Below are 57671 nucleotides of genomic sequence, written 5' to 3'. Positions count from 1 at the left end.
CCCTAATTTAGCCTTTCTATCAGGATGCTCAAAATCACTGCTTATATATAGACGCGAACACCTTGAATGCGCAGTATATTGCCCAACACTAGAACAATACGTTCGTTTCCTGCCTTGGACGATGCCACGCAATGAATGACCACCCCCGCAGCCTTGCCTCGACCCTGTTCTCGGTTGGCCTGCTATTGATAGCCATGGCGTCGATCCAGTCCGGAGCCTCCCTGGCCAAAAGCATGTTCCCGGTTATCGGTGCGCAGGGGACAACGACCCTGCGGTTGATTTTCGCCAGCGTAATCATGCTGATACTGCTGCGCCCATGGCGTGCGAAGCTCACCGCGAAATCCTTGCGCACGGTCATTGTCTACGGGATGGCACTCGGCGGCATGAACTTCCTCTTCTATATGTCCCTGCGCACAGTCCCATTGGGAATCGCGGTAGCGCTGGAGTTCACCGGGCCGCTGGCGGTTGCTATTTATGCCTCACGTCGCGCGATCGACTTTTTATGGATCGCACTGGCCGCCATCGGGTTGCTGTTATTGATACCCACGGGAGCCACGACTGCCGGTATTGATCTGGTCGGTGCGGGTTATGCCTTGGGGGCCGGAGTCTGCTGGGCGTTGTACATTCTATTCGGCCAGAAGGCCGGTGCAGACAATGGCGTACAGACTGCTGCACTGGGCGTCATGATTGCCGCACTGTTCGTAGCGCCTATCGGTATTGTGCATGCCGGCGCCGCGCTGCTGACGCCATCACTGATCCCCATAGCGATCGGCGTCGCCCTGTTGTCCACTGCCCTACCCTATACGCTGGAAATGGTCGCCCTGACCCGAATGCCAGCCCGGACCTTCGGCACGCTGATGAGTATTGAACCTGCGATCGGTGCCCTGTCAGGTCTGTTGTTCCTCCATGAATACCTCTCACTGTCACAGTGGATGGCTATCATCTGCATCATTCTGGCTTCCGTCGGCGCGACCATGACCATGGGCGGTGCCGCCAAACCTGCGGTTGCCGCGGATTAATACAGGATTTGACGAAGGTCTGGTATTTACCGCGCAATTAGGCCATGTTTAGGCCCGTAACCCAGTGTCAGACATGGATTTTTCACGATAGGGATATAAGAACGCTTCAAGCTAAAGCGAACACGGCCAGACCCGGGCGCAAAGATCCGGGGACGCTATAAGGACAGCAATGAAACGAATTTTGATACTGATCGCCATACTTGCAGTTGCGGGCTGCGCGGCGACTTCGGAAACTCATACCAAACGTGGCAAGAAAGGATTGCATATCAACTGTTCCGGGCTGTCGTCATCCTGGGACAAGTGCTACACCAGCGCAGCCAACTCCTGTGCGCCCAAGGGATACAAGGTCATCGCAAAGTCAGGGGATGGCGTGGAAGAACCTGGCGATTATCCGTTTGGTCTCAACCCGGCCGGCTATACCAGCCGCAGCATGATCGTCATCTGCAAGTAGGCCGTCTCTTCAGGTCCGCGGGCCGGCGATCTGACGGCTGATCTCATCGTAACTGGACTTCAGTACCGTGCGCTGGATGTCAGGGGTGGCGAGCATTCGCGCCACAACCAACGCGCCGATGCATTGCGACAGAATCGCCCATGCCAGGCTGTCGCTCTCCAGAATCCGCGCCCAACTCTCTTGTAGCCGACAAATCCAGTTCTCCGCTTGCTGCCGGACCAGCACGTCTGAACGGGCTATTTCGGCGCCCAATGCCGGCAAGGCGCAACCCGACTCCGGGTGTTCGACATGGGACATGCTCAAATAATGCTTCAGGCAACGCTCGAGCCTGTCACGGTCCTGATCCGCCCCCAATCGTTCCAGACTTTGAACCAGCTCACGCTCGACAATTGAAGCGAACAGCTCATCCTTCGACGAAAAGTGGCTGTAGAAAGCCCCACCACTCAAGCCGATCGCCTTCATCAAGGCATCGACACCGACTGTTGCGAAACCCGACTTCTTCGCCGACAACGCACTGCTTTCCAGCAGCTTCTGTTTGGTTTCCAGTTTGTGATTGGCCGAGTAACGCATTGCCTTGCCCTCTGTATTGATCATCTTGACGCCTGCCGAATCGTAGCATAACGTTCGTTTAGTTAACGATCGTTTAGCAAAGAGAGCACCTCATGAATAATAAGAAGGTCGTACTGGTTGTCGGCGCCGGTGATGCTACTGGTGGAGCTATTGCCAAGCGTTTTGCTCAAGAAGGATTTGTCGCCTGTGTCACCCGGCGCAGTGCGGACAAACTCCAGCCATTGGTGGACGCCATCAAAGCCGAGGGCGGTGAAGCCCATGGTTTTGCCTGTGATGCGCGCAAGGAAGAGGACGTGATTGCGCTGGTCGAGCAGATTGAAAGCCAGATCGGCCCCATCGAAGCGTTTGTGTTCAACATCGGCGCCAATGTGCCGTGCAGCATTCTCGAAGAAACCGCTCGCAAGTATTTCAAGATATGGGAAATGGCCTGTTTCTCAGGATTTCTCAATGCCCGTGAAGTGGCCAAGCGCATGGCCAAGCGTCAGCGGGGCACGATTCTGTTTACCGGCGCGACTGCCGGCCTGCGGGGTGCCGCCGGATTTGCAGCATTCGCCGGTGCCAAGCACGGCATTCGCGCACTGGCTCAAAGCATGGCCCGCGAACTGGGGCCGATGAATATTCACGTTGCCCACGTCGTCGTCGACGGCGCTATCGATACTGACTTTATCCGCAACACCTTTCCCGAGAAGTACGCCACCAAGGATCAGGATGGCATCCTCAATCCCGAACACATCGCCGAGAACTACTGGTACCTGCACAGCCAGCCCCGTGACGCCTGGACATTCGAGCTGGATCTGCGCCCATGGAGCGAACGCTGGTAAGCCCTCCCCAATAACAATAATCAGAGCGCATTGAACATGAGCAAAACCGTTGAGTTCTACTTCGACCTCGGCAGCCCTGCCACCTACCTGGCCTATACCCAACTGCCGAAAATCTGCGAGCAGACAGACAGCCAACTGGTCTACATCCCGATGCTGCTGGGCGGCGTTTTCAAAGCCACCGGCAACGCTTCCCCCGCGACCATTCCGGCCAAGGGCCTCTATATGTTTCAGGACCTGGACCGCTACGCCAAACGTTATGGCGTGCCACTGAAGTTCAATCCGCACTTTCCCATTAATACATTGATGCTGATGCGCGCCGTCACTGGCATGCAGTTACGTCATCCCGAACGCTTCCAGGCATTCATCGACTGCCTGTTTAAAGCGCTTTGGGTCGAGGGACGCAGCCTCGATGACCCGGCGACCGTCGCTTCAGTGTTGACGCAGAACGGCTTTGACCCCAACGAAGTGCTGGCCTTGACCGCCGATGAAGACGTCAAGGCCGCGCTCAAGGACAACACCGAGAAAGCGGTGCAACGCGGCGTGTTCGGCGCCCCCAGCATGTTCATCGATAACCAGCTGCTCTTCGGCCAGGATCGACTGGACTTCGTGATTGAAGCCCTGCGTTAAATCTCGATGACCAACCGCCCCTGAGCCGCTCCGCAAAACTGCAGCTCATGGGCGGCCTCGGCGGTTTGCAGAGTGAACGCCCGAGGATCCATCAACGGCTTCAGCTTGCCCGCCTCGATCAAGAGAGCCGCCTCACGAAGAATCTCCCCGTGACGCTCGCGCCCCACGCCGGTGAGTAACGGCAATAACGTAAATACGCCGGAATAGGTTGCGCCACGAAACGAGAGCGGCGCCAAACTGTGCTGCCCCCAACCGAGGCAACTCAACACATGACCGTGATAAACCCGTACAGCCTTGAATGACGCATCCAGTGTCTCACCGCCCACCGTGTCGTAGACGATATCGAAGCCCTCCCCATCCGTGTGTTGCGCGACATATTCCTCGACCGAAGACTGGCGATAGTCGATAAACGTCGCACCGAAGCCTTCGATGATTGCCTGATGCCTGGCAGAACCGGTGGCAAACACCTGGGCACCGAAGGCGCGGGCTATTTGCACCGCGACATGCCCCACACCACCCGCACCACCATGAATCAGCACCTTCTGCCCCGCACGCACCCGCGCCCGGTCCACTAACCCTTCCCAAGCCGTAATCAACACCAACGGCAACCCCGCCGCCTCACGCATACTCAAATTGCCTGGCTTGCGCGCCAGCAGTCTGGCATCGATTGCTGCGTACTCCGCCAACGAACCCTGCGCCCCGCCAATTCCGGTGGCCATGGCATAAACCTCATCGCCCGGCAGCCATCCACTGACCCCCTCCCCCAACGCCTCGATGGTTCCCGCCAGATCAATGCCCAACACAGCCGGCAATGACTGACGCGCATGGGCGGCCTGGCCCGAACGGATTTTTCCGTCCAGTGGATTTACCCCGCTGGCTTTGATCCGGACCAATACCTGCCCTGCTTCCGGCACCGGCCGTTGAATGGAAGCCAAGCGTAGCGGCGCGTTGGCCGAGTCGACAATCAGAGCGCGCATTTCAAGTGAGTCAGTCATTTCGCATATTTCCGTCAGAGGTGGCTGTGGGATAAATCTTCGGCCAACCAACTCATGCTGATAAGACGCCAAATAGCTATAGTGACCATGCCTATGCGGCATCAATGAGAATTCCCGTGGACAAACTCAATGCAATGGCAATCTTCGTAAGGGTCGTCGAACGCGGCAGCTTTTCTGCGGTTGCCCGAGAGATGCAGACCAGCCAGCCCACCATCAGCAAAGTGCTCAAGGCGCTGGAGACCGGGCTGGGCGGAAAACTGATTGCACGCAGCACCCGCCAGCTTTCCCTGACGGATGAAGGTCAGCGGTACTACAACGAATGTCGACAAATCCTCGCAGCCGTCGATGCGGCCGAGCACAGTTTCCAGTCCGGCAGGGAGCGCATTGCCGGTCACCTGCGCATCGGCTCCTCGGTCAGCTTCGGGCGTTTGCAGATTGCCCCGCGCCTGGCGCAATTCCTTGAGCGCCATCCCGGCATAGAAATCGACCTGCAACTGAGTGATCAAAACCAGGACCTGATCAGCGAAGGACTGGATGTCACCTTCAGAATCGGTGAGCTGAATGACAGCGGCCTGATCGCCCGTCACATCGGCACCACCCACCGCGCAACTGTCGCAACGCCGGCCTACCTCAAAAAACACGGCCAACCGCACACGCCGGCAGAACTGGGCGGGCACAACTGCCTGCAGTTCAATCTGCTGAACAGTCAGAATCTATGGATTTTCGAGAAAAACAATCAACGCCACGAGGTGCGGATCAAGGGCAATGCGCAAAGCAACAACTCGGAGGCGATTCGCGAGATGGTGCTGGGGGGACTGGGGATTGCGTTGTCGCCGGTGTGGCTGTTCAGCGAAGACTTGAAAGCCGGGCGAGTGACAGCGATTTTGCAGGACTACACCGCGCAGTCACTGCCGATGCAGGCTGTGTCCCCGGCGAATCGTCGCCAATCCGCCAGGGTCAAAGCCTTTGTCGACTACATGAGCCAGGCGCTGGAAGCAGCGCCTGAACTCAAGCCGATCAGATAGCAGCGGTTCGAGTGTTCAGCCACTCAAGGGCTGCACCGTCGACCAGCGGACTCAAGCGTTCGCGCACTTCGGCGTGATACGCGTTGAACCACTGTTTTTCGTCCTGAGTCAGCAACGACGGTTCCAGGCAGCGCGTGTCGATCGGGCACAGGGTCAGGGTTTCGAATTTCAGGAACTCACCGAATTCGCTCTTGCCCGCTTCACGGTTCAACACCAGGTTCTCGATCCGCACGCCCCAGCGACCCGGACGGTAGGTGCCCGGTTCGATGGAGGTGATCATGCCCGGCTGCATCGCGGTTTGCGGCGCAGCAACAGCTTGATAGGCAATCACTTGCGGGCCTTCGTGAACGTTGAGGAAGTAGCCGACACCGTGACCGGTGCCGTGACCGTAATCAACGTTCTCCGCCCAGATCGGCGCACGGGCGATGGCGTCCAGCAACGGCGACAAAATGCCCCGAGGGAATTGCGCACGGGACAGCGCAATGACGCCTTTGAGCACACGTGTGCAATCGCGCTTCTGCTCATCGGTTGGCGTACCGACCGGCACCATCCGCGTGATGTCGGTGGTACCGCCCAGGTATTGGCCGCCGGAGTCGATCAGCAACAGACCGTCGCCCTCGATCACCGCGTGCTCTTCTTCGGTCGCGTGGTAATGCGGCATCGCCCCGTTGGCGTTGAACGCGGCAATGGTGTTGAAACTCAACGACACGTAATCCGGACGACGCGTGCGCGCTGCGGTCAGGTGTTCGTCGATGGTCAGTTCGGTGATGCGTTCGCGGCCCCACGCCGACTCCAGCCAGGCGAAGAATTCGCACAGCGCCGCGCCATCCTGCTCCATGGCCTGACGGATGTGCTCGGCATCGGCCAGGCTTTTCTGCGATTTGGCCAATGTCGTCGGGTTCAGGCCTTCGACCAGTTTCACGCCGCTGTTCAGGTTATCCAGCAAACCGGCGGTGACGCGTGCCGGATCGACTTGCAGGCTCGCGCCGCTCGGCACTGCGCGCAAGGCGTCGGCCACTTCGCTGTAATCGCGCAGGGTCACGCCGTCCTGTTCGAGGACCGCGCGCAGCTCGGCGCTGACTTTGCTCAAGGCCACGAACAGGGTTGCCTGTTGTTGGCTGATCAAGGCGAAAGAGACAAACACCGGGTTGAACGACACATCGCCGCCGCGCAGGTTGAACAGCCAGGCGATGTCGTCGAGGGTGGCAATGAAATGCCAGTCGGCGCCACGCTCTTTCAACACCTCACGCAGGTTGGCGAGTTTTTCGCCACGGCTGACCGTCGCCTGAGGCGGCAGGTGCTGATAGATCGGCTCGTTCGGCAACGTCGGGCGATCGCTCCAGACTTCGCTCAACAGATCGACGTCGGTGCGCAGACGGGCGCCGCGCTCTTCGAGCTTGCTACCCAACGTACGTGCCGAGGCCACGGCCATCACCGCACCGTCTACCGCGACGACGCCGCCTTCAGGGGTTTGCTCGGCCAGCCAGTCCAGCGGGCTGGGTTGACCCGGTTGCAGCTTGACCAGTTCGATGCCGCTGCCTTTAAGCTCCTTGGTCGCTTGCTCCCAATAACGGCTGTCGGCCCAGACGCCGGCAAAATCCGGTGTGACGATCAGCGTGCCGACCGAGCCATGAAAGCCCGACAGCCATTGCCGTCCTTGCCAGTAGCCCGGCAGGTATTCCGACAGGTGCGGATCGGCTGACGGCACCAGCAGGGCGTGAATGCCCTCCCGGCTCATCAGCTCGCGGGTGTGCGCCAGGCGCTCGGGCACCGATCCATTGATCGAAGGCTGCGTACTCATCATGTCTCCTGCTAATCACTTCATCATTATTGTTGAGTGCCGATCAACGTCGGCACTTGAGGCCTTATTGCCAGAATGCCGGGGCACTGGCGCAGGCCGCTTTAATCAGTTGTGCCGCCTGGTCGATGTCCTGCTCGGTCGTGAAACGCCCCAGGCTCAAGCGAATGGTGCGGCTCGCCGAGCGGGCGTCATGCCCCAGTGCCAGCAGCACATGGGACGGCGCATTGCTCGCGGAATTACAGGCCGAGGTCGCAGAAAACGCAATCGATGCGCTCAACGCCGCGGAGTTGAACTCGCCTTCACTGAAGGTCAGGCTCAAGGTGTGAGGGATGCGCTGGGTCGCGCTGCCATTGAGGCGAACGCCGGGAATGCCCGACAGGTGCTCGAGCAAGCGCTCGCGCAGGCGCGCAATCGTGGCTTTCTCTTCATCGAACAGTTGCGCGGCCAGGGCGAACGCCACGCCCATGGCGGCAATCTGGTGAGTCGCCAGGGTCCCGGAACGCAAGCCACCTTCATGACCGCCCCCGTGAATCTGCGCCTGCAAACGCTGTTGCGCGCGAGGCCCGACATACAGCGCGCCGATGCCTTTGGGACCGTAGATCTTGTGCGCCGAAAACGACATCAGGTCCACCGGCAATTGCGCCAGGTCGATGGCCACTTTCCCCGCGCCCTGGGCCGCATCGACATGGAACAACGCCTCGCGGGCCCGCACGACCTCGCCGATGGCCGCGATGTCATTGACCGTGCCCAACTCGTTGTTGACCAGCATCAGCGACACCAGAAAGGTGTCTTCGCGCATCGCTTCGCTGACCGCTTGCGGGGTGATCAGACCTTGCGCGTCGGGCACCAGATACGTCACGGCAACACCGGCATCCTGCAATTGCCTTGCGGTGTCGAGAATCGCCTTGTGTTCGATCTGGCTGGTGATGATGTGCCCGCCGGACACTCCGCGAGCCTGGGCCACGCCCTTGAGGGCGAGGTTATTCGATTCGGTGGCGCCGGAGGTCCAGACGATCTGGTCGGCTTGCGCCCCCACCAGCCCGGCGACTTGCTGTCGCGCCTGCTCGACCGATTGCCGGGCCTGTTGGCCGAATGCATGGGAGCTGGACGCAGGATTGCCGAAGTTTCCGGCAAACCCCAGACACTCGACCATGACCTTGATGACCCGCTCGTCCACCGGCGTGGTGGCGGCGTAGTCGAAATACAACGGACGTTTATTCATAAAAGACTCGCAGAGCTTGTTCCGGGATCAGGTGCTGGCAACCCGTGCGCCAGCAATACCTGATCGGATGCGTTAAGAAAGTACGACTTCACTTGAAAGTGCGTAGGAACGCTCCTGAAGTCGAGCTTAACAGGCATCGGGCAACCGGTTGAAGCAATGCGTCAGCTAAAGCTTTCCAGCATCAACGGATACAGCGAAACCACCAGCAACGCGGCCATGCCCCAATTGAACACGCGCAACCAGCGGCGGTCCTTGAGCACGTTGCGCAGCAGCGTGCCGCACGCGGCCCAGACGCCAACGCTCGGCAGGTTGATCAGGGCGAAAACCGCCGCAATCACGATGACGTTGGTGAAATAGCCCTGCATCGGCGTGTAGGTGCTGATTGCACCGATGGCCATGATCCAGGCCTTGGGGTTGACCCACTGGAATGCGGCCGCGCCGAGGTAGCTGATCGGTTTGCTTTCACCGTTCTCGCCGTCGGATACCGGACCGGAATGCGCGATTTTCCACGCCAGGTACAACAAATACGCCGCGCCAACGTAGCGCAGCACGGTGTAGAGCAACGGATAGCTTTGAAACACTGCACCCAGACCAAAACCCACCGCCACCACCAGGACGAAGAACCCGCAGGTAATGCCAAGCATGTGGGGGATGGTGCGGTTAAAGCCGAAGTTCACGCCCGATGCCAGCAACATCGTGTTGTTCGGGCCGGGGGTGATCGAGGTAACGAGAGCGAACAGGGCGAAACCCAGCAGCAGATCGAGCGAGAGCGTCATTGGTGGCAGTCCGTCAGGGTCATTCAGGTATTGACCCTATCGCACGCCTGCCGGGAAACCCATGGACAGTTGGGTGAAACTTCGAGCAGTACAGTCGCTCAGCTTGGGCGACCGTGCAGTTGAACAGTGCGCTCGGCGTTCATTTCGCCTTGTTTGTCGAAGCTGAAGGATTTCTGTGGCTGACCGAGCAATTCAGCTTTTTTCGCGTGGTATTCATCGAAGGACAAACCGCGACGATTCAGCGATTCCAGTGCCAGTTCACGGGTTTCCTCGGCGGTGTAGGGCCGCAGTTCCGGGGATACGTGGCTGGCACATCCGGCGAGAACGGAGACGGCGAGCATCAGGAAAGTGGCGAGTAGAGGTTTCATGGTCTGGCGTCCTGGCATCTGGGTTCGGGGCAATGAACACAGGCTACTCGCGCCTTTGGATGGGCAGAAATCAACGCTCTCGATAGTGGGTATTGAAGCCGAATTACCACACCTTGTAGGAGCCGGCTTGCCGGCGATGAGGACCTTGGACCTTGCGGTGTTTTTGCGGCCGCCATCGCCGGCAAGCCGGCTCCTACAAGGGATGTGCATATTTCTTAATGATCTATAAATATCTTGCAATGATCTTTTGAGGAATAACAAACAGCCTTTATAACAACCCCATCGCCTTACACAACTGTTGCCCACGCAACTGTTTGCCAGGCAACAGTCATTCAACAAACAGTCCTTAAAATCGAACAGCACGCAGTCATCAATACGCTGCAAGCCACGTAAATCGTGGGCTCGAAGGATTGGTACAGCTCTTGCTCAAGCCCTGTGACTACTCACTACTCACTGCTCGCTGAGCAACTGTTTAAAAAGGAACTGATCATGTCGCGTCCATTGAAAGTCGTTGCCCTCTCCGGCGGTACCTGGCGTCCGTCCCGCACGTTGGTGCTGACCCAAGCGCTGTTGGCCGAACTGGCCGGGCAATTGCCGATCGAGAGCAAGCTGATCGAACTGGGCGACATCGCCCGGCCACTGGGCGCGGCCCTGTCGCGCCAGGAACTGAGCGCCGACATCGAAGCCGAGCTGCAAGCCATCGAAAACGCTGACCTGCTGATCGTCGCCGCGCCGGTCTATCGCGGTTCGTACCCAGGCCTGCTTAAACACCTCTTCGACCTGATCGACTTGAACGCGCTGATCAATACGCCGGTGCTGCTCGCCGCCACCGGTGGCAGCGAACGGCATGCGCTGGTGCTCGATCACCAACTGCGCCCGCTGTTCAGTTTCTTCCAGGCGCTGACCCTGCCGATCGGCGTCTACGCCACCGAAGCCGATTTCGCCAATTACCAAATAACCAGTGAGCCCTTGAAGGCCCGCATTCGCCTTGCTGCAGAACGCGCCGCGCCGTTGTTCGGCGTGCACCCCAAAAATCTGCTGAAAATCGCTTAAGGATCTTTTCATGGATGTTTTCTGGTTTCTGCCGACCCACGGCGATGGCCATTACCTGGGCACCACCCAGGGCGCTCGCCCGGTGACGCTCAACTATCTGAAACAAGTCGCGCAGGCCGCCGACAGCCTCGGTTATCACGGCGTGCTGATTCCCACCGGGCGTTCCTGCGAGGATTCGTGGGTCATCGCTTCGGCGCTGGTGCCGTTGACCGAACGCCTGCGTTATCTGGTGGCGATTCGTCCGGGGATTATTTCGCCAACCGTCTCGGCGCGCATGGCCGCGACTTTGGATCGTCTGTCCAACGGCCGCTTGCTGATCAACGTGGTGACCGGTGGCGACCCGGACGAAAACCGTGGCGACGGGATCTTCCTCGATCACAGCGAGCGTTATGAAGTCACCGACGAATTCCTGCAGATCTGGCGTCGCGTGCTGCAAGGCGAAGCGGTGGACTTCGAAGGCAAACATCTGCAAGTGCAAAACGCCAAGGCCCTTTATCCGCCGGTGCAGAAACCCTATCCACCGTTGTACTTCGGTGGTTCCTCTGAAGCCGCCCATGAACTCGCCGCCGAGCAGGTCGATGTCTATCTGACCTGGGGCGAACCACCGGCCGCCGTCGCGGAAAAACTCGCTGATGTGCGTGAGCGCGCAGCACGCAACGGGCGCACGGTGAAGTTCGGGATTCGCTTGCACGTGATCGTTCGCGAGACGGCCGAAGAGGCGTGGAAAGCCGCCGACAAACTGATCGAACACATCAGCGACGAAACCATCGCCGCCGCGCAAAAGTCGTTCTCGCGTTTTGACTCCGAAGGCCAGCGGCGCATGGCGGCGCTGCATGACGGACGTCGCGACAACCTGGAAATCGCCCCCAACCTGTGGGCCGGTGTCGGCCTGGTGCGCGGCGGTGCCGGCACGGCACTGGTGGGTGATCCGCAGCAAGTGGCGGCGCGGATCAAGGAATACGCGGACCTGGGGATCGAGAGCTTTATCTTCTCCGGTTATCCGCACCTTGAAGAGGCGTATCGCTTTGCCGAGCTGGTGTTCCCGCTGTTGCCTGAACCGTACGCAAGCCTGGCGGGGCGTGGCGTGACCAACCTCACCGGGCCGTTTGGCGAAATGATCGCCAATGATGTGCTGCCCGCCAAAGCCACGGCCTGACCCACCTACTACCTGTAGGAGCGAGGCTTGCCCGCGAAGAAAGCGCTGCGGTCTATCCGATGCATCGCGTCATCGTTCTTCGCGGGCAAGCCTCGCTCCTACAGGGGACGGTGTTGAATTTATTGAGGAACCCCGCGTGACTGCCAAGCCGCTAAGCGCCCTGTTATCCCCCCTGCAAACCGCCCGCCAGTTGGCCGCCGAGTTTGCCTTGACCGCGGTCGAGCGCGACGAACGTGGCGGTACGCCGAAAGCCGAGCGTGACGCCCTGCGCCAAAGCGGTCTGCTCGCGTTGAGCATTCCCACCCAGTACGGCGGCCTCGGCGCCAGCTGGAGTGAAACCCTGACCATCGTGCGCGAGTTCGCCAAGGTCGACAGTTCGATTGCCCACGTCTTCGGTTTTCATCACCTGATGCTCGCCACCGTGCGCCTGTTCGCCCGACCCGAACAGTGGCAGCCGTGGTTCGAACAGACCGCGCGCAAGAACTGGTTCTGGGGCAATGCCCTCAATCCGCTCGATACCCGCACCGTGGTGAAAAAACTCGGTGGCTGGCGCGAGTTTTCCGGCAAGAAAAGTTTCTGCTCCGGCGCCAGCGATTCGGAAATGCTGATTGCCTCGGCAGTGGATGAAAGCGCCGGCGGCAAGCTGTTGATCGCGGCCATCCCCAGCGGCCGCAGCGGCATCACCCTACACAACGACTGGAACAACATGGGCCAGCGCCAGACCGACAGCGGCAGCGCTTCGTTCGAACGGGTGCGCGTGGAAGAGTCGGAATTGCTGCTCGACCCGGGTCCGCTGAGCACACCGTTCGCCTGCCTGCGGCCATTGATCGCGCAGCTTACTTTTACGCACATGTTCCTCGGCATCGCCGAAGGTGCCTTTGAAGAGGCGCGGCATTACACCCTCACCGAAACCCGCCCATGGCATAAATCCAGCGCTCAGGATGTGCGTCAGGACCCGTATGTGCTCGGCCATTACGGCGAATTCTGGGTCGCGCTCGAAGGCGTTCGTTTGCTGGTGGAACGCGCCGCCGACCTGCTCGACAAGGCCTGGGCGAAAGGCCCGAACCTCAGCGCCGAAGAACGTGGACACCTCGCCACCGCGATTGCCACGGCCAAGGTCGCCGCCACGCGCAACGGCCTCGAACTTTGTAGCCGGCTGTTCGAAGTGACCGGCGCGCGCTCGACTCACGCCTCGCTGCGGCTCGACCGCCACTGGCGCAACCTGCGCACGCAAACCCTGCACGACCCGGTGGATTACAAACTCCATGAACTGGGCGACTGGGCGTTGAACCAGTCCCTGCCGATTCCGACCTTCTATTCATAGCCTTCTCATGGAGCCTGCCCCATGCAACTGCTGACCTTACCGCCCTCGCCCGCCCTGGCCACGTCGATCCGCGCCACCGCGCAAGTATTCGAAGACCCGAAATCCCAGGCCTTGCTCGCGCATTTGCAACAGGTCGCGCCGAGTGAAGCCAGCGTGCTGATCATCGGCGAAACCGGCACCGGCAAGGAGCTGGTGGCGCGGCATATCCACAACCTCAGCGCCCGGCGCAACCGCCCGTTCGTGGCCGTCAACTGCGGCGCGTTCTCTGAATCCCTGGTCGAGGCCGAGTTGTTCGGCCACGAAAAAGGTGCGTTCACCGGCGCCTTGAGCGCCAAGGCCGGCTGGTTCGAAGAGGCCGACGGCGGCACCTTGTTCCTCGATGAAATCGGTGATCTGCCGATGGCGATTCAGGTGAAATTGCTGCGGGTGTTGCAGGAGCGCGAAGTGGTGCGCCTGGGTTCGCGCAAAAGCATTCCAATCAACGTGCGCGTGCTGGCGGCGACCAACGTGCAGCTGGAAAAAGCCATCAACGCCGGGCATTTCCGCGAGGACCTGTATTACCGCCTCGACGTGGTCAGCCTGGAACTGAGCCCGCTGCGTGATCGCCCCGGCGACATCCTGCCGCTGACCCGTCACTTCGTCGAAGCCTACAGTCAGCGACTCGGCTACGGCACCATCACCATCAGCAAGGAAGCCGAACTGAAACTGCGCAGTTACAGTTGGCCGGGCAACATCCGCGAACTGGAAAACGTCATTCACCACACCTTGCTGATCTGCCGTAATGGCGTGATCGAGCGCGATGACCTGCGCCTGTCGAACATGCGCATCGAGCGTCAGGACGACTATCACAGCCAGCTCGACGATTCACCGGAAGCCCTGCTCGACCGCGCGTTTCAAAAGCTGTTCGAGGAACAGGCCGGCGCGCTGCACGAGAAAGTCGAGGACGCCTTGCTGCGCGCGGCTTACCGTTTCAGCCATTACAACCAGGTGCACACCGCCGCACTGCTGGGCTTGAGCCGCAACGTGACGCGCACGCGCCTGATCAAGATCGGCGAACTGGCGGTGAACAAGCGCCGGCCCACGGAAAACGTACAGGGAGAGCGCTTGATGCAGCTGTCGATTTAGCTCACTAGATTGCAATGCAGCGCGTTGTCGTGGCTGCGTTCCAGGCTGTGCAGCACCTGGAACGAGCCGAACGTCACGGTTTTCGCCTGATGGGCGCGGATCAGTTGCCAGAAGTCCTGCTCGCCGCTTTCAAAACCCTGAAACGCGGCTTCCCCCGCCTCACGCGTTTGCCATTGCAGGTAATTGAGCACCCGCCGGCCATCGTCGCTGGCCTGGATACTCGCACTGAGAAAACCGCTGTAACGCTGGGCCAGGCGTTCGGTCTGTAACGAAAGCGCCGACACCAGGGCGGCCTGTTGATGGGGTTCGATCTCAAATTCGATCAATTGGGTGAAGCTGCGATTTTTCTCTGGCGCTTGCATGAAGAGTCCCCACTGACGTGTAAGCCGGATCTTGCGATCCGAAGGCCTGCAGGGTAAAACCTCGAGTTAACTAGAGGTCAAGGGACATTTTTCACATGATCACCTCGCAACAACTGCATAAAGAGCTCACCGTCGGCCAAGTCGCCGCCCGCAGCGGCGTGGCGGTCACGGCGCTGCATTTTTATGAAGCCAGGGGTTTGATCAAAAGCACGCGCAATCAGGGCAACCAGCGGCGCTATCCGCGTGAAGTGTTGCGGCGGGTGGCGTTGATCAAAGTGGCGCAGCGCTTGGGGATTCCGCTGGCGGAGATTGGCGAGGCGTTGAAAACCCTGCCGGATAACCGCGCGCCGACGGCGGCGGACTGGAAGGTGTTGTCGGCGCAATGGCGCCGGGAGCTGGATGAGCGAATCAATCAGCTGACCTTGCTGCGGGACACGCTCAATGGCTGTATTGGCTGTGGGTGTTTGTCGATGGAGGCGTGTCCGTTGCGTAATTTTGGTGATGTGTTGGGGGATCGGGGGCCGGGGGCGCAGCTGTTGGAATAGGGGACAGATCCGGAATAGCGGCGCGCCATTCGCGGGCAAGCCTCGCTCCTACAAAAGCACCGCCGTACCTGTAGGAGCGAGGCTTGCCCGCGAAGACGTCCTCAAGAATGGCTAGAGATCAGAAGCCCGGCGCAATCTGCCCTTTGTAGCGGGTCAAGATGAACTGCCGCACTTCATCGGAATTCAACGCTTTGGCCAGTTTCTGCAAACCCGGGTCGTTGATGTTGTCCGGGCGGGCCACCAGGAATTCGATGTACAGGCTCTTGCCCTTCTCGACGATCAACGCGCTGTTGGTGTCGATCCCCGCTTCCAGAGCGTAGTTGGCGAACACAAACGCCAGGTCCACCTGACTCACCGAACGCGCCAGCAACGCACCTTCCAGTTCACGAATTTTCAAATGCTTCGGGTTTTCGGCGATGTCGCGCTGAGTCGCCAGGGTGTTGCTCGGGTCCTTGAGTTTGATCAGCCCGGCCTCGTGCAGCAGCACCAGTGCGCGGCCAGTGTTCACCGGGTCGTTGGGGATGGAGACGGTGGCGCCATCCTTCAGTTCGGCGATGTTTTTGATCTTGGTCGAATAGGCCCCGAACGGTTCGATGTGCACACCGACCACCGGCACCAGATCGGTGTGACGGGTCTTGTTGTAGTCATCGAGAAACGGCCGGTACTGGTAATAGTTGGCGTCGAGGTTCTTCAGTGCAAGCTGCTGGTTGGGCTGGATGAAGTCAGTGAAGACCTTGATGTCCAGGTCCACGCCTTCCTTGGCCAGGGTGGGTTTGACGAACTCGAGGATCTCCGCGTGCGGCACCGGCGTGGCACCGACGGTGAGTTTTTCGTTGGCGTGAACGCTCAACGACACAAGGGCAGCCAGAATGGCCAGGGTCTTTTTCATGTTGTGCTCCTAGGCAGATTGAGTGGCCGTCGTGGGGCGGACGTGAGGCCTGAGTTTTTTGTCGAATTGAATGTTTATCGTCGGCTGTAGCGCGCCACCAATCGGTCGCCGGTCATTTGCAGGGCCTGGACCAGGATCAGCAAAAGCACCACGGTGACCACCATCACGTCGGTCTGGAATCGCTGGTAGCCGTAGCGGATCGCCAGGTCGCCCAGGCCTCCGCCGCCAATCACCCCGGCCATCGCCGTGTAATCCACCAGCACGATGGCGGTGACAGTGACCGCCGCCAGCAACCCGCCGCGAGCCTCGGGCAACAAGGTGTGGCGGATGATTTGCCAGGTGGTGCCGCCCATGGCCTGGGTCGCCTCCACGACGCCGCGATCGACTTCGCGCAAGGCGGTTTCCACCAGCCGCGCGAAGAACGGCGTGCAGCCAACCACCAGCGGCGGAATGGTCCCCGGCACGCCCAGCGAAGTGCCGACCAGTAGCGTGGTCAGCGGAATCAACACAATCAGCAAAATGATGAACGGCAGCGAACGCAGCATGTTCACGATCACCGACAACACCCGGTAAACGCCGATGGCTTCGTGCAACTGGCGCTTGCCGGTGAGGAACAGCACTACCCCCAGCGGCAAGCCCAGCAGTACGGTGAAACCGAGGGCGGCACCGAGCATGCTCAAGGTGTCGAGACAGGCCTGGCCGATGTCGGCCCAGTAAATGTTTTTGAACCATTCGGCCATGATCAGGACCAGTCGTGGCGCGGCGGTTTGACGCCGTTGAGCAGCCAGTTGCCGACCACGTGGTATTTCCAGCGCACCGGGTCATGCAGGGTATGCACCCGCGCATTGCGCCAGTGCCGGTCGAAGTTGTGCTTCTTCAGGGTCGAACGGGTGCCGCCGAGTTCGAACAGTTTGTTGGTGGCTTCGATGGCGATTTCGGTGGTCAGCACTTTGGCTTTGGCCACCGCGAGGGACGCTCGGGCGACGTTGTCTTCGTCGGGTGCCGGGCGCGCCGCATCCAGCGCCCAACCGGCACGTTCCAGCAAGGCTTCGGCAGCTTCCAGGCGAATCTCCAGGCCACCGACCTGAATGATGGTCAGCGGATCTTCACTGGCTTTCTCCACACCTGCATCGATCCACGGCCGGGCGAATTGCTGAACGAAGGCGATGGTGTCACGCAGTGCTGCGCGGGCGATGCCGGCGTCGATGGCGGCGGTGGTCAATTGCGCGAACGGGCCGGCCAGGGTCGGGCTTTCATAGGAACGATACGTCGGGAACACGTTGAATGCCGGGACGTGCAGGTCCTCGGCCAGCACCGTGCCGCTGGACGTGGTGCGCTGACCGATGCTGTCCCAGTCGTCGACGATCACCAGCCCTGGAGTGCCGCGTTCGACGAAGGACAACTGGCCCCTCTGCTCTTCATCCAGCGCCAGCACCGCCAGCCAGTGGGCGTAGAGCGAACCGGTGCAATAACCCTTGCGACCATTGATCACATGCCCGTCGCCATAACGGCGAATGGTCGCCTGAATGTCCTGCACGTTTTTGCCGCCGGTTTCCGACAGCGCATTGGCAAAGCGATGACCTTGCAGCGCCAGGCCGAAAAAATGTGCCTGCTGCTCGGGCGTGCCTTGCAGGCGGATATCTTCCAGCAGGCAATAGTGGTTTTGCGGGATCTGCCCCAGGGACGGATCGGCCGCCGAGATGATCGCGATGACCTGCGCCAGCACCGCGTAGGACACCTGCGCGCCACCAAACTCCTTTGGCACGCTGATGCCCCACAAGCCACTGTTGGAATACAGGTCGACGATTTCGGCGGGCACCTGGCGCGTACGGTCGCGCTCGGCGTCCTGCTCCAGCAAGACCGCGGCGACGCGCTCGGCCACACGCAAGGCTTCGGCTTCATCGGCGATCCGATGGGCGGCCGGCGGGTTGATCGGATAAACGGCAGATTCAGGCATACAAGTCTCTCGGCAACAGTGTTTACCGGAGGACATTGCAGCTTCTGTGCCTGACCGCCCGGCCCTGTGTTTTCGGGCAGTTTCGGGGGGGTTCAACGGTTATTCAGTGAGAAACCCGAGCATTCTGCTGCTTCACTGTTTATGGCCGAACAGTGGCGCTGCTGCTCGTCGGGCACTCGGATGCGTAAAAGGCGCTGGCCTATAGTTATCCGGTCGGAAACCGGCGAAGGACTACCTTCAATTCAACAATAGACAGGGAGAATCGTCATGAGCGTCAAACCCATTCCAGAGGGTTATCACAGCATCACCCCTTATCTGGGCATTCAAAAAGCGGTCGAAGCCATCGAGTTCTACAAGAAAGCCTTCGGCGCAACCGAAGTCATGCGCCTGTCCATGCCCGACGGCAGCATCGGCCACGCCGAACTGCGCATCGGCGACTGCCCGATCATGCTCGGCACGCCGTGCGATCAGGGGCCGTTGAGCAATCCGGACAAGTCACCGTCCGTGGGCTTGCACCTGTATGTGAATGATGTGGACAAGTCCTGCAAACAGGCGATTGCGGCGGGCGCCACGGTGGTGTCCGAGGTCAAGGATCAGTTTTACGGCGACCGTTCGGGAACGTTGAAAGATCCGTATGGGCATTTGTGGTTTCTGGCCACGCGCAAGGAAGATTTGACCCAGGCTCAGATTGAGCAGCGGGCCAAGGAGATGTTTCAGCAGGGTTGAGATTTTCTGTGAATATCAGGGCCTCTTCGCGGGCAAGCCTCGCTCCTACAGGTCCGGTTGTGCTTTTGTAGGAGCGAGGCTTGCCCGCGAAGGCGGCCTCCGAGACAACACACTTCATGAACAAGCGCACCACGCTTTGCGCCTTGCCGTAGTCGCCGAACAATTTCAGGATGCAGGCAACTACAACAAGGAGTCATCCCATGTTCGCCGGATTCCTCAAAGACCAGCGCCACGTCAACGGTGTGGACATTGCCTACCGCATCGGCGGCAGCGGGCCGGGCCTGCTGTTGCTGCACGGTCACCCGCAGACCCACGTCATCTGGCACAAGGTTGCCGAACAACTGGCCGCGCACTTCACCGTAGTCGCCGCCGACCTGCGCGGTTACGGCGACAGCGGCAAACCGCTGGCCAACGACCACCACACCAACTACTCCAAACGGGAAATGGCCAAGGACAGCATCGAGCTGATGAAGTCCCTGGGCTTCGAGCAGTTCTCGGTGCTTGCGCACGACCGTGGCGCCCGGGTTGCCCATCGCCTGGCGCTGGATCATCCGCAGGCCGTGCAACGCATGGTGTTGCTCGACATCGCGCCGACGCTGTCGATGTACACGCAAACCAATGAAGCCTTTGCCCGCGCCTATTGGCACTGGTTCTTCCTGATCCGCCCCGCTCCGTTGCCGGAAACCCTGATCGAGGCCGATCCCGAATCCTATCTGCGCAGCGTGATGGGCAGTCGCAGTGCCGGGCTCAAACCGTTCACCGCCGAGGCCTTTGGCGAATACCTGCGCTGCCTGAAACAGCCGGGCACCGCACGCGGGATCTGCGAGGACTACCGGGCCAGCGCCAGCATCGATCTGGATCACGACCGCGCCGACATCGACGCCGGCCATCATCTGAACTTGCCGCTGCTGGTGCTTTGGGGTGCCGAAGGCACGGTCGGCCGCTGCTTCGAACCGCTCAAGGAATGGCAACACGTGGCCACCGACGTGCGCGGCAAAGCGCTGCCCGCCGGCCATTACATCGCCGAAGAAGCCCCCGAGCTGCTGCTCGCCGAAGTCCTGGCTTTCCTGCGCTGACAGCCGCGCCGTACTGATCTGAATCCACTTTCCGCCGCAGGCCGTCACGGGCCTGCGCGGGATCGTCATGCCCAAAAACCGTCTCGAGATAATAAAAATGACCATCAAGAAACTGCTGGGAACCCTCTACGTGCAGGTGCTCATCGCCATCGCGCTGGGCATTGTGATCGGCCATTTCTGGCCGCAGATCGGCATCGACCTCAAGCCGTTGGGTGACGGTTTCATCAAGCTGATCAAGATGATCATCGGTCCGATCATCTTCTGCACGGTGGTCTCCGGAATCACCAGCATGCACGACGTGAAACAGGTCGGCCGGGTCGGTGGCAAGGCGCTGCTGTACTTCGAAATCGTCTCCAGCCTTGCGCTGTTGATCGGCCTGCTGGCGGCGCATGCGCTGCATCCGGGCGCGGGGTTCAACATTGATGTGAAGACGCTGGATTCGTCGGCGATTGCCGGTTTTGTCGGTCAGGCCGAACACGGCGAAGGCATCACCGGTTTTTTGCTGCACGTGATTCCGACGACTTTTTTTGATGCCTTCTCCAAGGGTGAAATCCTGCCCGTGCTGTTCGTCTCGGTGCTGTTCGGCATTGCGCTGGTGATGGTCGGTGAAAAGGGCCGGCCACTGGTGAACGTGATCAATCAGGCCAGCGAAGTGTTCTTCCGCATCGTCGGCATCATCAGCCGCGTCGCACCGATCGGGGCGTTTGGCGCGATTGCGTTCACCATCGGCAAGTACGGCCTCGGCTCGTTGCTGCCGCTGTTGAAGCTGATCGGCACGTTCTACCTGACCGCGTTGATTTTCATTGCGTGCGTGCTCGGCAGCATTGCCCGTTATGCCGGCTTCAGCATTTTCAAACTGCTGGCGTACATCAAGGCAGAACTGTTGATCGTACTCGGCACCAGCTCTTCGGAATCGGCACTGCCGCAGCTGATCCAGAAACTCGAAAGCCTGGGCGCCTCCAAAGGCGTGGTGGGGATTGTCGTGCCGACCGGCTACACCTTCAACCTGGACGGCACCAACATTTACATGACGCTGGCGGTGCTGTTTTTGGCCCAGGCGACCAACATTGACTTGAGCCTGGAGCAGCAACTGACCTTGCTGGCCGTGGCGATGCTCACCTCCAAAGGCGCGGGTGCGGTGGTCGGTGCGGGGTTCGTGGCGCTGGCGGCGAGCCTGGCCGTAGTGCCGACCGTGCCGGTGGCGGCGATGGTGCTGATCCTCGGTGTCGACCGTTTCATGGCCGAATGCCGATCCCTGACCAACATCATCGGCAACGCCGTCGCAGCGCTGGTGGTGGCCGCCTGGGAAGGTGAACTGGACCGCAGCAAGATGGCGCCGATTGCCCTCAAACGCGGGCGCCACGCTCGGGCGGCAGCGGCGGCGGCCAAGCTGTCTGCTGAGTAAGTCGACGTTCACACCGATGCTATGCTGGCGGCTCATGCCGCCAGTGCCCGTTCTGTCATGACCACCAAGAAAGACACCGTGCCCCTGCCCGAAGACCTGCGTGTATTACTTACCGTCATTCGCAAAAGCGGTTTCGCCGCCGCAGCGGATGAACTGGGCCTGTCTCCCGCCTATGTCAGCAAACGCATCCAGATTCTCGAAACCACCCTCGGCACGCGCCTGCTACACCGCACCAGCCGCCGCATCGCCCTGACCGAAGACGGTGAACGTGTGCAGCGCTGGGCGTTGCGGATTCTCGATGATTTCCAGCAACTGCACGACGAACTCTCCGACGCCCACGACAGCCCTCGCGGGCGTCTGCATTTGTGCAGCAGTTTCGGCTTCGGGCGCAATCACGTGGCGCCCGCCCTGTCACTGCTGGCCGAACGTTACCCGGACCTGGAGATTCGCCTCGACCTGTTTGATCGGGTGGTGGACATCGTCAGCGAAGGGTTCGACCTGGAGATCCGTATCGGCGATGACATCCCAGGCCAGCACATCGGCCGGCGACTGGTGAGCAATCGGCGGGTGTTGTGCGCGGCGCCCGGTTATCTGCAACGCCACGGCACGCCGCAGACGCTGGGCGATCTGGAGCAGCATCATTGCCTAGTGATCAAGGAGCGCGACAACGCCTTCGGCATCTGGAACCTGGAGCACGACGGGGCCCAGGAGAGTGTGCGGGTCAGCGGACCGTTGTCGTCCAATAACGGCGAGATTGTCTTGCAGTGGGCACTGGATGGGCGCGGGGTGTTGTTGCGGTCACTGTGGGATGTGAAGCCGTTGCTGGAGCAGGGGCGATTGGTGCAGGTGCTGCCCGGATACACCCAGAGCGCCAACGTCTGGGCGGTGTACCCGACGCGGCTGGCGTACTCGGGGAAGTTGCGCGCGTGTGTGGAGTTTTTGCAGGAGCATTTCAAAGGGTTGTCGGTTTGATTTGCGGTGTATGGGCGGGCCTCTTCGCGGGCAAGCCTCGCTCCTACAGGTGCGACTCAATCCCCTGTAGGAGCGAGGCTTGCCCGCGAAAGCGATTTCAGCTCAGCCAGGGGTTGGCGGTCAGGTGTTGGTGTTCGAAGGCTTTGATTTGTTCGCTGCGCTGCAAGGTGCTGCCGATGGCGTCGAGGCCCAGCACCAGCGCGGTTTTGCGCAGGGTGTCGATTTCGAAAGGGATGACCTCGCCTTGAAGACGAATCTGCTGCGTTTCCAGATCAACGCTGATCAGCGCCGTCTCTGGTTGGCTGACCACTTGCCCGAGCCGCTGCAACACGGGCTCATCCAGCGTAATCAGCAGCACCCCGTTACGCTGGCAGTTGTCATAAAAAATCCCCGCAAAACTGCTGCCGATCAGCGCGCGGATGCCCATCTGCTTTAAACCCCAGACCGCATGTTCGCGGCTCGATCCGCAGCCGAAATTCGGCCCGACCACCATGAAACTCGCGCCCTGCCATGCCGGTTGATTGAGCACGAACTCAGGGTTGGCTTGGCCGTCAGGCAAAAAACGCAGATCAAAAAACAAACCCCGATCCAGCCCGGAACGGTCGATGCCCTTGAGAAACTGTTTGGGCATGATCACATCGGTGTCGATGTTGGCCGCGAGCATTGGCGCGGCTTTGCCGCTGACTTGAGTGAAGGGTTGCAGGCTCATGCGCGGGCTCCAAAATGACGGATGTCGGTCAAGCGGCCAGTGATCGCCGCCGCAGCGACCATCGCCGGGCTCATCAGGTGCGTACGGGCACCGGCGCCCTGGCGGCCTTCGAAATTGCGGTTGGTGCTGGAGGCGCAGCGGTCGCCCGGCGCCAGCACGTCGTCGTTCATTGCCAGGCACATCGAGCACCCGGACTGGCGCCACTCGAACCCAGCGTCGATAAAAATCGCCGCCAGGCCCTCGGCTTCGGCCTGATCGCGCACTTCGGTGGAACCCGGCACGATCATCGCCCGCACGTGTTCGGCGACGTGTTTGCCGCGCACCACGCTGGCGGCGTCGCGCAGGTCTTCGATGCGGGCGTTGGTGCAGGAGCCGATAAACGCGTGGCTGATGACGATGTCGCTCAGCGGCATGCCCGCTTCGAGGCCCATGTAAGTCAGGGCGCGGCGCATGTCCTGGCGCTGGATCAGGTCGCTGATGTCTTGCGGGTCCGGGACGCGGGCACCGATCGGCGAGGCCTGATCCGGGCTGGTGCCCCAGGTGACCATCGGCTCCAGCGCGCTGGCGTCCAGCGACACTTCACGGTCGAACAGTGCGTCGGCATCGCTGTGCAAGGCTCGCCATTTCTGCACCGCTTGCTCCCACAGCGCACCTTTGGGCGCGCGGGGTTTGTCCTTGAGGTAGGCGAACACTTTGTCGTCCGGCGCCATGAACGCACCTCGCGCGCCCGCTTCCACCGCCATGTTGCAGATGGTCATGCGCGCTTCGACGCTCAGTGCATCGATGGTCGAACCGCGAAACTCGATGGCGTAGCCCGTGGCTCCGGACGCGCCGATCCGGCCGATCAGCGCCATGATCACGTCCTTGGACGTCAGCCCCGGCGCCAGCTCACCGTCCACCGTCACGCGCAGGGTTTTCAAGCGTTTGTAGACCAGGGTCTGGGACGCCAGCAGGTGTTCGATCTCCGACGTGCCGATGCCGAAACCGAATGCGCCGAGGGCGCCATAGGTGGTGGTGTGGCTGTCGCCTGCGGCAATCACCATGCCCGGCAGGATGAACCCCTGCTCCGGGGCGATGACGTGCTCGATGCCCTGGCGCTTGTCGAGGATGTCGAGCAATTCGATGCCGAAGTCCCGGCAGTTTTCCGCCAGGTACGACACCTGCCGCGCACCGCCGGCGTCCGGCATCGCCGCAATGCGCTTGGGCGCCGTGGGGTTGACGTGATCGACCACCGCCAGCGCGGTGCCGGGGCGCCAGACCCCGCGCTTGGCGTCGCGCAAACCGCTGAAGGCTTGGGGGCTGGTGTATTCGTTGATGACCTGGCGGTCGATGTACAACAGGACGTGGCCCTGGTCATCGAGGCGACACACCGTGTGGGAATCGATGTGTTTGTCATAAAGGGTTCTTGCTGAAGTCATGGGGATATTCGCTCAGGCTCGCGGGTTTCAGGCGTCTGCGCCCCATCTTAGGCAGTCGCCTGGCCCCATCAATGGCCGGAGAGTGATCCCTTGGAACATGGTTCGTGTTGGATCAGGACGGCCATGTGAATACAAACCCCCTGTAGGAGTGAGCCTGCTCGCGATAGCGGTGTGTCAGTCAAGAGTAGTTTGAATGACACACCGCTATCGCGAGCAGGCTCACTCCTACAGGGTTTTGCGTTCGCAGGAATACGAAACATTTACTTTCATATCGAGGTTCGGGATTTCTGATTCTCATTCGTCTTATATAGATGCAGGCGGTTCGCGTAGGCAAAAGCCACGACCGCACTTTTCATGGACCCCACGCTGGGAAGCCCGCAGCAGAGGCCCTCTCATCGATACAAGACCTTAATCATGTCGAAGAAATCCCGCTCAAAACTCTGGTTTCTGGTCCACAGCTGGCTGGCCCTGCCCATCTGGTTTTTTGTGCTGATCGTCTGTGTGACCGGCACGCTGGCGGTGATCAGCCAGGAAATCGTCTGGCTGGCCAACCCGCAAATGCGCGCCAGCCAACCTTCCGATGATGCGCCGCTGTTGAGCTATGACCAGCTCATCGCCGCGATCAAGCAGGCCGAGCCGCAGATCCTGGTCGAAAGCATCAGCCGACCTGACGAAACGCATTTCGCCCTGGACGTGGAAGTGACCTATCCCGACGGCCGTTCGGTGGTGGTCTACGTCAACCCGTACAGCGGCGTGATCCAGGGCACGGCTCCGCAATTCAACTTCAGGGCCTTCACCCGCGCCTTGCACGGTTGGTGGCTGGTGCCGTTCACCAATGGCTACAGCTGGGGCTGGTATTTGGTGTCGTTTCTCAGTCTGCCGCTGCTGGCTTCGCTGATTACCGGGCTAGTGGTCTACAAGCGCTTCTGGAAAGGCTTTTTGCGACCGACCCTGCGCCTGCGTCACGGCGCGCGGATTTTCTGGGGCGACTTTCACCGCCTCAGCGGCATCTGGTCGATCTGGTTCATCGCGGTGATTTCCGTCACCAGCACCTGGTTCCTGATCGAAGCGTTCATGTTCGATAACCAGATCACGATTTCCACCGCCCCGGTGGCGCCGGTGGTCCCGCGTGAGAGCGTGCCCCTCACCGCCGACGGCTCGCCGGCACCGATGATCAGCCTGGAAACGGCAATCCGTGAAGCGAAGGCACGCATTCCCGGCCTCGAAGACAGCTTCATCAGCCTGCCCGCCAATGCCTACAGCTACCTCTCGGTGGGCGGCCGCAGCTGGTATCCGCTGATGTTCCAGACTGCCGAAATCAACCCATATACCGGCGATGTCGCCGTGACCCGCCTGCTTTCGGACCGCTCGGGGCTGGAGCTGGTGACCGAATCGATGCGGCCACTGCACACCGGCGATTTCGGCGGGCTCTGGATCAAGCTGATCTGGTTCTTCTTCGGCCTGCTCCTGAGCATGATGGTCCTCAGCGGCCTGCTGATCTGGACCAAGCGCACTGCGTTGGCCACCGCTAACGCCCTCAAGCGCAGCAACAAACGTCCTCGCGCTGCCGATGCCACTCACGTCACGAGCCACGACACCACGGAGGTCAGCCAATGAGCCTGTTCGCCGCCGAAAAACCGGGGTCCAGACTGAGCCGCTTCTGGCACAAATGGCGCTTCCACATCAACGTTTTGCTGTTGCTGGTGCCGCTGGGTTTCATGCCCAAGTACTTTGCCGATGCCGCGCTGTTTCGCGGGGACACCGGCCTGGGTGAGCGGGAAATCGGTGAAGTTCAGGTCGGGCCGTGGAGCCTGCGCCTGGCGGAACTTCGCAACGAAGCACCACGGCCCGATGGTCCGGCCGGTTACATGAAGAGTTTCAACGCGGCGCTGTGCGACAGCTGCCGCGAGCAGGTCAAGGCGACTTACCTGCGCATCGGCAAACCGCGCAGCCTGCGCGCCGCCGGGGTGATTTTCTTCGGCACGCCCTACCGCATGGGCGCCATGCTGCCGATCCCGGAAAAAACCAGGGCCGACGCCGAGCTGTGGATCACCATGGAGGGCTGGGACGGCGCGATGCATCAAGCGTCCATCCCACTGAGCCAGGCATCCCCCGCCACCCTCGAGTGGCTGAACAAACAAGGAGGCAAACCATGAGCAACGCATTTCGCCCTCTCCACGCCGCTTTGCTGGTGCTGTGCGCCGGCTTCAGCGCCAGCGCCCTGGCCCACAACCCGATGTGCGAGTGCAAGGCTATCGACGCCGAGCAGATCCAGTGCACCGGCGGTTTCTCCGACGGCAGCGGCGCACCGGGCGTGACCCTGGATGTGATCGGCTACGACGAAACCATCCTGGTGCCGGGCAAGCTCGGTGCCGATTCCAAACTGACCTTCAAGAAGCCCAGCGCCGAATTTTATGTGCTGTTCGATGCCGGTCCCGGCCACGTCGTCGAGATCGACCAAGCGGACATTCAAGCCCCATGAGTACGCCAACGACACACGTCGTCCGCCCGGCCGGTGCCGGCCATGAAACCCTGTATGTATTGCTGCTGTGCCTGATGATCCTGGCGGTCGCCGGTTCGGTGGTCGCCTGGCGCCACGAGTCCCAGGAAATCAGCACCGTCAGCAGCCATCAACTGGATGCCCGCCGCGACCTCAGCGCCTCCGAGCAAGGCATCTACGCCGACCTGCGGGTGACGCTAGACGAGATTCACCTGCTGCGTCAGGAACAGCAAACCCTGCCGACACCCGAAGCCCTGGCGGACGAAGGTTTTGCGCCGTTTGCCCAGGACGCCAGTTCCGTCAGCCGTGGCGCGCATGCCTGGCAATTGCTCGACGCCAAGGCGTATTTCGGCCAGAGCCAGTCGTCCGCCGTGGCCGGTTCGTTTCTGATGCGCCTGACTGCCGACGACGATGCGCCAGACATCTGGCTCAACCGTGCCGCCGACCTCAAAACCCCGGCCGACCTCACGGACGCCGCGCTCGAAAGCGCTGGCTGGCAGCAGATCGTCGCGCAATTCGATGCCGGCGTGACCCGCCAGCACCGGCACTGAACCCTCGCCTTCACCCGAGAGAAGACCGCTTTCCCATGCCTATTTCATCTCAACGTTCATTCTTGCGGCCGCTGCTGATCGGCCTGCTTGCCTTGCTGCTGACGCCACTGGCCAGCGCCGACGAAGCCAAGCGCCTGCGCATCGGCATCACCCTGCACCCTTATTACAGCTACGTGGCCAACATCGTCGGCGACAAGGCCGAAGTGGTGCCGCTGATTCCGGCCGGCTTCAACCCGCATGCCTACGAGCCCCGCGCCGAAGACATCAAGCGCATCAGCGGGCTGGACGTGATCGTGCTCAACGGCGTCGGTCATGACGACTTCGCCGACCGCATGATCGCCGCCAGCGAAACGCCGAACGTGGCCGTGATCGAAGCCAACGAAAACGTACCGCTGCTGGCCGCCACCGGCGTAGCCGCGCGCGGTGCCGGCAAAGTCGTTAACCCGCACACTTTCCTGTCGATCAGCGCCTCCATTGCCCAGGTCAATAACATTGCCCGGGAACTCGGCAAGCTCGACCCGGCCAACGCCAAGACCTACACCCAAAACGCCCGCGCCTACGGCAAACGCCTGCGGCAGATGCGCGCCGATGCCCTGGCGAAACTGACCCAGGCGCCGAACGCCGAACTGCGGGTGGCCACGGTTCACGCGGCTTACGATTACCTGCTGCGCGAGTTCGGCCTGGAAGTGACGGCTGTGGTCGAACCGGCCCACGGCATCGAACCGAGCCCGAGCCAGCTGAAAAAGACCATCGATCAACTGCGCGAACTGGACGTGAAAGTGATTTTCTCGGAGATGGATTTCCCGTCCACCTACGTCGAGACCATCCAGCGTGAGTCCGGGGTGAAGCTGTACCCGCTTTCGCACATTTCCTATGGTGAATACACCGCCGACAAGTATGAAAAGGAAATGACCGGCAACCTCAACACCGTGGTTCGGGCGATTCAGGAGTCTGGCCAATGACCGCTAAGGAAACACTCAGCGAATCCCCTGTGGGAGCGAGCCTGCTCGCGAAGGCGTCGGGTCAGCCGACATCATCGTTGAATGACATTCCGCTATCGCCGGCAAGCCGGCTCCTACAGGGGGCGGGGCCGACGTTGGATTTTGCGGAGGTCAGTTTGACCCTGGGTCGCACGACGATCCTTGACCAGGTCACCTTCCAGGTTCAGCCCGGCAGCGTGCATGCACTGGTCGGCCCTAACGGTGGTGGCAAGAGTTCGCTGATCAAGACCCTGCTCGGGCAGATGCCGCATCAGGGCCGCTTGAGCCTGCAATGGCCCGGCGAACCCGGCACCATCGGCTACGTGCCGCAAGCGCTGGAGTTTGATCGCGGCTTGCCGATGACCGTCGACGATTTCATGGCCGCCATGTGCCAGCGACGCCCGGCGTTCCTCGGGTTGAGCAAGCATTACGCGGCAGCGATTGGCGAAGCGCTGGAACGGGTCGGCATGCAGGACAAGCGCAAGCGGCGCATGGGCGCCTTGTCCGGTGGCGAGCGTCAGCGCGTGTTGCTCGCACAGGGACTGATCCCGGCGCCGCAATTGCTGGTACTCGATGAGCCGATGTCGGCCCTCGATGAGGCGGGCATTCAGGTGTTCGAACGGTTGCTCGGCGACTGGCGCCAGAGCGGGATCACCGTGCTGTGGATCGAGCATGATCTGGAAGCGGTCGGGCGTCTGGCGGATCGCGTCACCGGGCTCAATCGCCGGGTGCTGTTCGATGCCACGCCGAAACAGGCACTGACCCCGGAACGTTTGCTGACCCTGTTCTCGACCCATCCACGGAGCGCTGTCTGATGAGTTACGAAGCCTTTCGCTTGATGGTTCAGGGCTGGGCGTCTTCGGGTTATCTGCCTGAGGCGCTGGCGTATGGATTTGTGGTCAACGCGCTGCTTGCCGGTTTGCTGATCGGCCCGGTGCTGGGCGGTCTGGGTACGCTGGTGGTGGTCAAGCGCTTCGCGTTTTTCTCCGAAGCGGTGGGTCACGCGGCGCTGACTGGCGTGGCCATCGGCATTCTGCTCGGCGAACCCTACACCGGGCCCTATGGCAGCTTGTTCGGTTACTGCCTGTTGTTCGGCATTTTGCTGAATTACCTGCGCAACCGCACGGGCCTGGCGCCAGATACCTTGATCGGCGTGTTCCTGTCGGTGTCGCTGGCGTTGGGCGCGAGCCTGCTGTTGATTCTGGCGGGCAAGATCAACGTGCACATTTTGGAGAACGTGCTGTTCGGTTCGGTGTTGACCGTCAACGGCAATGACTTGCTGGTGCTGGCCATCGTCGGTTCGCTGGTGATGGCGCTGGCCTTGCCGCTGTACAACCGCATCATGCTCGCCAGTTTCAACCCGCAACTGGCAGCGGTACGCGGCGTCGCGGTGAAGACCCTGGATTACCTGTTCGTGATTCTGGTGACGCTGATCACCGTGGCTGCAGTGAAAGTCATCGGTGCGATTCTGGTGGGTGCGCTGTTGGTGATTCCGGCAGCGGCAGCGCGGTTGCTCAGCCAGTCGCTCAAGGGATTCTTCTGGTGCTCGGTACTGATCGCCACGGTCAGCACGCTGTGCGGGATTCTTGCGCCGATTGTGTTCGACCTGCCGATCCCGTCCGGCGCTGCGATCATTCTGGTGGCCGGTATCGCCTTCGCCCTCGCCGCCATTGCGCGCGGCGTCGTCCCCAGCCTGAAAGGGAACCTCGGATAAATGTCATTTTCTCTGCGTCAACTGACCCTGGCCGTCGCCCTGTGCGGGCTGGTCAATACCTCGTTTGCGGCGGACAGCGCCAAACCGTTGCATGTGCTGGCGTCCTTGCCGATCACTTATGGTCTGGGCGAAGTACTGCTCAAGGGCACCAACGTCAACCTTGAACGCGCGGCGCCGGCGAACCTGCCCGGCAGCCGTCAGACGGCGTACTTCACCGGGCGCGGCGCGCCGGCATTGGCCAAACTGGCGACTGACGCCGATGCGGTGATTGGTCTTCGTTCGTTGTGGGCGGATGATCCGCTGTACCCGATCGCCCGGCGCAGCAATATTCGCATCGTCGAAGTCGACGCCGCGCGCCCGGTGGACGGTGCCCTGCCCGGCATTGCCGTGCAGCCGGGCAACAAGGTCGATGGCTTGAACAGTCAGCCGTGGTTTTCCAGCAACAACATGGGGCGCATGGCGGATGTGATGGCGGCGGACCTGGTGCGCCTTGCACCTGCTGCAAAGCCTGTGATCGAGGCCAACCTTGCGACATTGAAACAGCGCTTGCTCAAGTTCAGCGCCGACAGCGAAGCGCGGCTGGCCAGTGCTGACAATCTGAGCGTGATGAGCCTAAGCGATCACTTTGGTTACCTGATTGGCGGGCTCAATCTGGAACTGATCGGTCTCGATGCGCGGCCTGACGCCGAGTGGACACCGGAGGCGCTGAAGCAATTGGGCGCGACGCTCAAGGACAATGACGTGGCGGTGGTGTTGCATCATCGGCAGCCGTCGGACGCGGTGAAAGCGGTGATTGCCGAGGCCGGGAGCCGGTTGGTCGTTTTGAGTGTGGACGCGGCGGACCCGGTGGCTGAGCTGGAGGGGAATGTGGATTTGGTGATCAAGGGGTTGAGTGGGGTTTAGCGTCGGCTGGACCGCATGATCATTCTCTACGGTGGGCGTTACACAAATCCCCTGTAGGAGCTGGCTTGCTGGCGATGGCGGCCTGATAGCTGGGCATTACTTTCAGGTGTACATATCCATTGCTGCGGTAACGGCTGATATTGGTTTCGCCCTTACGGCGAGTCACTTGGAAGAGCCCCAAGTAACCAAGGGCTCTTGCCCCTTTCGTTCGGTGGCTCGCTAAGGCTCGCCATGCCCTCGCTCCGGTCCTGCTCCGTGGGCCCGCCGCGATCGGCCATCCCTGGCCGTGCGCGGCTAACCCGGCATCCATGCCGGGTTGCCCACTACGCAGAACCTGCGCTCGGCCTCTCGAGGGGGCGCTCAGATCAAAAGCTGAAGGCGAGCTAACGCTCGACCTGATGAGTGGTGAAAATCAAAAGCAAACACGATTCCCTGTAGGAGCGAGGCTTGCCCGCGAAAAACGTCCGGACAACGCGTTCATTCAGGCAGCACGCGTTATCGTTGACGCCCATCGCTGGCAAGCCAGCTCCTACAATTTTGAATCGTGTGAACCCAATCCCCGTGTAGGAGCCGGCTTGCTGCGGGCGGCGTTCCGACGATTGCGGTGGGCCAGTCAACTTTTTTCTCAACTGACCCACCGCAATCGCCAGCAAGCCGGCTCCTACAGGGGAATGCGTCTGGTCATAGAAACAGGTCGGCTCGCAGGCCGCCTCGCTTTTGCTTCTGCTTGGCTTTTGATTTTGCTTTGGCTTTTGATCTGCCCCGTCGGGAGGCCGAGTGGAGGTTCTGCGCAGTGGGCACCGCGGCAAGGATGCCGCGGTAGCCGCCCCCGGCCATGGATGGCCGATGGCGGCGGGCCCACGGAGCAGGACCGGAGCGAGGGAACCCTGAGCCTAGGCGAAGGGCCGTACGTCAGGGGCAAAGCCTTTTGGTTCCTTTTTGGCGTTTGAAAAAGGGACTCGCCGTAAGGGCGAAACCATTAGCGGCCGTTACCGCAGGAATGGATATGTACACCCTCAAAAAAGGCGCCTGATACACAGCCATCGCCAGCAAGCCGGCTCCTACAGGTTCCGCGCTCGACGCCACAACATGCAGACGCAAAAAAGCCCGCTGACCTTCTCGGTCCAGCGGGCTTCTCTTTGCGCGAAGACGTCAGTGAGCCACAGCCGCCTGCTCTTCCATCTTCTTGCGCAAACTCAGCGGACGCATATCGGTCCAGGTTTCTTCGATGTAAGCCAGGCATTCCTTTTTCAAGCCACTCTTGCCCACGGTGCGCCAGCCCTCCGGCACGGCCTTGTAGTCGGGCCAGATCGAGTACTGCTCTTCGTGGTTGACCACGACCTGAAAGAGGATGTCCTCGCGGTCGAATACTGACGTCATGGTGTCTCTCCATCGCTGTAAGGGTGGGCTGCACTGCGTGCGCAGCCGTTATGTAGAAAGAACGTTGCGGGGCCCGGAAAATTTAGAGGCTGGCAGTGGCAGCAGCCATCGCCCGGCCAAAAATCTCCGCCACCCGATCGATTTCCGCAGCGCTAATCACCAGCGGCGGCAGGAAGCGCACCACACCGCCATGCCGACCGCCCAGCTCAAGAATCAACCCACGCTTGAGGCATTCACGCTGCACCAGCGGCGCCAGTCGAGCGAAGATCGGAGGATGACCTTGCACATCCGGTACGCCGGTCGGGTCAACCAGTTCGACGCCAAGCATCAAGCCACGACCGCGAATATCGCCCAGTTGCGGGAAGTCCCGCTGAAGAATGCGCAGGTGCTCGCTCAAGCGCTCGCCCATGGCCGCAGCGTGTTCGCAAACCTTGTGTTCAGCCAGATAACGCATCACCGCAGAGCCCGCCGCCATGGCCATTTGATTGCCACGGAAGGTCCCGGCATGCGCGCCCGGCAACCAGGTGTCGAGCCAGTCGCGATACACCACCACCGCCAGCGGCAAGCTGCCGCCGATGGCCTTGGACATCACCACCACGTCCGGAATGATCCCGGCGTGCTCGAAGGCAAACATCTTGCCGGTGCGGGCGAAACCGCTCTGGATTTCATCGACGATCAACGCCACACCCGCCTTTTCGGTGATGCGACGCAGACCGCGCAACCAATCGAGATCAGCCGGGATCACCCCGCCCTCGCCCTGAACCACCTCGACAATCACAGCGGCCGGCAATTGCACACCCGCCTCGGGATCGTTCAGCAGGTTTTCCAGGTAGTTCAGGTTGACCTGCACGCCTTGCGCGCCGCCGAGGCCGAACGGGCAACGGTAATCGTAGGGGTACGGCATGAACTGCACGCCACTGCTGAGCAATGCGCCCAACGGTTTTTTCGGCCCCAGGCTGCCCATCAGGCTCAGCGCGCCCTGGCTCATGCCGTGATAACCGCCCTGAAACGACAGCACAGTGCTGCGCCCGGTGGCGGTGCGCACCAATTTCAAAGCGGCTTCCACGGCGTCGGTGCCGGTCGGGCCGCAGAACTGGATTTTTGCTTGCGCAGCCAGATCCGGCGGCAGCAGGCCGAACAGGTCCTGGACGAATTGATCCTTGACCGGGGTGGTCAGGTCGAGGGTGTGCAGCGGCAGTTCATCGGTCAGCACTTGCTGGATCGCTTCGATCACCACCGGATGGTTATGCCCCAGGGCCAGCGTTCCGGCGCCGGCCAGGCAGTCGATGAAGCTGCGGCCCTCGACGTCTTCGACATAAATGCCCTTCGCGCGCTTGAGTGCCAGGGGAATGCGTCGCGGGTAGCTGCGGGCATTCGACTCCTGCTGGCTCTGACGCGCCAGCAATGGCGATTCGTTGAACTGATAAAGCGTTTCGGCCGGCGCCGGAGCGATCCGGGCCGACTGATCTTCCATAAGGCTGGTAGCGACTGACATCTCTCGACCCCTCAATAAGGTTTTCCTGTTCTGGAAACGCATCAGGGCGCCGAGGATTTAGACCCTTGCCCGGCTTTCTATGAAGGCGGGGTCAGGCCCTTGTGCATGGGGATGGCACGAAGCCCGGCTACGGTGAAGGTTTCAGCACAGGGCTGATAACCCAGATGCCGGTAAAAGGCTTCACTGGTCCGGGTGCTGTTGAGTCGAACCTGAGCCAGCCCGTTACCGATCAGCCAGCCTTCAAGGTCGCGCACCAGCGCTTGTCCGACACCACGACGAAACCATTCCGGCTGCACGTAACAGAACGCAAGCTTGCCGCTGATCGCCGCCATCGCGACGCCGACCGGTTTGTCCTGCAACAGGGCGATGTTCAGGTACAGCCGTTGGTCGGTCAGCCAAGGTTGAATGTGTTCGACGGTTTTGTTGTGGGTCCAGGTGGCGACGGTTTGCGGGTCATTGCGATGGTCGAGCGCGCAGCCGACGCGGATGGAACGCTCGACGATCCGGCTGATGATCCCGGCGTCGGCGGGGGTTGCCTTGCAGATGTGTAGAGGGGTTTCCATGGCGCTGTAACCTCAATCCATTGAGAAAAAGCTGCCGGGGACGATAGCGCTGGTGGCCGTCGGAACGCCAATGGCGAGACGTTACATTTGATGTGCAACACCCCCCCCTGTAGGAGCAGAGCTTGCTCGCGAAGACGTCCGTACAGTTAACATCAACGTTGAATGTACGGACGCCTTCGCGAGCAAGCTCTGCTCCTACAAGGATGTATGTCGTTTGTTAGACCGTTTGCAACGGCATCGTCAGCTCGACCCGCAAGCCATCCGGCCGGCTGTCGAAATGCAGCGTGCAGCCACAACGCTGAACAATCGCCTGGACAATCGCCAACCCCAGACCGCAGCCGGTGCTCTGTCCGTTGCGCCAGAAGCGTTGGGTCAGGTGTTGCATATCGTCCTCGGCAATGCCCGGTCCATGGTCGCGCACGACGAACTGCACGCGGTTGCCGGTGGTTACCAGGCTCAGTTCTACCGCACCGTCGTTCGGGGTATGGCGCAGGGCGTTGTCCAGCAGGTTGCGCAACGCCGCGATCGACAGCACCGCCGGCATTTGCACCGGCGCGTGGGAGAGCTTCGGTGGCAGCTTGAATTTGATCCGCTGACGATCACCGCTGGCGGCATCCTGAATCGCCAGTTTCGCCACTTGCTCGGCGCTGCATTGCACACCGTCGTCGAACGACAGACTGCCCTCGACCCTTGCCAGCAACAACAATTGCTCAAGCGTGCGGTGCAGGCGGTCGGCGCCCTCTTCGGCCCGTGCCAGGGACTGATCCCGTGCCGCGCCATCGGTCATGCGCGCCACTTGCAAGTGGGTCTTGATCGCCGTCAGCGGGCTGCGCAGTTCGTGGGCCGCGTCGCCGGTCAATCGGCGTTCGCGCTCGATGGTCTTGCCGATGCGCTGGAACAGCTGGTTCTGAGTGTCCAGCAACGGTTGCAACTCACTGGGCAGCGGCTGAATCTGCAAGGGTTCCAGCGAGTCGGCGCTGCGTCGCATCAAGGCATCGCGCATGCGGTTCAGCGGCGCCAGGCCCTGGCCGATCCCCAGCCACAGCAGGCACAGGCAACCCAGCAACGCCACGCCCACCGGCACCGAAGCGGCCAGCAGGATCGACATGTTGAGCGCTTCACGTTCGATCTGCCGATCCGCCGTGGTGATGCGCAGATCGCCACGGGCCAGGGTGAAACTGCGCCAGGGCGCGCCGTCGATCATCTGATCGTGGAAGCCCATTTTTTCGGCTTGCAGTGTTTGTTGTGGATCGGTGTGGCTGCGGGCGAGGATTTCGCCGCGCAGCGAGCTGACCTGACACGCCATCCCGCCCGGAATGTTCAGTTGTTCCGCACTGAAATGGGTGCCCTCGCCCTTGGTCGGCAACGGCGGCAGTTGCTCCATCAGGCCGGCGACCATGCGCGCCGACGCCACCAACCGCTGGTCGAGAGAAAACATCATCTGGTTGCGCAGGTCGCTGAGCATCCAGGCCGCTGCCAGGGCCCAGATCAGCGCAAATGCGGCGCCGAGCGTCAGGCTCAGGCGCAATCGCAGGCTCATCACTTTTTCACTTCCTCTCCATCATCGGCCGGCCCCAGGCGATAGCCCAGGCCGCGCACGGTCTCGACAATGCCATTACCCAGCTTGCGCCGCAGGTGATGGATATGCACGTTGAGGGCGTTGCTTTCCAGTTCGTCGTTGAACCCATAGACGCTGTCTTTCAACTGCTCGGTGGACAGCACCCGGCCACGGTTGTGCAACAAGGCTTGCAACAGTGACTGTTCGCGACGGGAAAGGTCCACCGGCTGACCGCCAAGCATGGTTTCGCGGCTGCTCGGGTCGTACGTCAAGCGGCCGTGTTCGATCAGGTTGACGCTGCGCCCCGCCACCCGTCGCAACAACGTGTGCAGGCGTGCGGCGAGTTCGCGCAGGTCGAACGGCTTGAGCAGGTAATCGTCGGCCCCCGCTTGCAGGCCGTCGACGCGGTCGGTCACCGAATCCCGGGCGGTGAGGATCAGCACCGGAATCTCCAGGCCATGATGGCGCAACTGCTGCAATAGCTTGAGCCCGTCTTCATCCGGCAGACCGAGGTCGAGCACCATCACGTCGAACTCGGCGACCTTGAGCATGGCCCGGGCCTTCGAGGCAGTGTTGACGTGCTCCACCGTCAGGCCCTGGGCAGTGAGGCCGGCGACAATGCCGCTGGCGATCAGCTCATCGTCTTCGCAAACCAGTACGTGCATGGATAAGACCTTCGCAAAAATGGTCATTAAAAAGAGTATCGATTAACCCGGCATTATGCCGCTGCCGCTCATCATCATTGAGGGAAATCGCTGAATGACCTGCACCGCGAAAATTTCCCGTTCGGCCATCCACCAAAACGACCGGATCATTGAAACCTTTTGAACACAGACTTACAACTCTCAACAACAACAACAACAACACACATTCTTTAACGCCACAAGCATTGACCAACATACGAACACAGACAACACTTCGCACTATAACAACCTAAAGCAAACACTCTATTACAGAGCACAACCGCCACCATAAAAATAAAACTCCACAACTAACACCTGCGATACCACCTTATATTTCAGACATCACCAAAAGATTCAACCACAATTGTTACGCGCTTCAATCTTCACACTTATCACTACAGCACTACTTTTATAACTTACCTTTATCGCGCTTCCGCGCCATTACAAACACTGATAAAAAGGATTTAAATCATGCCCGAACTAAAAAACTTCGTAGCCGTTGATTGGCGCTCAGGCAGAGATCGCTGCTATTTTTTCTTCAAAGATGACGATACCTATTCACGATACAACAACAGCGAAGGCAGTGTTGCTTCGAGCCACCCAACTGCGGTAACTCAAGATAACTGGGGAGAGTTTCATCCGCACGCACAAGATTTGTGCTTCGGATTCTCCACAGACCGGATAGTAGGCACCAACAGGCTCGAATTAGACGCTGATATTCTCTGGTTATTTTACTACGATGAAAAAACACCGATGGTGTGCGAATACGATCAAGATGCAGATACTCCTTTCAGTTTCACGCCAGTCAGCGAGTCGATATGGAGCATGCTACTGCCCTACTTCGACGATATTATTGCAGGTACCTTCTGGCAGCGACCGTTCAGATCCTCTGGCCAAACCATCTTCAAGTTTATTTTAAAAAACGGCAAATACCTGGAGCTTGACTGGCACAGTAAAAAGCTCGTCCTCGGCGATATAAAATACACAACCTGGCCAAGACTCGGCCCTTATGTCGATGACATTATCACTGCTGTGCAGATCCATGCCTCCGTTACTGACAGCTATCTGTACATCTTTTTGAGCGACAATAAATACTTGAAATACAATATCGATAAAAACATTCTGGAAGGGGAAGCAAGAGACGTAGACGAGGGCTGGCCAGGACTGACTCATAACTGAATTCATCACAGGTCATGGCAGAAGTGTGCGGCGGTTAATCATCGGTTAATCGCCGCCCGCCACTGTGCACCTCACCTGCACAGGGATAAGGCTTACCCATGCGTTCACTGCTTCTTTTTTTTGCTCTCTTGATCTCGGGTCTGGCCCAGGCAGGGACCAATCCGTTCGAAACCAAACCTGAATTCCTGCCAGTGGAAAAAGCGTTTGCCTTCACCTCCGAGCGTCTCGAATCAGGTGAAACACAGCTCTATTGGCAGATCACCGACGGTTATTACCTTTATCAGAAACGCCTTAAGTTCGATGGGTTGCCCGCTGAGCTGCACCCTGTGTTACCTGAAGGCGAGTCTCACAGTGATGAATTCTTCGGTGAACAGCCGGTTTATCGCCAGGGCCTGGAGCTGAAGATCCCGGCGGGCGCGACCGGCCAGATCAAGGTCGGCTTCCAGGGCTGCGCCGATGCCGGATTGTGTTATCCGCCGCAAACCCAGGTCGTGGACCTGGGCGGCAGTGTTGTCGCTTCGGCGGCCAATGAAGCGCCGGATCAAGCCTTGGCCAGCAGCCTGCAACAACGGGCGTTGGGCTGGAGCTTGTTGGTGTTCTTCGGTTTGGGCCTGCTGCTGGCCTTCACCCCTTGCTCATTGCCGATGCTGCCGATTCTGGCCGGTATGATTGTCGGCAGTGGCGCGACACCTAAACGCGGATTTGCCTTGGCCACCAGCTATGTCGTGAGCATGGCGCTGGTGTACGCGGCGATGGGCGTTCTGGCGGCGCTGCTCGGTGCGAATTTGCAGGCACTGCTGCAAAACCCTTGGTTGCTGGGCAGTTTCGCCGCCGTGTTTGTGCTGCTGGCGTTGCCGATGTTCGGCTTCTTCGAGTTGCAACTGCCGGTCGCCGTGCGCGATCGGCTGGAAAACGTCTCGCGCAATCAGCGCGGTGGCAGCCTGATCGGCGCGGGTGTGCTGGGCGCGCTGTCCGGTCTGCTGGTCGGTCCGTGCATGACCGCCCCGCTGGCCGGCGCCCTGCTCTACATCGCGCAAAGCGGCAATGCGCTGCACGGCGGGTTGATTCTGTTTGCCATGGGCATCGGCATCGGTGTTCCGCTGTTGTTGCTGGTGACCGTCGGCAACCGCTTCCTGCCCAAACCCGGGGCCTGGATGAACCTGCTCAAAGGCGTGTTCGGCTTCCTGTTCCTCGCCACCGCGTTGTTGATGTTGCGCCCGGTACTGGATGAGTCGCTGTGGATCGGTCTGTGCGGTGCGTTGTTGCTGATTGCCGCCTACAGCGCCTGGAAGCAGTCGCAAGGTTTCGGGCGGGTCGCGCATCTGTTCGGTGCCAGCTCATTGCTGCTCGGCCTGTGGGGCAGTCTGTTGATGATCGGTGCGGCGGGCGGCGGTGATGACCTGTTGAAACCGCTGCAGGTCTATAGCGCTGCCAATGCGGGCAATGTCGCCCGCCCGGTCGGCCACGAGGCTTTCACCACAATCAAGGACCCGGCCGCTCTGCAACGGGAGCTCGATGCCGCACAAGCTCAGGGCCAATGGGTGCTGCTGGACTACTACGCCGACTGGTGTGTGTCGTGCAAGGTCATGGAAAAACAGGTGTTCGGCCAACCCCGCGTGCTCGACGCCTTGAGCGATGTGCGCTTGCTACGGCTGGATGTGACCGCCGACAATGCCGCCAGCCGCGAACTGCTTGGCCGTTATAAAGTGCCGGGGCCACCGAGTTTTCTGTGGATCGGCGCCGATGGCATCGAGCGTCGCAGCCAGCGCATCACCGGCGAGGTCGATGCCGACACCTTCCTGCAACGCTGGACCACCACCCGAGACGCCCGTTAATGCTGACTTTTACCCTCGGCACGTTTGCCATCGCGCTTAACCACCTGCTGCTGATCAGCGCCCTGGCGCTGGCGACGTTTGTCGGCTGGCGGGCGGCCAAGCGTGGCGGTGAAAATCCCGAGTCGGTGCTGTTCAGCCTGTTCTTGCTGGGCATGCTGGCGGCCCGAATCAGTTTCGTCGCGCTGTACTGGAAGCACTATCGCGACGATCCGTGGCAAGTCATCGACCTGCGCGACGGTGGTTTTCTCGCCTGGCCGGGTGTGATCGCGCTGCTGCTGGCCGCGGTGTATCGAGGCTGGCGTCAACCGGGTTTACGTCGCCCACTGGGCTTTGGCGTGGCCAGTGGCCTGGCTTTCTGGCTGCTCGCGACATTCTCCCTGAGTATTTACGAACAAGGCACGCGCCTGCCAGACATCACCCTGCGCAATGCCGCCGGTGAAACGGTGCAACTGGCGGATTACAAGGGCGGGCCGCTGGTGATCAATCTTTGGGCCACCTGGTGCCCGCCTTGCCGCCGGGAAATGCCGGTGCTGGAAAACGCTCAGCAACACCGCCCGGACCTGACCTTCCTGTTCGTCAATCAGGCGGAAAGCATGCAAAGCGTCAGCACCTTTCTGGAAACCCAAGGCCTGAGCCTGTCCAACGTACTGTTCGACGGCAGCGGTCGATTGGGTCAGGCCGTCGGTTCGATGGCATTGCCGACTACGCTGTTCTATAGCCCTGACGGTCGCTTGCTGGGCAGTCATCTGGGTGAACTGTCGGACGCCAGCCTGGCCCGCGCCCTGGAAAACTTTGACACCCCGAATCCGGCCACACCGTCCACTTCTTCAAGGAAACTGCCATGCCCCGCCTCCGCCACCTGCTGACGCTGACCCTGGGCGCCGCCCTGCTGCACCTGCCGTCGGTACAGGCTGCCGAAGAATTGCCCGAAGCGATCAAGAAGATCGAAGCCAAGGGCGCGAAAATCGTCGGCCAGTTCGATGCGCCCGATGGTTTGCGCGGTTATGCCGCGCAGTACCAGAACCGTGGCATGGCGCTGTACCTGACGCCGGATGGCAAACATGTGTTGCTGGGCAATTTGTACGACGCCGACGGCAAAGACCTGAGCAGCGCGCCGTTGCAGAAACTGGTGTACGCGCCGATGGCCAAGGAAATCTGGGGCAAGATGGAAGCGAGCAACTGGATCGGTGACGGCAACAAGGATGCGCCGCGCGTGGTGTACCTGTTCAGCGATCCGAACTGCCCTTACTGCAACGTGTTCTGGGAACAGGCGCGCCCGTGGGTGAAGGCCGGCAAGGTGCAGTTGCGGCACATCATGGTCGGCATCATTCGTGAAGACAGTCCGGGCAAATCCGCGGCATTGCTGGCCGCCAAGGATCCGCAAAAAGCCCTGCAAGACCACGAAGGGGCTGGCAAGGCCAGTACGCTCAAGGCGCTGAAAGAAGTACCGCCGGCGATTCAGGCGAAACTGGCGGCGAACATGCAGTTGATGGAAGACCTGGAGTTGCAGGCCACGCCGGCGATTTTCTACATGGACGACAAGGGCGAGCTGCAACAGCAGCAAGGCGCGCCGTCGCCGGACAAACTGGTGAAGATTCTCGGACCGAAATAGTTTCTTTCAGAGGTTTAGTGACCTCACTGCCCCCATCGCGAGCAGGCTCGCTCCCACAGGAGGATTGCATTCCAATGTGGGAGCGAGCCTGCTCGCGATGGGGGCGGTACAACCGACTAATTTCTCCGGGCTAGAAACTCCTGCAACACTTCGGTCACAAACCGCGGATTCTCCAGATTGGAGATATGCCCCGCCTCCGGCACCAGCACATACGGGCAACCGATCAACTCGGCCATTTCAATGGTTTCCGACGGTGGCCGCGGCTTGTCCTGATCACCACACACCACCAGCGTGGCCTCAGCATCCAGCTCGCCCAGGCGCGGCAACACATCATCGCGCCCAAATGTGATGCGCCCCATCGGCACGATACTTTCGCGCAGACGCTCTGGCGGCAGCGCAGCCAGTTTTGCGCGGAAATCCTGATACAGCGCCGACTGCGGGTCGATGCCCGGACGGAAGAAAATCGGCACGACGATGTCGAGCAGTTGCGGTGCAATCACGCCGCTGTCTTCGATCTGTTTGAACAGCGAGAAATAGTATTGGCGGGTGGGTTCAGGTTCGACGCCGACGTAGGTGTCCATCAGCACCAGGCCGTTGATCCGCTGTGGAACCGACAGCGCCAGGCGCACGCCCCACATGCCACCGACGGAAAGACCGACCAGCGTGACACGGTCGATGTGCAGATGATCGAGCAAGGCCAGCGCCTGCCGTGCAATGTCATCCAGTGATTGCGTGCCTTCGGGTAGCGAGCCTGACTCACCGTGGCCCCACAGGTCCAGGGCGATGACCCGGTATTGCTGCGACAGGGCGGCGATCTGCGGCGCCCACATGGTTTGGTCCCAGAGGTAGCTGCCGGCGAGCAATACGGCAGGGCCGGTGCCTTGATCGATGTAGTGAAGGGGTTGTCCGTCAATCGTAACGAAGGGCATTGACTGTTTCCTTTGTGAAAACCGGAGCAGGGAGACTGTGCTGCTGTGGTTCCACAGTCAACCTTGTGGTGCTTTAAGAGGCCCCATCGCCAGCAGGCTGGCTCCCACATTTTGTTCTGCGAACACAGTTCAAATGTGGGAGCCAGCCTGCTGGCGAAAAGGCCCTTACAGACGCTAGAGAATTACAACCCCTCCAACTCCGCCATCAAGTCATTCAACCGATCAACCTTGTCCTCGGTGATGTCACTCGCCGCCAACCCGTCGATGTACTCAGCCAATTCCTCCACCGTGCTGCACTCGAACATCGCCCGCAGCGGCACATCCCGTTGCAGGGCTTTCTGCACCCGCGACGCAATCTGCGTCGCCAGCAGCGAATGCCCGCCCAACTCGAAGAAGTTGTCGCGCACACCGACCTTTTCGACCTTCAACACCTCGGCCCAGATACCCGCCAACGTCTGCTCCAACTCATTGCGCGGCGCCTGATAATCCTGGCTCTGCATCTGACCGATCTCCAGCGCCGGCAGTGCCTTGCGGTCCAGTTTGCCGTTGGCATTGAGCGGCATCCGCTCCAGCCACAACCAGTGCAGCGGCACCATGTATTCCGGCAGCTCGGCGCGCAGGCGCTGCTTGATGCGCTCCAGGCGCTCAGTCGGATTAAGTGAAGAATCAGTCGCAACCAAATAGCCGACCAGATGCTTGCCGTTCACGCCTTCCTGCACACCAACCGCCGCTTCGCGCACTTCCGGTTGCTCATGCAGACGCGCTTCGATTTCACCCAGCTCGATGCGGTAGCCGCGAATTTTCACCTGATGGTCGATGCGCCCAACGTACTCCAGCACACCGTCACTGCGACGACGGGCCAGGTCGCCGGTGCGATACAGACGATCGCCCGGCGCGCCAAACGGGTTCGGCACAAACACCTGCGCCGTGCGCAACGGATCGCTGACATAGCCGCGACCGACACCGGTGCCGGCCACGCACAGTTCGCCCACCGCACCCAACGGCACCAGGTCCAGCGCGCCATCGAGCAGGTACAAACGGTTGTTGTCGGTCGGCGTACCAATCGGCAAGTAACTGCTGCGAGTCGAGGCCATGTCGACACGGAAGAACGCCACGTCGTCCGAACATTCCGCCGGCCCGTAAGCATTCACCAGCCCGATGTCCGGGTAGCGCAGCAACCATTGGTGCGCGAGTTCCGGCGGCATCGCTTCACCGGTCGGCAGCATCCAGCGCAGGCCGTCGAGGCTCATGCGTTCCTGGGCGAGCATGCCCTGAATCAGCGACGGCACGCTTTCCAGCACGGTGATGCCCTGGGCCGATACATGCGCCAACAAGCCCTGCGGATCGTGGGCAATGGTGTTCGGCACGATGTCCACCCGCGCGCCGAACAACGGTGCGGCAAGGAACTGCCAGACCGAAATGTCGAAGCTTTGCGAAGCGGTCTGCGCGATCACATCGGCAGCGCTGAGGTTCAGGTACGGCAGCTTGCTCAATTGGTTGTTGAGCATGCCGCGCTGTTCGACCATCACACCTTTGGGCAGGCCGGTCGAACCCGAGGTGTAGATCACGTAGGCAAGGTTGTCCGGGCCGCTGTAGACGCCCGGATTCGCCACCGAAAATTCGCTCGCCTGCACCTCTTCCCACACCAGCAACCGTGGCCGATTGGCGCAACCGAATTCCTCCAGCAACGCCACCGCCTGTTCGCGACAGGCCTGGGTGCAGACCAGCAACGGCGTGCGGCTCAGATCGATGATCCGGCTCAGGCGCTGACTTGGCAGCCCCGGATCCAGCGGCAGATAACCCGCGCCGGCCTTGAAGCTGCCGATGATCATTCCGAGCAGATCGAGGTTACGTTCGGCCAGCAACGCCACCGGCTGATCCAGCCCGACACCGGCCGCGATCAACGCATGGCCGAGACGGTTGCTGCGCTGGTTCAGTTCGGCGTAGCTGTGTTGCTGATCGAGGCAACTGGCGGCGATCCGTTGCGGATGCTGCGCAACCTGCGCTTCAAACAACGCAACGTAGCTCTGCTCCAACGGGTAATCGTGTTCGCTCTGGTTGCAGCCGTGGATCAGGAAATCCTGTTCCTCGGCACCCAGCAGCGGCAAGTCCGCCATGTCGCCATGGAAACCTTCGACCAGCGCCAGCAACAGGCGCTTGAACTCGCCGAGCATGCGTTCAACGGTCGACTCATCGAAATAACGCTGGTCGTAAGACAGGTGCAAGCCCAGGTCATCACCCGGATAGCACACCGCCGTCAGCGGGAAGTTGGTGTGGGTGCGGCCCGAATCCGAGGTCGCGTTGAGGCTCTGCGCACGGTCCAGTACCGAGACTTCCACCGGCGCGTTTTCAAACACGAACAGGCTGTCGAACAGCGGTTGGCCCTTCGGCAATTCGCTGTTTTCCTGAATGCTCACTAGCGGCAGGTATTCGTACTCGCGCAGTTGCATGTTGCTGTCGAGCAAGCCGCTCAGCCACTGGCGAACGCTGCAACGCTGGTCGTCTTCCGGCATCTTCACCCGCAGCGCGATGCTGTTGATGAACAGTCCGACGGTGCGTTGCATCTCCGGCATTTCCACCGGGCGCCCGGCCACCGTGACGCCGAACAGCACGTCGCGATCACCGCTCAAGCGCCGCAAGACCAGGGCCCACGCCGCTTGAGCGAAGGTGTTGATGGTCAGCTGATGGGCCTGCGCCAGTTCACGCAGTTGCGCACCGTCGCGGGCATCGAGTCGGGTGTAGCGGTCGCCGACGATCATGCCGCCGCTGTCGCCGGCATGTTCACGCAGGAACGGCCGGTCGCTCGGAATCGGCGTGGTCCGTTCGAAGCCTTGCAGGTTGGTTTTCCACCACTGCCGCGCTTCGGCCAGGCTCTGGCGTTGCAGCCAGCCGATGTAGTCGCGGTAGCGCGGCGGCACAGCCAGTTGGGCTTCGCGACCTTCACCCAACGCGGTGTAGATTTCGAAGAAATCGTTCATCAGCAACGAGCGGCACCAGGCATCGATGAGGATGTGGTGGTTGCTCATCATGAACCAGTAGCGCGCTTCGCCAACCTTGATCAAACGCAGGTGGAACGGTGCCTGATTCAGCAGATCGAACCCGGCTTCACGCTCGCTTTTCAGCAACGCCTGCAACTTGGGCTCTTGCTCCGCCTCGGCGATTGCCGTCCAGTCGAGGGACTCGATCGGCGTGCTGCCCGGCTTGTGGATAACCTGCAGCATGTCTTCGCCAACGTTCCAGCAGAACGATGCGCGCAAGGCTTCGTGACGGGCGATCACCGCTTGCCAGGCCTCGGCAAAACGTTGCGGATCGAGCGCACTGTTGATGCGGTAGCGGTCCTGCATGTAGTAGAGGCCGGTGCCCGGTTCGAGCAAGGTGTGCAGCAGCATGCCTTCCTGCATCGGGGTCAGCGGGTAGACGTCTTCGATGGCGGCGGCCGGAATCGGCAGTGCATCGAGTTGCGGCTGGGTCAGCTTCGCCAGCGGGAAGTCCGACGGCGTCAAGCCGCCCGCCTCGTCACGCAGGCAATGCACGATCAGGCTCTGCAATTCGCCGAGGTAGGCGTCCGCCAGTTCGCTGATGGTTTGCGGATCGTGGCGCTCGGCGCTGAAGGTCCAGCGCAGCACCAATTCACCGCCGTAGACCTGACTGTCAACGCTCAACTCGTTAGGCAGCGGCGCTTTCGGATCGTGGGCGGCACCGACCGGTTCATCCAGTGGACGGAACAACGCGTCCGCGCCAAAGCTCTGGTCGAACTGGCCGAGGTAGTTGAAGGTGATCGGCGCCACCGGCAACGCGGCCATGGCTTCGCGGCACAGGTCGTCGGCGAGGTAACGCAACACGCCATAGCCCAGACCCTTGTGCGGCACGCCGCGCAGTTGTTCCTTGATCGCCTTGATCGAAGCGCCCTGGCCGGCGGCTTCTTCGATGTTCTGCGGGGTCAGGCGCAGCGGGTAGGCGCTGGTGAACCAGCCGACGGTGCGGGTCAGGTCGATCTCGTCGAACAGTGCCTCGCGACCGTGGCCTTCAAGTTGGATCAGCGCTGATTCATTCCCGCTCCAGCGGCACAGCACGCGGGCCAATGCCGTCAGCAACAGGTCGTTGACCTGGGTGCGATAGGCGCTCGGTGCCTGTTGCAGCAACTGGCGAGTGAACTCGCTGTCGAGGCGCACGCTGACGGTTTGCGCATGACGATTCTGCCGGCCACCCTCAGGGCGATCACACGGCAATTCGACGCTCGGCCCGGCCAGCTGCGACTGCCACCAGCCCAGTTCTTCACGCAGGGACTCGCTGCCGGCATACGCCTGCAAGCGGGCCGCCCAGTCCTTGAAGGCGCTGGTTTTCGCCGGCAGTTTCACCGACTGCCCAGCCGCCAGTTGGCGATACACCGTTTGCAGATCGTCCAGTAATACACGCCAGGAAACGCCGTCCACCACCAAGTGATGGATCGCGAAGAACAGCCGTTGCTGGCCCTCGGGACCATCGATCAGCAGCACCCGCATCAACGGCCCCTGTTCGAGGTCGAGGCTGCGCTGGGCATCGGCAAACAAAGCCGCGCATTTATCCATCGCCGGCACATGCACTTGCCACAACACGGGAGCGTCTCCCACCTTTTGGTGCGCCGCCGTCCATGCGCCGCTCGCCTCGGTGAAGCGCAGGCGCAAGGCGTCGTGCTGCTCGATCACCGCCAGCAGCGCTTGCTCCAGGCGATGAGGTTCCAGCGCAACGGTCGGTTCCAGCAACAACGCCTGGTTCCAGTGCTGACGCTCGGGCAAGTCGGTGTCGAAGAACCAGTGCTGGATCGGGGTCAGACGCGATTCGCCGGTGAGCAAACCCTGCTCGGCTGTAACCTGCTCGGTGCGGCTGGCCACGGCGGCGAGTGTTTGAACAGTCTGGTGCTGGAACAGGTCACGCGGGCTGAAGTGAATGCCCTGCTGCCGCGCGCGGCTGACCACCTGGATCGACAGAATCGAGTCGCCACCCAGTTCGAAGAAGTTGTCGTTGAGGCCGACCTGCGCGACGTTCAGCACTTCGCACCAGATCTGCGCCAACGTCAGTTCCAGCTCGTTGCTTGGCGCCACATAGTCCTGACGATTCAGTTCCGGATCCGGCGCCGGCAATGCGCGACGGTCGAGTTTGCCGTTGGCAGTCAGCGGCATGCTCGCCAGCAGGATCAGATGCGTCGGCACCATGTATTCCGGCAATTGCGATTTCAGGTGAGCCTTGAGGGCTTCGCGCAGCTCGGCTTGTTGCGCTTCGTCCTGCTCAGCCACTTCGGTGACCAGATAGCCAACCAGTTGTTTGCCGCTCGGGGCGTCCAGCGCCAGCACCACCGCTTCACGGATCGAATCATGGTCCAGCAGTCGGGTTTCGATCTCGCCCAGTTCGATGCGGAAACCGCGGATTTTCACTTGATGGTCGATGCGGCCGAGGTATTCCACCAGACCGTCGGCGCGCTGCCGCACCAGGTCGCCGGTGCGATAAATCCGCCCGCCATCCGCTGCAAACGGGTTGGCCACGAAGCGTTCCGCCGTGATGCCCGGACGGTCGTGATAACCCTGGGCCAGACCAGCACCGCCAACGTACAACTCACCAGTCGCGCCTTGCGGCACCAGCGCCAGATCGGCGTCGAGAATGTAGGCCACGCGAGCACCGATCACGCTGCCGATCGGCACACTGCCCAACCCTTCTTCAAGCTGCTGCGGTGCAAGACTGGCCAACGGCATGACCACCGTTTCCGTCGGGCCGTAGGCGTTGAAGAACAGGCTCGGTTTGAACGCTGCGCGAATGCGCTGCAAGTGCTCGCCGGTCAGGGCTTCGCCGCCGGTGATGCACATGCGCACCGGCAAGGTTTCGCCCTGAGTCGCCAGCCACTGCGCCAGTTGGCTGCCGTAACTTGGGGTGAAGCCGAGGATGTTGATGTGGTGGCGACGGATCAATCCGCAGATTTCTTCTGCGTCCCACTGCCCTTGAGCACGCAAGACCACTTGCGCACCGCTCAACAACGGCACCAGCAGACGCTCGGTCGCGGCGTCGAAGTTGATCGAATAGAAGTGCAGCTCACAGTCGTCCGCACGCATGCCGAAACGCTCGATCACCGCTTGGCAGTGCATGGCGATTTCACCGTGGGACACCACCACGCCTTTCGGCTTGCCGGTGGAGCCGGAGGTGTAAATCAGGTACGCCTGATGCTGCGGCAGGCTGATGAACGGCAGCTCGGTGGCCGGGTAGTTGGCCAATTCGGCAGCGTCATCTTCGAGGCACCAGCGACTGACGGTTGTCGGCAGATCACCCAGGGCTTGGAACATCGCCGCATCGCTGAGCAGCAAACCGATGCCGCTGTCTTCGATCATGTAATGCAGGCGATCGAGCGGGTATTCCGGATCGAGCGGCACATAAGCGCCTCCAGCCTTGAGGATCGCCAGCAGGCCGATGACCATTTCCAGCGACCGCTCAAGTGCCAGACCGACGCGAACCTGCGGCCCGACACCCCGTTCGCGCAGCATCCAGGCCAGGCGATTGGCGCGGCTGTCGAGTTCGGCGTAGCTCAGGGTTTGCCCGGCGAACGTCAGCGCCGGCGCATCCTTGCGCACCAGCGCCTGTTCGCTGAACAGGTGATGAATGCACTGATCCAGTCGATGTTCACCCGGTTCGATGCCCAGGCTGTCGAGCAGTTTTTGCTGTTCCGTAGTTTCGAGCAACGGCAGTTCACTGAGGCGCTGTTGCGGATCGGCCAGCAACGCTTCCAGCAGATTGCGCCAGTGCCCGGCCATGCGCGAAATGCGCGGTTCATCGAACAGGTCGGTGCTGTAAGTCAGGCAGCAACCCAACCGATGATCGAGGTCGGTCACTTCCAGGTTGAGGTCGAATTTGGTCGCTCGCGCATCGTTCGCCAGATACTCGACCGTCATGCCGGCCAGCGTGCGGCTCTGCTGGAATTCCCAGCGCTGCACGTTGCACATCACCTGGAACAGCGGGTTGTACGCAGCGCTGCGCGGGGGTTGCAACGCTTCGACCAGATGATCGAACGGCAGGTCCTGATGGGACTGGCCTTCGATCACGGTGTGGCGCACTTGCTCGAACAGTTCGCCAACGGACATCTGCCCGTCGAGCTGGCAACGCAGCACTTGGGTGTTGAGGAACGCACCGATCAGCCCTTCGCTTTCCGGGCGAATGCGGTTGGCCACCGGCGCGCCGATGCGCAGGTCGGTCTGGCCGCTGTAGCGGTAAAGCAGCACGGCCAGCGCGACGGTCATGGTCATGAACAGGGTCAGGCCGTTTTGCGCGTTGAAGGCGCGGACCCGTGCCGCGAGATCATCGCTCAGGTCGAAACGGAACAGCTCGCCCTGATGGCTTTGCACCGCAGGACGCGGACGGTCGGCGGGCAACTCCAGCAATGGATGTTCGCGCCCCAGTTGCGCGGTCCAGTAGTCGAGCTGGCGCTGACGCTCGCCGGATTCCAGCCATTGACGCTGCCAGACGCTGTAATCGAGGTATTGCACCGGCAGCGGCGCCAGTGGCGATTCGCGGTCATCGACGAACGCTTCGTAAAGCGCACTGAGTTCCCGGGCGAAAATGTCCATCGCCCAGCCTTCGGTGACGATGTGGTGCAGGGTCAGCACCAGGTAATGTTCATGCTCGGAGGTCTTGACCAGGCAGGCGCGCAGCAGCGGCCCGGTTTCCAGATCGAAGGGTTGATGCGCTTCGCTGTCGGCCAGTGCCTGCACCCGCTGTTCGCGCAAATCGGCGTCCAGCGCGGAAAAATCCTTCCAGTCCATGCGCATCCCGGTTTCCGGGTGCACGCGCTGTTGCGCCACGCCGTCGATGCTCGGGAACGTGGTGCGCAAGGTTTCGTGACGCATGATCAGCGCTTGCAACGCCGTCTCGAAGCGCCCGATGTCCAGCACCCCGCGCAACCGCGCCATGCCGCCGACGTTGTAGGCCGGGCTGTCCGGCTCCATCTGCCAGAGGAACCACATGCGCTGCTGGGAATAGGACAGCGGCACCGGTTGGCTGCGGTCGACCTTTTCAATCGGCGGTTGTTTGTTGGTGTTGCCGCTGGCCTGAATCTGTTGAACCTGCCGGGAGAATGCCCCCAGCTCACTGTTTTCGAACAACGCGCGCAGCGGCAATTCGACGTCGCAGGCCTGACGGGTGCGGGAGATGATTTGCGTGGCCAGCAGCGAATGGCCGCCGAGGGCGAAGAAGTCGTCGCGCAGACCGATCTGCTTCAAGCCCAGCACTTCGCGCCAGATCGCGGCGATCTGCTGCTCAAGTTCAGTCACCGGCTCGACGTGTTCGCGCACCTGCCATTGCGGTTCCGGCAAGGCACGGCGGTCGAGTTTGCCGCTTGGGCTGAGGGGCATTTCGTCAAGGCGCATCAGCTGCGCCGGGACCATGTACTCCGGCAGCTCGGCCGCCAGCGCGGCTTTCAGGCGAGCGGTTTGAGTGTCTTCGGATTCACTGGTTTCGCTGGCCGTGTAGTAACCGATCAACTGCCCGCCAGCGGCGGTTTCGCGCACCAGCACCACGGCTTGCGCGACACCATCCTGCGCCAGCAGACGCGCTTCGATTTCTTCCGGTTCGACGCGAAAGCCCCGCAGTTTGACCTGCTGATCGAGACGGCCGAGGTATTCGATCACGCCATCGGCGGTCCAACGTGCACGGTCGCCGGTGCGATACAGACGTGCGCCCTGCTCGCCCAACGGGTCGACGACAAAACGTTCAGCCGTCAGTGCCGGACGCCCCAGATACCCCCGGGCCAGACCGATGCCGCTGATGCACAACTCACCAGGCACACCAGCCGGCACCGGGTTGAGCTCGCTGTCGAGCACGCGGCAGATCACGTTGCCCAACGGACGGCCAATCGGCGAGCGCTCGCCATCGGCCGTGCTGCAATGCCAATGAGTGACGTTGATCGCGGTTTCAGTCGGGCCATAACGGTTGTGCAGTTGCACGGCCGGCAGTTGCGCCAGCACGCGGTTGCGCAGTTCCGCCGGCAAGGCTTCGCCGCCCGAGAACACACGGCGCAGGCTGGTGCATTCGGCGGTGAGCGGCTCGTCGATAAACAACGAAAGCAGCGGCGGCACAAAGTGCAGCGTGGTCACCCCGTATTGCTGAACCAGCTGGGCAATGCGGTGCGGATCGCGGTGTTCGCCGGGCTCGGCAATCAGCAAACGCGCCCCGGTGATCAGCGGCCAGAAGCATTCCCACACCGACACGTCAAAACTGATCGGCGCCTTTTGCATCAGCACGTCGGTGTCGTTCAGGCGATAGGTGTTCTGCATCCATTGCAGGCGTTCGGCGAGCGCCGCGTGGGTGTTGCCGACGCCCTTCGGCTGGCCGGTGGAACCGGAGGTGTAAATCACGTAAGCGAGGTTGTCGCCGTGCAGATGCAGGCCCGGCGCCTGGCTCGGCCAGTTCTCCAGGTGCAGTGCATCCATGGCGATCACGCTGACGCCATCGGTGGCCGGCAGCCGGTCGAGCAATTCGGTTTGGGTCAGGAGCAATTCGACGCCGCTGTCGCCGAGCATGTACGCCAGGCGCTCGGTCGGGTAATCCGGGTCCAGCGGCACGTAGGCACCACCGGCCTTGATGATCGCCAACAGGCCGATCAACAGATGCGGCGAACGCTCGGCGGCGATGGCCACGCAAACGTCCGGGCCGACGCCTTTGTCACGCAGGTAATGCGCAAGGCGGTTGGCCTGGGCGTGCAGTTCGGCGAAGTCCAGGCTGCCGCCGTCCCACAGCAGCGCGGTGCGCTCCGGGGTCAGGCGTGCCTGTTCGTTCAGCAGTTCCGGCAGCCATTGGCTGGCCGGTGTGCACGGTGCGACGCACCACGAGGCTTGCTGATCGTGCTCGCTCGCGGTCAACAGTTGCAGGTCGCCGACGGTGGTGGTCGGCTGCTCGCAAATGGCCCGCAGCAGGTTGCTGAAATGCTCGGCTAGACGCTCGATGGTGGTAGCGTCAAACAGCTCGCTGGCATAGTCGAACGACAGGCTCAGGCGACCGTTACGGTCTTCCTCGCTGTGCAATTGCAAATCGAACTTGGCTTCGCGGCTGTGCCACGGCAGTTCTTCGGCGAGCAACCCGGGCAAGCGACGCAGTGCGCTCAGGTCCCGTTGTTGATGGTTGAACATGACCTGGAACAAGCCTTGTTCGCGGGCCTGCGGGAACGCTTCCAGCAGTTGTTCGAACGGCAGGTCCTGATGCGCCTGGGCGCCCAAGGCTGTCTGGCGGGTTTGCGCCAACAGTTCAACAAATGGCAACCGCGAATCCACCTCGGCACGCAGCACCTGGGTGTTGATGAAGAAGCCGATCAAGCCCTGGGTTTCCAGGCGCGGACGGTTGGCGTTCGGCACGCCGATGCGGATGTCGGTTTGGCCACTGTAGCGGTGCAGCAGGCTCTGGAACGCCGCGAGCAACAGCATGAATGAGGTGGAATCGTGGGCCTGGGCAGTCTGGCGAATCGCTTCGCTGAGGGGCGCAGCCAAACGCACGGTGTGGCGTGCGGCGCTGTGACGGTGTTGCGCCGAACGCGGGTGATCGGTGGCCAGGTTCAGGGTCGGATGCTCCTCGCCCAACTGCGTTTTCCAGTAGGCCAGTTGCCGCTCGCCCTCACCTTGGGCCAGCCATTGACGCTGCCAGCTGCCGTAGTCGGCGTACTGGGTCGGCAATGGCGCGAGCGATGCCGTTTGCCCTTGGGATGCAGCGGCATACAGGCGCGAAAACTCGTCGATCAGCACGTTCAGCGACCAACCATCGGCGATGATGTGGTGCAGCGTCACCAGCAACTGGTGATCCTCGTCATCGAGGCGCACCAGCGTCACCCACAGCAGCGGACCTTTCTCCAGATCGAACTGAGTGCGCGCTTCATCCTCGCGGATTTGCTGCGCGCGGGCTTCACGCTCGGCGACGGGCAAATCGCTGATGTCGATCCGTTGCAGGTTGAATTCGCCAGCGGCAATGACCTGTTGCAGCGCCACGCCGTCACGTTCGAAGAAGCGCGTGCGCAGGGATTCGTGGCGTTCGATCAGGTGCTGGAAACTGGCGCGCAGGGCGTCTTCATCCAGTTCGCCACGCAAACGCAAGGCGCCGGGAATGTTGTAGGCGCTGCTTTGCGGGTCCAGTTGCCAGGTAATCCACAAACGGTTTTGCGCGAGGGATTGCGGCATCGCGTCACTACGCGACAGCGTGCTGATCGCGCCTTGGGCCAGGCCGCCGTCCTGTTGTTGCTGTGCGACCACGGCGGTAAATGCACCAAGGGTCGGCGCTTCGAACAACAGGCGCAGGTTCAGCTCCAGACCCAGCTCTTCACGCAAACGCGCAACCACCTGAGTGGCGGCGATGGAGTTGCCACCGAGCAGGAAGAAGTGGTCATCGGCACCAATCTGTTTCACCTGCAATTGCTCGGCCCAGATCTGGCCGATCAGGCTTTGCAGCTCGGAACCCGACTCTATTTTGGCCTGGTTTTCAGGGGCCGCCGATGGGAACAGTGCGTAGCTGTCGAGGCTGCCATCCGCCAGCCGATTACGGCACGCCGAACGTTGCAGCTTGCCGCTGGAGGTTTTCGGCAATGCGCCCGGATTGAGTAACACCACCACGCTCGGTGCTTCCTGATACGCCTCGGCCACCGCCTGGCGGATGGCTTTGATCAGTGCCTCGGGCGGCAGGATTTTCTGCACGCTGCGGCTGATTTCCGCGGCGATGCCGATGCCTTCCTGACCGTCGATATTCACGGCGAACGCGGCGACGCGACCTTTGCGCACCACTTCCACTTCACGCTCGATGGTCTGCTCGATATCCTGCGGGTACAGGTTGTGACCGCGAACGATCAGCATGTCTTTCAGGCGACCGGTGATGAACAGCTCGCCGTTGCGCATGAAACCCAGGTCGCCGGTGCGCAGCCAGGTTTTGCCGGCGTGTTGAACGAAGGTCTTGGCGCTGGCCTCGGGGTTGCGCCAGTAGCCATGGGCGATGCTCGGCCCGGTGGCCCAGACTTCGCCGACCGCGTTGTCGGCCAGTTCGGTCAGCGCCAATGGATCGATAATCAGCACCGCGTGATCTGGCTGGCTGATGCCGCAACTCATGATCGCGCTGCCTTCACCCGCTTCGGCACGGTTTTGCGCCAACGCCTGATCATCCACGCGCAGGTTGCCGATGCCTTGACCACGGGGTGTGCCGGCGACGAACAGCGTGGCCTCGGCCAAGCCGTAAGACGCCATGAAACTGTCCGGGGTGAAACCGCAAGTCGCGAACTTCTCGGCGAAACGGTCGAGGGTGTCGAGGCGAATCGGTTCGGAACCGGAATACGCCACGCGCCAGCCGCTGAGGTCGAGGCGTTCCAGCGCCGATTCACTGACACGTTCGCTGCACAGACGGTAGGCAAAATCCGGCCCACCGCTGATGGTGCCGCCGTACTCGCTGATCGCTTCGAGCCAGCGCAGCGGCCGACCGAGGAAGTACGCCGGCGACATCAACACGCACGGCACGCCGCTGAAAATCGGCTGCAACAGACCGCCGATCAAACCCATGTCGTGGTACAGCGGCAGCCAGCTGACGATCACGTCGTCAGGGTTCAGGTCGATGCCGAAACCGTGACGAATCAGCAGCTCATTGGCGACCAGGTTGCCATGGCTGACTTGCACGCCTTTTGGCAGCGCGGTGGAGCCCGAGGTGTATTGCAGGAAGGCAATGTGGTCGCCTTCGAGATTCGGTTCGACCCACTTTGCGGCCACTGCACCGTCGAGAGTGTCGACGCACAGCAGCGGCGGCGCGCCTTCGATTTGCAGCAACGCGTCGCGCTGGCCGGCGCTGGTCAGCAGCAGGCGCGGTTCGGCGTCGCTGATGATCGACAGCAGGCGCTCCTGATGATGACGCTTGGCCGACTCCGGCGGATAAGCCGGCACCGCGATCACGCCCGCATACAGGCAACCAAAAAACGCCGCGACGTAGTCCGGACCGCTGGGAAACAGCAGCACCGCGCGATCACCAAAGTCAGTTTCGGCCTGCAACGCGCCGGCAATGGTGCGCGCCCGCTGATCCAGTTCGCGATAACTGAGCACCACCGTCTGATCCGGGGTTTCGGCGAGAAAACGCAAGGCCACCCGATCCGGCGTCAGGGCCGCGCGGCGCTGAAGGGCTTGGACCAGTGTGCCAGGTATTTTGAACGCGTCGGTCATGAGGTTTCCTGCCTGAATTCGGCTTGCAAGTGGAATCGGTTTTCTGCTTTCACGCCCCATCAGGGGCATGCAGGACGCGGTCTTCGCCGACCGCGCGAGGCATTGGGAACGCTGTTTTGGCCGGGGCTTGCGCCCGGAGCCATTCACCAATGAGAACGGATGACGTCTTGAAATAATTAGTCGGCAGGCTTGATCGCCAACGGGGGCTGGGTGCGGCAGCGTGTCGCAGTTCTCACTGCCCACTTAAGAGAAGGATTAGTTCTCTTTCTCAATTGACAATCATTATCATTCATAATAATTTGTCGCTCGATGTGTAGGACGGCTCCGATATACCCGTCGTCCCACGACCCCATTTGCAGCAAGGTGATTTCCATGACGGAACAAGTATCCACAAGCAGGTGCGATTCACCGCTACTTCAGGCATTCGTGGACAATCGACTGATTCTGGTCAAGATTGCCGCCCGTATTACCGGCTGCCGATCCCGTGCCGAAGATGTGGTTCAGGATGCGTTCTTCCGCCTGCAATCGGCGCCGCAGATCACCTCCTCGATCAAGGCTCAGCTCAGTTACCTGTTCCAGATCGTGCGTAACCTGGCGATCGACCACTACCGCAAACAGGCGCTGGAGCAGAAGTATTCGGGGCCTGAAGAAGAAGGGCTGAACGTGGTGATTCAAGGCGCTTCGCCGGAAACCTCGCACATCAATTTTTCGACCCTGGAAAACATCGCCGACGCGCTGACGGAGCTGCCGAGCCGCACCCGTTACGCCTTCGAGATGTACCGCCTGCACGGCGTGCCGCAAAAGGACATCGCCAAGGAACTGGGTGTTTCGCCAACCCTGGTGAACTTCATGATTCGCGACGCGCTGGTGCATTGCCGCAAGGTGTCGGGCAGTCGCGCAGATACTTTCTCCCGCCGCTAAAAGCTTCGCGGGCAAGCCTCGCTCCTACAGGTCCGTGTCGCTCGCCAAAACGACACTAACCTGTAGGAGCGAGGCTTGCCCGCGAAGGCGGACTCAAGACCGCTACGGATCTTGAGCCATAAGCATCAAGCCAACCCACACCGCTCAAAAAACCGCTCCCGCCCCAACACCATCAACGCCGCGCGCTTGTGCGGGAAGTCGAACTCTTTCTCGCAATGAAACCGCTGACCCTGCATGTACCCGATCATCTTCGCGTTGTCGGCTCGCGGCTCTGCAACCACCCGCCGGGTACGCGGATCGTCGAGAAACAGGTAATGCGTCAACGCCGATAACCAGCTCGCCACCTTGTGCGGACCGCGATGGTTTTCTTCTCCGACCAGCATGTGAATGCCACGGTCGTAATCATCGACATCGTAGAACGGCGCAATGCGGTCTTCCTTGGCCCAGTAGGCTTCGAAATAAGCAAACGGCTGATCATCGAAACAGCCGATCAACGTCACGGTGTGGGGATCGGCGTCGAGTTTGCCCAGGTATTCGCGATGCTGTTCAAGGCTGCCCTCCTCCTGCCAGAAACTCGCCACCCGCGCACTGTTCTGCCAGCGATTGAACCGCGCCAGATCCAGGTCGATGTCCAGCGTACGCAGGGAAATCCACGCCCCCAGCCGCGCATCGAAACGTCGATAGACTTCACCGCGCGGTTTCACCGGGCGCAATGGATGACGCTTGCCAGCGCTGATCACCATTTGCTGCGGGTAGCTGCTGGTCAGCGACGTCCCCAGCCAAGGCTGCGGCAACTGCCAGAATAGCGTGCGCTCGCATCGATACTGGCCGGCGAGTTCGGTCGACACCAACAAACCGCTGAGCAAGGCTTCGGCGGGAGCTTCATCGAGGTGCCAGGTCAGGCGCTGGCAAGCCGGGTCACGGGCAAACAGCCAATAACCGGCGGCCCACACGGCCTGAGTGTCGACGCGAGCCTCGACATGCACGTGCAACTCGGGCTCACGCGTCAGCCGCAAGGTAATCAGCGGTTGCGCGTCCAGGCTCAGGCTCAGGCGGTTTTCGGTTTCATCCGCGACAAGGCGGTTGCCTGTCGGCAAAGCCAGGGCAGTCAGGTCATTCAGATTGGGCATGGGTCGGGCTCACGATCATCGACAGTTCACTTAGGAACGTGAGCCAGGCTTGGAAATTTAGCGATGACTGTCGTAAACCTCAGAGTGACGTAAGCCAGATTTTGCTAATGATGTAGTCGTTCCCTACACCAGTGGCGATATGACTGACGATCTCCAAGTCCATTT

General features: G+C 61.1%; 48 protein-coding genes (1 of these 48 only partly in view). 27 read left to right on the top strand and 21 right to left on the bottom strand.

From position 1 onward, the window contains the following. Window positions 1-131: 131 nt before the first annotated feature. Both rhtA and IB246_RS25785 read left to right on the top strand, forming a co-directional pair. Window positions 132-1019: a threonine/homoserine exporter RhtA gene (gene rhtA / locus IB246_RS25790; RefSeq protein WP_008043004.1), complete on the top strand. Its 888-nt coding sequence runs from the start codon at window positions 132-134 to the stop codon at window positions 1017-1019. 169 nt (window positions 1020-1188) lie between these two features. Then, complete coding sequence (locus IB246_RS25785) at window positions 1189-1470, top strand: hypothetical protein (protein WP_008043007.1); 282 nt, start codon at window positions 1189-1191, stop codon at window positions 1468-1470. Between the two features lie 9 nt (window positions 1471-1479). Here the strand turns inward: IB246_RS25785 and IB246_RS25780 are convergent, their stop codons facing one another. After that, a complete protein-coding gene (locus tag IB246_RS25780) occupies window positions 1480-2040 on the bottom strand; it encodes a TetR/AcrR family transcriptional regulator (RefSeq protein ID WP_008032598.1) in 561 nt (186 codons plus the stop codon). A 92-nt stretch (window positions 2041-2132) separates the two neighbouring features. Here IB246_RS25780 and IB246_RS25775 point away from each other — a divergent pair, with 92 nt between their 5' ends. Together IB246_RS25775 and IB246_RS25770 are read left to right on the top strand one after the other, a co-directional pair. Then, the gene (locus IB246_RS25775; protein ID WP_008043009.1) at window positions 2133-2861 is read left to right on the top strand and encodes an SDR family oxidoreductase; all 729 of its coding nucleotides are present in this window, start codon (window positions 2133-2135) and stop codon (window positions 2859-2861) included. A 36-nt stretch (window positions 2862-2897) separates the two neighbouring features. Further along, the gene (locus IB246_RS25770; RefSeq protein WP_008043011.1) at window positions 2898-3488 is read left to right on the top strand and encodes a 2-hydroxychromene-2-carboxylate isomerase; all 591 of its coding nucleotides are present in this window, start codon (window positions 2898-2900) and stop codon (window positions 3486-3488) included. On the opposite strand, the gene IB246_RS25765 is transcribed toward IB246_RS25770, so the two are convergent. Further along, a complete protein-coding gene (locus tag IB246_RS25765; protein WP_008043016.1) occupies window positions 3485-4483 on the bottom strand; it encodes a zinc-dependent alcohol dehydrogenase family protein in 999 nt (332 codons plus the stop codon). The genes IB246_RS25770 and IB246_RS25765 overlap by 4 nt on opposite strands. A 104-nt stretch (window positions 4484-4587) precedes the next feature. On the opposite strand from IB246_RS25765, the gene IB246_RS25760 reads away from it, so the two are divergent. After that, window positions 4588-5508 carry a LysR family transcriptional regulator gene (locus IB246_RS25760; protein ID WP_008043022.1) on the top strand — a complete coding sequence of 307 codons (921 nt, stop codon included), beginning with the start codon at window positions 4588-4590 and terminating at the stop codon, window positions 5506-5508. On the opposite strand, the gene IB246_RS25755 is transcribed toward IB246_RS25760, so the two are convergent. The 4 genes from IB246_RS25755 to IB246_RS25740 form a co-directional block, all read right to left on the bottom strand. Next, window positions 5501-7309, bottom strand: a complete 1809-nt coding sequence (locus IB246_RS25755) for an aminopeptidase P family protein (protein WP_008043023.1) — start codon at window positions 7307-7309, stop codon at window positions 5501-5503. The two genes, IB246_RS25760 and IB246_RS25755, sit on opposite strands and share 8 nt — an antisense overlap. 64 nt (window positions 7310-7373) lie before the next feature. Next, entirely contained in the window at window positions 7374-8531 is a 1158-nt protein-coding gene (locus tag IB246_RS25750; protein ID WP_008043024.1) for a cysteine desulfurase family protein, read from the bottom strand. A 161-nt stretch (window positions 8532-8692) separates the two neighbouring features. Further along, a complete protein-coding gene (locus IB246_RS25745) occupies window positions 8693-9307 on the bottom strand; it encodes a LysE family translocator (RefSeq protein ID WP_008032608.1) in 615 nt (204 codons plus the stop codon). 98 nt (window positions 9308-9405) lie between these two features. Beyond that, complete coding sequence (locus IB246_RS25740) at window positions 9406-9675, bottom strand: hypothetical protein (protein ID WP_008043025.1); 270 nt, start codon at window positions 9673-9675, stop codon at window positions 9406-9408. Between the two features lie 489 nt (window positions 9676-10164). Between IB246_RS25740 and msuE the strand changes: the two genes are divergently transcribed. The 4 genes from msuE to IB246_RS25720 all read left to right on the top strand — a co-directional run bounded on the left by msuE (window position 10165) and on the right by IB246_RS25720 (window position 14333). After that, window positions 10165-10728 carry an FMN reductase gene (msuE, locus tag IB246_RS25735; RefSeq protein ID WP_008032612.1) on the top strand — a complete coding sequence of 188 codons (564 nt, stop codon included), beginning with the start codon at window positions 10165-10167 and terminating at the stop codon, window positions 10726-10728. 10 nt (window positions 10729-10738) lie between these two features. Next, the gene (gene ssuD, locus IB246_RS25730; protein ID WP_008032614.1) at window positions 10739-11884 is read left to right on the top strand and encodes an FMNH2-dependent alkanesulfonate monooxygenase; all 1146 of its coding nucleotides are present in this window, start codon (window positions 10739-10741) and stop codon (window positions 11882-11884) included. A 136-nt stretch (window positions 11885-12020) separates the two neighbouring features. Further along, on the top strand, window positions 12021-13208 hold the full coding sequence (locus tag IB246_RS25725; protein ID WP_008043026.1) for an acyl-CoA dehydrogenase family protein: 1188 nt from the start codon (window positions 12021-12023) through the stop codon (window positions 13206-13208). A gap of 21 nt (window positions 13209-13229) precedes the next feature. Continuing rightward, entirely contained in the window at window positions 13230-14333 is a 1104-nt protein-coding gene (locus tag IB246_RS25720; RefSeq protein WP_008032617.1) for a sigma-54 interaction domain-containing protein, read from the top strand. Here IB246_RS25720 and IB246_RS25715 read toward each other — a convergent pair. Continuing rightward, window positions 14330-14695: an antibiotic biosynthesis monooxygenase gene (locus IB246_RS25715; protein WP_008043027.1), complete on the bottom strand. Its 366-nt coding sequence runs from the start codon at window positions 14693-14695 to the stop codon at window positions 14330-14332. The two genes, IB246_RS25720 and IB246_RS25715, sit on opposite strands and share 4 nt — an antisense overlap. A 95-nt stretch (window positions 14696-14790) precedes the next feature. Between IB246_RS25715 and soxR the strand changes: the two genes are divergently transcribed. Then, a complete protein-coding gene (gene soxR / locus IB246_RS25710; protein WP_008043028.1) occupies window positions 14791-15240 on the top strand; it encodes a redox-sensitive transcriptional activator SoxR in 450 nt (149 codons plus the stop codon). A gap of 118 nt (window positions 15241-15358) precedes the next feature. Here soxR and IB246_RS25705 read toward each other — a convergent pair whose 3' ends face one another. The 3 genes from IB246_RS25705 to IB246_RS25695 all read right to left on the bottom strand — a co-directional run bounded on the left by IB246_RS25705 (window position 15359) and on the right by IB246_RS25695 (window position 18086). Beyond that, window positions 15359-16129: a MetQ/NlpA family ABC transporter substrate-binding protein gene (locus tag IB246_RS25705; RefSeq protein ID WP_008032622.1), complete on the bottom strand. Its 771-nt coding sequence runs from the start codon at window positions 16127-16129 to the stop codon at window positions 15359-15361. Between the two features lie 74 nt (window positions 16130-16203). Continuing rightward, on the bottom strand, window positions 16204-16869 hold the full coding sequence (locus IB246_RS25700; protein ID WP_008032624.1) for a methionine ABC transporter permease: 666 nt from the start codon (window positions 16867-16869) through the stop codon (window positions 16204-16206). 2 nt (window positions 16870-16871) lie between these two features. Continuing rightward, window positions 16872-18086, bottom strand: a complete 1215-nt coding sequence (locus IB246_RS25695) for an SfnB family sulfur acquisition oxidoreductase (protein ID WP_008032626.1) — start codon at window positions 18084-18086, stop codon at window positions 16872-16874. Window positions 18087-18353: 267 nt separating this feature from the next. Here IB246_RS25695 and IB246_RS25690 point away from each other — a divergent pair, with 267 nt between their 5' ends. From IB246_RS25690 to IB246_RS25675, 4 genes are all read left to right on the top strand, one after another. After that, window positions 18354-18812: a VOC family protein gene (locus IB246_RS25690; protein ID WP_192230200.1), complete on the top strand. Its 459-nt coding sequence runs from the start codon at window positions 18354-18356 to the stop codon at window positions 18810-18812. A 200-nt stretch (window positions 18813-19012) separates the two neighbouring features. Next, window positions 19013-19888: an alpha/beta fold hydrolase gene (locus tag IB246_RS25685; RefSeq protein WP_008032629.1), complete on the top strand. Its 876-nt coding sequence runs from the start codon at window positions 19013-19015 to the stop codon at window positions 19886-19888. 97 nt (window positions 19889-19985) lie between these two features. Beyond that, window positions 19986-21293, top strand: coding sequence for a C4-dicarboxylate transporter DctA (gene dctA, locus IB246_RS25680; protein WP_032829031.1), 1308 nt, complete (start codon window positions 19986-19988; stop codon window positions 21291-21293). 21 nt (window positions 21294-21314) lie between these two features. Further along, window positions 21315-22265: a LysR substrate-binding domain-containing protein gene (locus IB246_RS25675; protein WP_008043029.1), complete on the top strand. Its 951-nt coding sequence runs from the start codon at window positions 21315-21317 to the stop codon at window positions 22263-22265. Between the two features lie 97 nt (window positions 22266-22362). Here the strand turns inward: IB246_RS25675 and leuD are convergent, their stop codons facing one another. Together leuD and leuC are read right to left on the bottom strand one after the other, a co-directional pair. After that, entirely contained in the window at window positions 22363-22974 is a 612-nt protein-coding gene (leuD, locus tag IB246_RS25670) for a 3-isopropylmalate dehydratase small subunit (protein WP_008043030.1), read from the bottom strand. After that, complete coding sequence (leuC, locus tag IB246_RS25665; RefSeq protein WP_008043031.1) at window positions 22971-24392, bottom strand: 3-isopropylmalate dehydratase large subunit; 1422 nt, start codon at window positions 24390-24392, stop codon at window positions 22971-22973. The genes leuD and leuC overlap by 4 nt, the downstream gene beginning before the upstream one ends. Before the next feature lie 414 nt (window positions 24393-24806). Between leuC and IB246_RS25660 the strand changes: the two genes are divergently transcribed. From IB246_RS25660 to IB246_RS25625, 8 genes are read left to right on the top strand one after another with little or no spacing between them, the layout of a single operon-like run. Further along, window positions 24807-26009 carry a PepSY-associated TM helix domain-containing protein gene (locus tag IB246_RS25660; protein ID WP_008043032.1) on the top strand — a complete coding sequence of 401 codons (1203 nt, stop codon included), beginning with the start codon at window positions 24807-24809 and terminating at the stop codon, window positions 26007-26009. Next, entirely contained in the window at window positions 26006-26548 is a 543-nt protein-coding gene (locus IB246_RS25655; RefSeq protein WP_008043033.1) for a hypothetical protein, read from the top strand. Before IB246_RS25660 ends, IB246_RS25655 begins: the two co-directional genes overlap by 4 nt. Then, a complete protein-coding gene (locus IB246_RS25650) occupies window positions 26545-26874 on the top strand; it encodes a hypothetical protein (RefSeq protein WP_008043034.1) in 330 nt (109 codons plus the stop codon). The genes IB246_RS25655 and IB246_RS25650 overlap by 4 nt, the downstream gene beginning before the upstream one ends. Further along, window positions 26871-27443, top strand: coding sequence for a DUF6162 family protein (locus IB246_RS25645; protein ID WP_008043035.1), 573 nt, complete (start codon window positions 26871-26873; stop codon window positions 27441-27443). Before IB246_RS25650 ends, IB246_RS25645 begins: the two co-directional genes overlap by 4 nt. 35 nt (window positions 27444-27478) lie before the next feature. Next, a complete protein-coding gene (locus tag IB246_RS25640) occupies window positions 27479-28405 on the top strand; it encodes a metal ABC transporter substrate-binding protein (protein WP_008043036.1) in 927 nt (308 codons plus the stop codon). Then, the gene (locus IB246_RS25635) at window positions 28402-29238 is read left to right on the top strand and encodes a metal ABC transporter ATP-binding protein (protein WP_225609140.1); all 837 of its coding nucleotides are present in this window, start codon (window positions 28402-28404) and stop codon (window positions 29236-29238) included. The genes IB246_RS25640 and IB246_RS25635 overlap by 4 nt, the downstream gene beginning before the upstream one ends. Next, window positions 29238-30137 carry a metal ABC transporter permease gene (locus tag IB246_RS25630; RefSeq protein ID WP_003226663.1) on the top strand — a complete coding sequence of 300 codons (900 nt, stop codon included), beginning with the start codon at window positions 29238-29240 and terminating at the stop codon, window positions 30135-30137. The genes IB246_RS25635 and IB246_RS25630 overlap by 1 nt, the downstream gene beginning before the upstream one ends. Then, window positions 30138-31040 (top strand): metal ABC transporter substrate-binding protein, encoded by a 903-nt coding sequence (locus IB246_RS25625; RefSeq protein WP_008043994.1) that lies wholly within the window; start codon window positions 30138-30140, stop codon window positions 31038-31040. It begins immediately after the preceding gene. Between the two features lie 1152 nt (window positions 31041-32192). On the opposite strand, the gene IB246_RS25620 is transcribed toward IB246_RS25625, so the two are convergent. The 5 genes from IB246_RS25620 to IB246_RS25600 all read right to left on the bottom strand — a co-directional run bounded on the left by IB246_RS25620 (window position 32193) and on the right by IB246_RS25600 (window position 36701). Beyond that, complete coding sequence (locus IB246_RS25620; RefSeq protein WP_008033724.1) at window positions 32193-32420, bottom strand: MbtH family protein; 228 nt, start codon at window positions 32418-32420, stop codon at window positions 32193-32195. A gap of 82 nt (window positions 32421-32502) precedes the next feature. Beyond that, window positions 32503-33915 carry an aspartate aminotransferase family protein gene (locus IB246_RS25615; RefSeq protein WP_008044462.1) on the bottom strand — a complete coding sequence of 471 codons (1413 nt, stop codon included), beginning with the start codon at window positions 33913-33915 and terminating at the stop codon, window positions 32503-32505. Window positions 33916-33992: 77 nt separating this feature from the next. Beyond that, entirely contained in the window at window positions 33993-34478 is a 486-nt protein-coding gene (locus IB246_RS25610; RefSeq protein WP_008044456.1) for a GNAT family N-acetyltransferase, read from the bottom strand. Window positions 34479-34695: 217 nt separating this feature from the next. Then, entirely contained in the window at window positions 34696-36021 is a 1326-nt protein-coding gene (locus tag IB246_RS25605; RefSeq protein ID WP_032832872.1) for an ATP-binding protein, read from the bottom strand. Then, the gene (locus IB246_RS25600) at window positions 36018-36701 is read right to left on the bottom strand and encodes a response regulator (protein ID WP_008033711.1); all 684 of its coding nucleotides are present in this window, start codon (window positions 36699-36701) and stop codon (window positions 36018-36020) included. Before IB246_RS25600 ends, IB246_RS25605 begins: the two co-directional genes overlap by 4 nt. A 489-nt stretch (window positions 36702-37190) precedes the next feature. Between IB246_RS25600 and IB246_RS25595 the strand changes: the two genes are divergently transcribed. From IB246_RS25595 to dsbG, 4 genes are all read left to right on the top strand, one after another. Then, window positions 37191-37898, top strand: coding sequence for a hypothetical protein (locus IB246_RS25595; protein ID WP_008044452.1), 708 nt, complete (start codon window positions 37191-37193; stop codon window positions 37896-37898). A gap of 98 nt (window positions 37899-37996) precedes the next feature. Beyond that, on the top strand, window positions 37997-39733 hold the full coding sequence (gene dsbD / locus IB246_RS25590) for a protein-disulfide reductase DsbD (RefSeq protein WP_008044450.1): 1737 nt from the start codon (window positions 37997-37999) through the stop codon (window positions 39731-39733). Then, a complete protein-coding gene (locus tag IB246_RS25585) occupies window positions 39733-40599 on the top strand; it encodes a TlpA disulfide reductase family protein (protein ID WP_008044449.1) in 867 nt (288 codons plus the stop codon). The genes dsbD and IB246_RS25585 overlap by 1 nt, the downstream gene beginning before the upstream one ends. Continuing rightward, window positions 40575-41345, top strand: coding sequence for a thiol:disulfide interchange protein DsbG (dsbG, locus tag IB246_RS25580; protein ID WP_008033705.1), 771 nt, complete (start codon window positions 40575-40577; stop codon window positions 41343-41345). The genes IB246_RS25585 and dsbG overlap by 25 nt, the downstream gene beginning before the upstream one ends. A 116-nt stretch (window positions 41346-41461) precedes the next feature. Here the strand turns inward: dsbG and IB246_RS25575 are convergent, their stop codons facing one another. Together IB246_RS25575 and IB246_RS25570 are read right to left on the bottom strand one after the other, a co-directional pair. After that, the gene (locus IB246_RS25575; RefSeq protein WP_008044447.1) at window positions 41462-42274 is read right to left on the bottom strand and encodes an alpha/beta fold hydrolase; all 813 of its coding nucleotides are present in this window, start codon (window positions 42272-42274) and stop codon (window positions 41462-41464) included. 182 nt (window positions 42275-42456) lie between these two features. Continuing rightward, window positions 42457-55455, bottom strand: coding sequence for a non-ribosomal peptide synthetase (locus tag IB246_RS25570; protein WP_008044445.1), 12999 nt, complete (start codon window positions 55453-55455; stop codon window positions 42457-42459). A gap of 372 nt (window positions 55456-55827) precedes the next feature. Here IB246_RS25570 and IB246_RS25565 point away from each other — a divergent pair, with 372 nt between their 5' ends. Next, window positions 55828-56376 carry an RNA polymerase factor sigma-70 gene (locus IB246_RS25565; protein ID WP_008030278.1) on the top strand — a complete coding sequence of 183 codons (549 nt, stop codon included), beginning with the start codon at window positions 55828-55830 and terminating at the stop codon, window positions 56374-56376. Between the two features lie 125 nt (window positions 56377-56501). Here IB246_RS25565 and IB246_RS25560 read toward each other — a convergent pair whose 3' ends face one another. Then, window positions 56502-57506 carry a GNAT family N-acetyltransferase gene (locus IB246_RS25560; RefSeq protein WP_008044443.1) on the bottom strand — a complete coding sequence of 335 codons (1005 nt, stop codon included), beginning with the start codon at window positions 57504-57506 and terminating at the stop codon, window positions 56502-56504. Window positions 57507-57585: 79 nt separating this feature from the next. Continuing rightward, a protein-coding gene (locus IB246_RS25555; protein WP_008044439.1) for a hypothetical protein crosses the window boundary here: on the bottom strand, window positions 57586-57671 show its end. Its footprint extends 751 nt past the window's final position; the window shows 86 of its 837 coding nt (coding positions 752-837); the start codon falls outside the window, past its right edge; its stop codon occupies window positions 57586-57588.

It is taken from the genome of Pseudomonas sp. PDM01, assembly GCF_014852325.1.
GTDB lineage: Bacteria > Pseudomonadota > Gammaproteobacteria > Pseudomonadales > Pseudomonadaceae > Aquipseudomonas > Aquipseudomonas migulae.
Note: the sequence above shows the minus strand (reverse complement) of the source record. Positions and strands in the feature narration are given on the sequence as shown.

What these genes read in the sequence shown, in the direction of transcription:
- rhtA (WP_008043004.1), top strand. Translation starts at nt 132, where the DNA reads ATGAATGACCACCCCCGCAGCCTTGCCTCGACCCTGTTCTCGGTTGGC.
- IB246_RS25785 (WP_008043007.1), top strand. Translation starts at nt 1,189, where the DNA reads ATGAAACGAATTTTGATACTGATCGCCATACTTGCAGTTGCGGGCTGC.
- IB246_RS25780 (WP_008032598.1), bottom strand. Translation starts at nt 2,040, where the DNA reads ATGCGTTACTCGGCCAATCACAAACTGGAAACCAAACAGAAGCTGCTG.
- IB246_RS25775 (WP_008043009.1), top strand. Translation starts at nt 2,133, where the DNA reads ATGAATAATAAGAAGGTCGTACTGGTTGTCGGCGCCGGTGATGCTACT.
- IB246_RS25770 (WP_008043011.1), top strand. Translation starts at nt 2,898, where the DNA reads ATGAGCAAAACCGTTGAGTTCTACTTCGACCTCGGCAGCCCTGCCACC.
- IB246_RS25765 (WP_008043016.1), bottom strand. Translation starts at nt 4,483, where the DNA reads ATGACTGACTCACTTGAAATGCGCGCTCTGATTGTCGACTCGGCCAAC.
- IB246_RS25760 (WP_008043022.1), top strand. Translation starts at nt 4,588, where the DNA reads ATGAGAATTCCCGTGGACAAACTCAATGCAATGGCAATCTTCGTAAGG.
- IB246_RS25755 (WP_008043023.1), bottom strand. Translation starts at nt 7,309, where the DNA reads ATGAGTACGCAGCCTTCGATCAATGGATCGGTGCCCGAGCGCCTGGCG.
- IB246_RS25750 (WP_008043024.1), bottom strand. Translation starts at nt 8,531, where the DNA reads ATGAATAAACGTCCGTTGTATTTCGACTACGCCGCCACCACGCCGGTG.
- IB246_RS25745 (WP_008032608.1), bottom strand. Translation starts at nt 9,307, where the DNA reads ATGACGCTCTCGCTCGATCTGCTGCTGGGTTTCGCCCTGTTCGCTCTC.
- IB246_RS25740 (WP_008043025.1), bottom strand. Translation starts at nt 9,675, where the DNA reads ATGAAACCTCTACTCGCCACTTTCCTGATGCTCGCCGTCTCCGTTCTC.
- msuE (WP_008032612.1), top strand. Translation starts at nt 10,165, where the DNA reads ATGTCGCGTCCATTGAAAGTCGTTGCCCTCTCCGGCGGTACCTGGCGT.
- ssuD (WP_008032614.1), top strand. Translation starts at nt 10,739, where the DNA reads ATGGATGTTTTCTGGTTTCTGCCGACCCACGGCGATGGCCATTACCTG.
- IB246_RS25720 (WP_008032617.1), top strand. Translation starts at nt 13,230, where the DNA reads ATGCAACTGCTGACCTTACCGCCCTCGCCCGCCCTGGCCACGTCGATC.
- IB246_RS25715 (WP_008043027.1), bottom strand. Translation starts at nt 14,695, where the DNA reads ATGCAAGCGCCAGAGAAAAATCGCAGCTTCACCCAATTGATCGAATTT.
- soxR (WP_008043028.1), top strand. Translation starts at nt 14,791, where the DNA reads ATGATCACCTCGCAACAACTGCATAAAGAGCTCACCGTCGGCCAAGTC.
- IB246_RS25705 (WP_008032622.1), bottom strand. Translation starts at nt 16,129, where the DNA reads ATGAAAAAGACCCTGGCCATTCTGGCTGCCCTTGTGTCGTTGAGCGTT.
- IB246_RS25700 (WP_008032624.1), bottom strand. Translation starts at nt 16,869, where the DNA reads ATGGCCGAATGGTTCAAAAACATTTACTGGGCCGACATCGGCCAGGCC.
- IB246_RS25695 (WP_008032626.1), bottom strand. Translation starts at nt 18,086, where the DNA reads ATGCCTGAATCTGCCGTTTATCCGATCAACCCGCCGGCCGCCCATCGG.
- IB246_RS25690 (WP_192230200.1), top strand. Translation starts at nt 18,354, where the DNA reads ATGAGCGTCAAACCCATTCCAGAGGGTTATCACAGCATCACCCCTTAT.
- IB246_RS25685 (WP_008032629.1), top strand. Translation starts at nt 19,013, where the DNA reads ATGTTCGCCGGATTCCTCAAAGACCAGCGCCACGTCAACGGTGTGGAC.
- dctA (WP_032829031.1), top strand. Translation starts at nt 19,986, where the DNA reads ATGACCATCAAGAAACTGCTGGGAACCCTCTACGTGCAGGTGCTCATC.
- IB246_RS25675 (WP_008043029.1), top strand. Translation starts at nt 21,315, where the DNA reads ATGCTGGCGGCTCATGCCGCCAGTGCCCGTTCTGTCATGACCACCAAG.
- leuD (WP_008043030.1), bottom strand. Translation starts at nt 22,974, where the DNA reads ATGAGCCTGCAACCCTTCACTCAAGTCAGCGGCAAAGCCGCGCCAATG.
- leuC (WP_008043031.1), bottom strand. Translation starts at nt 24,392, where the DNA reads ATGACTTCAGCAAGAACCCTTTATGACAAACACATCGATTCCCACACG.
- IB246_RS25660 (WP_008043032.1), top strand. Translation starts at nt 24,807, where the DNA reads ATGTCGAAGAAATCCCGCTCAAAACTCTGGTTTCTGGTCCACAGCTGG.
- IB246_RS25655 (WP_008043033.1), top strand. Translation starts at nt 26,006, where the DNA reads ATGAGCCTGTTCGCCGCCGAAAAACCGGGGTCCAGACTGAGCCGCTTC.
- IB246_RS25650 (WP_008043034.1), top strand. Translation starts at nt 26,545, where the DNA reads ATGAGCAACGCATTTCGCCCTCTCCACGCCGCTTTGCTGGTGCTGTGC.
- IB246_RS25645 (WP_008043035.1), top strand. Translation starts at nt 26,871, where the DNA reads ATGAGTACGCCAACGACACACGTCGTCCGCCCGGCCGGTGCCGGCCAT.
- IB246_RS25640 (WP_008043036.1), top strand. Translation starts at nt 27,479, where the DNA reads ATGCCTATTTCATCTCAACGTTCATTCTTGCGGCCGCTGCTGATCGGC.
- IB246_RS25635 (WP_225609140.1), top strand. Translation starts at nt 28,402, where the DNA reads ATGACCGCTAAGGAAACACTCAGCGAATCCCCTGTGGGAGCGAGCCTG.
- IB246_RS25630 (WP_003226663.1), top strand. Translation starts at nt 29,238, where the DNA reads ATGAGTTACGAAGCCTTTCGCTTGATGGTTCAGGGCTGGGCGTCTTCG.
- IB246_RS25625 (WP_008043994.1), top strand. Translation starts at nt 30,138, where the DNA reads ATGTCATTTTCTCTGCGTCAACTGACCCTGGCCGTCGCCCTGTGCGGG.
- IB246_RS25620 (WP_008033724.1), bottom strand. Translation starts at nt 32,420, where the DNA reads ATGACGTCAGTATTCGACCGCGAGGACATCCTCTTTCAGGTCGTGGTC.
- IB246_RS25615 (WP_008044462.1), bottom strand. Translation starts at nt 33,915, where the DNA reads ATGTCAGTCGCTACCAGCCTTATGGAAGATCAGTCGGCCCGGATCGCT.
- IB246_RS25610 (WP_008044456.1), bottom strand. Translation starts at nt 34,478, where the DNA reads ATGGAAACCCCTCTACACATCTGCAAGGCAACCCCCGCCGACGCCGGG.
- IB246_RS25600 (WP_008033711.1), bottom strand. Translation starts at nt 36,701, where the DNA reads ATGCACGTACTGGTTTGCGAAGACGATGAGCTGATCGCCAGCGGCATT.
- IB246_RS25595 (WP_008044452.1), top strand. Translation starts at nt 37,191, where the DNA reads ATGCCCGAACTAAAAAACTTCGTAGCCGTTGATTGGCGCTCAGGCAGA.
- dsbD (WP_008044450.1), top strand. Translation starts at nt 37,997, where the DNA reads ATGCGTTCACTGCTTCTTTTTTTTGCTCTCTTGATCTCGGGTCTGGCC.
- IB246_RS25585 (WP_008044449.1), top strand. Translation starts at nt 39,733, where the DNA reads ATGCTGACTTTTACCCTCGGCACGTTTGCCATCGCGCTTAACCACCTG.
- dsbG (WP_008033705.1), top strand. Translation starts at nt 40,575, where the DNA reads ATGCCCCGCCTCCGCCACCTGCTGACGCTGACCCTGGGCGCCGCCCTG.
- IB246_RS25575 (WP_008044447.1), bottom strand. Translation starts at nt 42,274, where the DNA reads ATGCCCTTCGTTACGATTGACGGACAACCCCTTCACTACATCGATCAA.
- IB246_RS25570 (WP_008044445.1), bottom strand. Translation starts at nt 55,455, where the DNA reads ATGACCGACGCGTTCAAAATACCTGGCACACTGGTCCAAGCCCTTCAG.
- IB246_RS25565 (WP_008030278.1), top strand. Translation starts at nt 55,828, where the DNA reads ATGACGGAACAAGTATCCACAAGCAGGTGCGATTCACCGCTACTTCAG.
- IB246_RS25560 (WP_008044443.1), bottom strand. Translation starts at nt 57,506, where the DNA reads ATGCCCAATCTGAATGACCTGACTGCCCTGGCTTTGCCGACAGGCAAC.